This window comes from Streptosporangium sp. NPDC002721, assembly GCF_042888905.1.
Classification (GTDB): Bacteria; Actinomycetota; Actinomycetes; order Streptosporangiales; family Streptosporangiaceae; genus Streptosporangium.
In genome coordinates, this window is the sequence record NZ_JBIAQI010000049.1 from 1 (window position 1) to 42,550 (window position 42,550).

Here is a 42,550-nt window from a genome sequence, read left to right on the forward strand (position 1 = left end):
CCCCCACGGCAGGGCACCGCCCGCCGAGGCCGTACGCCCCCAGGAGTCAGGGGGGAGCGGGCTCTCGTCGTCGGTCCGCACGTCGCGGGGACCGGATCGAAGTTCGGACACGCGCCCTATCGTGACAGACCGGCCAGGCCGATCGGGACGGTCTTTTCTAGAAATCTACACCGTAAAGGCATCCGGTAGTTTCAAAATCAACAAACCCCCCGAAACCTGACCTCAACGGGCGAGGGAGCCGGGGGCGCGGTGGTACCGGCCGGTCTCGTGGAGCGTTGACCGTGGCGGGGAACCCGCGGACCCCTCTCCGGTCACTCCGGCCGCACCTGCCGAGGGGGCAGCACGAGGAACTCGTTGCCGTCGGGGTCGGCCATCGCCACCTGACCGGCTCCGTGCCGGCCGGTGTCGATCCGGGTCGCGCCGAGGGAGACGAGGCGGTCGACCTCCGCCTGCTGGTCGTCGTCCGCGGGCGGGGCGAGGTCGAAGTGCAGCCTGTTCCTCCCGTTCTTCGGTGCCACGGGCGGGCCGCCCCAGGTGATCTTCGGGCCGCCGTGCGGTGAGCGGATCGCGGTCTCCTGGTCCTGGTCCCAGACCAGTGGCCAGCCCAGCGCCTCGCTCCAGAAGTATCCGACCTCCTGCGAGCCGTCGCACGCGAGCGCTCCGATGAATCCGCAGTCGGCGAGGAAGTCGTTGCCGGGTTCGATGACGCAGAACTCGTTGCCCTCGGGGTCGGCGAGCACCACGTGCTCCTCCTCCGGGAGCTGGCCGACGTCGATGTGCCGCGCGCCGAGTTCGAGTGCTCTGGCCACCGTTCGCCGCTGCTCCTCGAGGGATGCGCTCGTCAGGTCGAAGTGCATCGGGTTGGGGCCGGTTTTCCTCTCCTCAGTGGGGAGGCATCGGATCCGGAACCCGGTGTCGTCGTTCGGCAGGAGCGTGATGCCCCCGTGGGGGTCGTCGGCCGTCTCCCAGCCCAGGACTCCGGCCCAGAAGCGTGCGGGGCGGTGGGGGTCGTTCGCGTCGAAGCAGAGGGCGAAGAGCTGAGAGGTCATCCCGCGTCTCCAGTCCGGTAGGGGGACGTTCCTTGTCCGCGCGACATTAACGGGCTCCCGGTGGGGTGGGCGAACGAATTTCGCCGTCGCCGCAGAGGCGGGCCGCCGAGGGTGAAGCGCGGGCAGGTGATGCGGCGGGGGTCTTTGACCTGTGGGTACGCCTCCGCCGGGCCTGTCGCCGGTGTCGCGGCGCTTGACAGGCGTGGTCGGCATCTAAATAATCGGATCCGAGTGATAGGAGGCGAGTAATTGAGTCCTGGTGTTCGTCGTGCGGTGTCGAATTCGTTGGGGCTGGCGGTGCTGGGCCTGTTGATGGAGGCCCCCATGCATCCGCACGCCATGGCCGCGGCCCTGCGGGAGCGTGGCCTGGACCGGGCGTTCAAGGTGACGACCGGCTCCCTTTATGACGTGGTCCGGGCGCTGGATCGGGCCGGGTGGATCGAGTCGCGTGAGACGGTCCGGGTCGGTGCCCGGCCGGAGCGGACCGTTTACCAGCACACCGCGCTGGGGCGCGGGGAGTTCGTGCGCTGGGTGGACGAGCTGATCCGCGTCCCGGCCGAGGAGTATCCGAAGTTCCTGTCGGCGGTCAGCTATCTGGGCGCGCTCGGGCCGGAGGGGGCGGTGGCGGCGTTGCGGGCGCGGGCCGGGCGGGTGCGCGCGTCGCTGGAGGAGATCCGGCGGGGGTATCGCGAGGCGCTGGAGGTCGACGGGGTGCCGCGCCTGTTCGTGGTGGAGGCGGAGTACGCGGTGCGGATGCAGGAGGCCGAGCTGGCCTGGATCGAGGAGATCGTCGGTGACGTCGAGGCGGGCCGGTTGACCTGGCCCGAGCTCGTGACCGGCTGGGTTCGCGCCGGAGAGGAAACGGGAGACGGAGAGGCGGAGGTTCGATGACGATCATGGTGGCCGGTGCGGGGCCGGCCGGTCTGACGCTGGCGGCGGAGCTCGCGCTCGCCGGGGTCGAGGTGACGGTGGTGGACCGGCTGCCGCGACGCTCGCCGTACTGCCGGGGGTTCACCCTCAACGCCCGCAGCCTGGAACTGCTGGAGCGGCGCGGCGTCGCCGGCCGTTTCCTGGCCGAGGGGCCGACGGTGCCGTACGGCATGTTCGCCGATCCGCGCAGGCCGCTGGACCTGTCGGTGATGGACACCGGTCACCCGTACGTGCTCGGTATCGCGCAGACGCGGGTGGAGGAGCTTCTCGAGGGGTGGCTGGCCGAGCTGGGGGTGACGGTGCGCTGGGGGCAGGAGGTCGTCGGCCTCGACCAGGACGGCGACGGGGTCGAGGTGACCGTCCAGGCCGGTGGTGAGCGCCGGCGCCACCGGGTCGACTACCTCGTGGGCTGCGACGGCAGCCGCAGCCTGGTCCGCAAGCTCGCGGGGATCGGTTTCCCCGGCACGCCGGCCACCGCGTTCGGCCTGCTGGCGGATGTGGAGTTGGCCGACCCCTCCGATCTGCCGTTCGGTGTGACCGAGGGGGAGCGCGGGGCGGTGTTCGTGATCCCGCGGCCCGGTTACGTGCGCATCGTGCTCGAGGAGCCGTCGCCGCCCGCCGACCGGGCCGAGCCGGTGTCGCCGGCCTACTTCCAGCGGCTGCTGGACGAGGAGCTCGGCCGTCCGGTGCGGCTTCGCGAGCCGCGCTGGCTCACGCGGTTCTCCGACGCGGCCCGGCAGGCGGATCGCTATGTCGCGGGGCGGGTGGTGCTGGCCGGGGACGCGGCGCACATCCATCCTCCGGCGGGGGCGGTGGGGGTGAACGTGGCGTTGGCGGACGCGGTCAATCTCGGCTGGAAGCTGGCCGCCACCGCGCTGGGGCACGCTCCGGACGGTCTCCTGGACAGCTATCACCGGGAGCGGCACGAGGTGGGGGCGCGCGTGTTGCGGACCACCCGCGCGCAGGCGGCCCTCGGGCGGCGCGATCCCGGTGTTGACGCGGTACGGGACCTGTTCGGCGAGCTCACCGAGCTGCCGGCGGTCGGCAAGTATCTCGCCGAGATGGTGACCGGGGTGAGTACGAGGTACGACCCGAAGGTTCCCGGTGACCATCCGTGGCTGGGTGGTCTCGTGCCGGACCTCAAGCTGGTCGTGGGGGAGCGGCACACTGGCGTCGCCGAGTTGCTGCGGCCCGCCCGCCCGCTCCTGCTCCAGCTGGGCGATCGTGTTCTGCCGCCGGTCTCGGGCGGCGGGGTGGAGACCTGGCGCGCCCGCTGTCCCGAGCGGCCCGGCCTCGAAGGGGTGCTGATCCGTCCCGACGGGCACGCCGTCTGGGTGTCCGACGAGGCCGATCCGCAGCCCGTCGCCACCCTCTCCGCCGCGCTGGCCACCTGGTTCGGGGCACGGGCGCGCAGCGCGGACGCGGTGGGCGGGTAGGCGATCGGCGTCCTGCGCGAGAGCCGCCTCACGGTCGTGGGCGCCGTCTCACAGTCATAGGGGTCGTCTCACAGTCGTAGGGGTCGTCTCACGGTCGTGGGAGTCGTCTCACGGTCGTGGGAGTCGCCTCATGGTTTCGTGCCGCCGGGGAACCCGGTCCAGCGCAGGTCGGCCGGGAGGTGGCTCATGTCGTTGAACATCACGATCGTGGGCGGCAGGGCGTTGCGGTAGTCGATGACCGTCAGGGCGGTGTTGGCGCTGTTCAGCCCGAGCCAGCGGGACGGCGGCGCGTCCAGCGCGTGCCGCAGCAGCCAGGCGATCTGGTAGGCGTGCGTCACCAGGACCTCGTGCGTGTCGGTCCCGGTGTCCTCCGCGGTCGTACCGGGGGGCTGCGCGAACCGGGCGACCAGGGCTTCGGCGAGTTTCCGGCCGGAAGCCGCCTCGGTCTCGTCGTAGCCGTCGAAGAAGCCGGCCCACGAGGGGAACGTCTCGGCCGGGCCGGGCACGTAGGGCACGTGGTCGACGAGCTCGGCGGCCTCGGCGACGGGCACGCCGGGCAGGTGCCGGGAGAGTTCGCGCGCGCTCGCCGCGGCGCGCGGGAGCGGGGAGTGCCACACGGCGTCGACCGGCAGGCCGGCGAGCCGTTCGCCCAGCAGGCCCGCCTGCCGGCGGCCGGTGTCGGTGAGCTCTCCGAACGCGTCGGCCGCGCCGTGGCGTGCCAGGTAGAGGCGTCGCATCGTCATGGGTGGCCGGGGGGCGGTGTCCGTGCGGACCCGCCTCCCGTCTCCTTCCGGTTCGTGGGGGCGGGTGGCGGGTGGTCAGGCGTTCGCCGGCGTGACGGTGCCGGCGGTGCCGTCGACGGTGATGACGGTGCCGTCGTGGAGCGTGTTCGTCGCGTCCGGGACGCCGAGGACGGCGGGGATGGCGTGCTCGCGTGCGACGATCGCGGCGTGGGAGAGCACGCCTCCGATCTCGGTGACGACGCCGGCGGCGATGCGCAGCAGCGGCGTCCAGGCGGGGTCGGTGAAGGGACAGACCAGGATGTCGCCGGGGCGCACGCGCGCGAAGTCGCCGGGACCGCGGACGATTCTCGCGGTGCCGGTCACGGTCCCGCGGCTGCCCGGCGTTCCGGTGAGTGTGCCGGTCACGGTCCCGCGGTTGCCCGGCGTTCCGGTGAGCGTGGCGGCGGTGGGGGTGGTCGCGGTGCCGGAGGACGGCGGGGGTGGGAGCGGGGCGGTGACCGGTCGTGCCTGCAGGATCCAGGCGCGGCCGCCGGCGACCGCCCACTCGACGTCCTGCGGTCCGCCGAGGACGGCGGCGATCCGCCCGCCCAGTTCGGCGAGTCGCGTGACGGTCGCGTCGTCGATCGCGGGCCGGTTCCGGGCGTGGGCGGGCACGTCGCGAACGGCGAGCCGGGTGCCGTGCCGGTCGAGGCGGACGCGTTTGTCGGCGAGGGTGCGTGTGAGCGGCCCGGCCGCGGTGACGCGGTAGGTGTCGGGGGTGACCGTGCCGCCGACGACGCTGGGGCCCAGGCCCCAGGACGCCTCGATCTCGGTCGTGCCGTCGGGGGTGGCGGGGGTGAACATGACCCCGGAGGCCTCGGCGTCGAGGTGGCGCTGGACGATGACGGCCATCGCGAGGTCGCCGTCGTGGCCGGGGGCGTCGTGGTGGCCGGCGGCGCGTGGTGAGAACAGCGAGGCCCAGCAGGCGCGTACGGCGTCGGTGACCTCGCCGATTCCGTGCACGGCCAGGAAGCTGTCGTACCGGCCGGCCGCGGAGGCCCGGGCGGTGTCCTCGTTCGCCGCCGATGATCTCACCGCCACGGGGGGATCGCCGAGCTCGTCGAGAGCGCGTCCCAGCGCGGCGGTCACGGTGGCATCGACCGGGCGGGCCTCGATCGCCCGCCGGGCCGCGCCGGGATCGTCCGCGTCACCGGTGAGCCGCGCGAGGTCCAGGTCGTGGACGGCGTCGAGGTAGGCGGCGAAGGGGACGACGAAGCCGCCGGGGACCGGCAGGCCCGCGCGAAGGAGCGTGCCCAGCGTGCCGGCCTTGCCCCCGCAGGTGTCGGCGGTGGCCTCGGTGAGGGGGACGATCATCCAGCCCTGGCCTTTCAACAAAATGTTGACGATGCTCCGGTGATTGTGAATCATGAGTCGCATGCAACGCAAGCAGGACATCGGTCACGCCATGCACGCCGACCACGCCCAGGCCCGCCGTGAGCGGGACGCGCGTGAGCGTCTTCTGGGCCTGGGCGCGGACGCGCTCGACGCCCGCCCGTGGCGTCCCCCGCCCGTCCCGCCGTCGGCGGTCGACCTCGCGCAGTTCGCCGTCTGGCGCTGCGCCGAGCTGGGGCCGGAGGACATCCTGAGCGCGCTCGCCCTCCTGCCCGCCGCGCGCGCCGAGGTCGAGGGACTGGAGTCCGCCCTGCTGTTCACGGCCCGGAGCGCGGGACTGACCTGGACGCAGATGGCGCAGGTGATGGGATTCAACTCCCCGCAGGCGTGCCAGCAGCACTACACCCGCCTGACGGCGCGGCAGGAGGCCGGCTCGTGACGCGCGACTCCTCGCCCGAGCTCCTGGTCCTGCACGCCGTGCGCGTCACCGGGTTCGCCGACACCCCGGTGATCGCTCGCCGGTACGGGCTCGACGCGGCCGAGACCGAGGAGACGCTGCGCGACGCCCAGGCGTTCGGGTGGGTCGAGCACACCGCCTTCGCCGGCACCGGGGGGTGGTCGCTGACCGAGGCGGGCCGGGCCGAGGACGAGCGCCGGCTGGCGGCCGAGCTCGCGGGCGTCGGCGGCGCCGACGAGGTCCGCGAGGTCTACCGCGAGTTCCTGCCGCTGAACGCCCTGCTGCTGCGGGCCTGCACCGACTGGCAGCTCCGGCCCGTCGCCGGTGATCGGCTCGCCGTCAACGACCACTCCGATCCCGCCTGGGACGCCAGGATTCTCCACGAGCTCGCCGGTGTCGGCGGCGCGCTCTCGCCCCTGGCCGACCGGCTCGGGAGCGTCCTGACGCGGTTTCGCGGGTACGACGCGCGGTTCGCCACGGCTCTGGCACGCGCCCGGGCCGGGGAGGGCGCCTGGGTCGACCGCACCGACGTCGACTCCTGCCATCGTGTCTGGTTCGAGCTGCACGAGGACCTCATCGCCACGCTCGGCGTCGACCGGCACACCGAGCCCTGACCTCGTGTTCCGGGTCCCCGGCGCCCGGAGGGGACCGGACGGCGATCCGATCCCCTCATGGGCCGGTTACGGGCTCGGGAACTCTCCGGCCGGAGGCTCGGCTGTCGCCGGGAGGGCGGCGCCGAACCACCTGGGCAGCCGGTCGAGCAGGTCCCGCTGGTCGTCACCCACCCACGCCACGTGGCCGTCCGGCCGCAGCAGCACCGCGGGCACGTCCGGTTCCCCGCCGGCGTCGACGACGTGGTCGACCCGATCCGCCCAGCCCGCCACCGACAGCCGCCCTGTCCGGTCGAGCAGCAGCCCGCGGCCGCCGCGCGTCAGCTCGTAGAGGCGGCCGTGCCTCAGCGCCACGTCCCGCATCCGGCGGCCGAGCAGGTCGTGCCCCTCGCCGAGGTCGTAGCGGACCCCGATCGCGACGATCTTCTCGATCAGGTGGCGGTTCACCTCCTCGAAGTCCATCAGCTCGGCCAGCAGGCGGCGTACCGCCTGAGGGCCCGGTTCGGTGGACATCAGCTGGGCCTGCGCGCGGGTGTTGTCGAGTACGTCGGCGGCCACCGGGTGCCGTTCGGCGTGGTAGCTGTCCAGCAGTCCCTCCGGGGCCCAGCCGTTCACCTCGGCGGCGAGCTTCCAGCCGAGGTTGAACGCGTCCTGGATGCCGAGGTTGAGCCCTTGGCCGCCCATCGGCGGGTGGACGTGCGCCGCGTCGCCGGCCAGCAGCACCCGGCCGGTCCGGTAGCGCTCGGCCAGGCGGGTGGCGTCGCCGAAGCGCGACAGCCATCGCGGCGAGTGCACGCCGAAGTCGGTGCCGGCGAAGGCCCGCAGCTGCCGCCTGACCTCCTCCAGGGTCGGCGGGACCGAGCGGTCCTCGGCCACTCCCTCGGCGGGCACGACGACGCGGTACACGCCCTCCCCGAAGGGGCCGACGCCGAACCTCAGGTGGGTCCTGCGGACCTCGGCCACCACGGCGGCCACCGTCTCCGGGGGCGCGGTCACCTCCATCTCGCCCAGCAGGGTGTCGTTCCTGGAGGGCTCGCCGGGGAAGCCGACGCCGAGCAGCCCGCGTACCGTGCTGCGGCCGCCGTCGCAGCCGACGAGGTAGCGCGAGCGCAGCCGCGTGCCGCCGGCCAGTTCGACGCTCACCCCGTGCTCGTCCTGGCTCAGTCCCACCAGCTCGTGGCCGCGCCGGATCTCGGCGCCGAGCTCGGTGGCGCGCTCGGCCAGCAGGCGGTCGGTGGTGGGCTGCGGGATGCCGAGGATGTAGGGATGCGTGGTGTCCAGCCCACCGGGCGAGGGCTTGACGATGCCCGCGAAGAAGCCGCCGAGCGGGTGGCGCCTGCCGTGCGCGAGGAACCGTTCCAGCAGGCCGCGCTGGTCCATCACCTCGATGCTGCGCACGTGCAGGCCGAGCGAGCGGACGTGCGCGGGCGGTTCGGCCTCCTTCTCCAGTATGAGCGTGCGCACGCCGTGCAGCCGCAGCTCGGCGGCGAGCATCAGGCCGGTCGGCCCGCCACCGGCGACGATCACGTCGATCATGAAATCCCCCGTTCGACAGGACTGCTTCTCGGCCGGCCGACGATTCTGCAGCACGACCCGGGTCTTGCCGCAAGCCCCCCGGTGCGCTATATGTTGAGAGTGGCAAGGGGTGCGAAATCTCCTTGCTTTTTCTTTTTGTCGTCCGCTGTGAACGGACAGGCCCCCCGTAAAGAACGGACAGGCCCCCCGTAAAAGGCGATGTCGCCGCCCGCCCGCCGAGGCCGGTGTGAGAGCGTTGGGCGCGGCGGACGCTGCCCGGCAGCCGTCGTTCGGTCGTCGTTCGCGGCCCGCCGCCATCACCACCGCCGGCCGGGCGGGTCCAAGCGGCGAGACGCCCGTGCCGGTGATGGCCGGGCCGGTCAGGACGGCCGCCGCGGGGACCGTCCCGCCTGATTCCGCCTGATCCCGCCTCCGCGCTCCGCCGTCCCGTGTCCCGGCCCGGCGGCTATATATGATTAGCTCTTGACAAATTATCGCTAGCCCACATCATTATTAACCGATGGCCGGCCCTGGAAGGCCGGTGAGTGGCTCTCGATAAGGAGCGCGCATGCACGCGGTTGGGACACGACTCGATGCCGGGGCCGACCGGCATCCGGGGACTCTCGGCCGTGGAGGCGGCCGGCGGGGACAGCGGGACGACCGGCTGGTCGGCTGGCTGTTCCTGCTGCCGGTGATCGTCGGTTTCGTCGTCTTCTACGCCTACCCGACGGTTCGCGGCGTGTGGTACTCGTTCACGGACTACAGCCTGCTCAACGACCCGTCGTACGTGGGCGCCGACAACTACCGGCAGCTGGTCGGCGACGAGCAGTTCTGGAACGCGCTGAAGGCCACCGGCTACTACGTGGTCGTGAACATCGTCTCGCAGACGGTGGTCGCGCTGGGGCTGGCGGCGCTGATGCACCGGCTGACCCGGTCGGTCGTGCTGCGCGCGGCGCTGCTGGTCCCCTGGCTGGTGCCGAACGTGACGATCGGCCTGCTGTGGGCGTGGATACTGGATCCCGACCTCGGGTTCGTCAACCACCTCATCGGCCTGATCGGGCTCGACACGACGCTGTCGTTCAACTCACCGACCTGGGCGATGCCCCTGGTGGCGCTGGTCAACAGCTGGGCCTACACCGGCTACACCGCGCTGCTGCTCTACGCCGGGATGCTGCAGATACCCCAGCACCTGTACGAGGGAGCGGCGATCGACGGCGCGGGCGAGGTGCGGATGTTCCGGTCGATCACCCTGCCGCTCCTGCGGCCGATCCTGGCACTGGTGCTGGTGGTGTCGCTGATCGGCTCGTTCCAGATCTTCGACACGGTCGCGGTCGTCTACGGCGGCAAGGCGCCCATCCCGGAGACCCGCGTCATCTACTACTACATCTACCAGCAGGCCTTCACCTACTTCCACATGGGATACGCCGCCGCGGTGGCGATGGTCCTGGTGCTCATCCTCGGCGTGCTGACCGCCGTGCAGATGCGGATGCTGCGCGCCTCGCGCTCGGACCTGGGCTAAGGAGCCATCGGATGTTCTCCGGATTGAAGATCGGCAGAGGCCTCACCTGGTTCGTCCTCGTCGCCGCGCTCGTTCTCACCGTCTTCCCCTTCTACTGGATGGTCCGTACGGCCCTCACCCCCGCGGCCGACCTCTACCGCGACTCGACCGCGCTGTGGCCCGAGAACCCCACAATGATCAATTTTGCCCGGATCCTGGGGCTGGTCGGCCCCGAGGAGGCCAGGGCCGCGGGCGGGTCGGGCGCGCGGATCGACTTCCTGCTGTACACGGTGAACTCGCTGATCTACAGCGGGCTGATCGCCGTCGTGCAGACCTTCTGCTGCGCGATGGCGGGCTACGCCTTCGCCCGGCTGCGCTTCCCGGGCAGGGACCTGGTGTTCGGGATCATCGTCGCCGCGCTGATGGTGCCGCCGATCTTCACGCTGCTGCCGAACTTCGTCCTGGTCAAGCAGCTGGGGATCCTGAACACCATCCCCGGCCTGGTCCTGCCCAGCCTGCTGATGACGCCGTTCGCGGTGTTCTTCCTGCGCCAGTTCTTCCTGTCCATCCCCGGGGACGTGGAGGAGGCCGCGAGGCTGGAGGGCATCGGCCGGTGGGGGATGTTCTGGAAGATCGTGCTTCCGATGAGCCGGGGCCCGCTGATCACCATCGGGCTGACCACCATCGTGTGGAGCTGGAAGGACTACCTGTGGCCGTTGCTGGTGGGCAAGGGGGAGAGCACCAGGGTCCTCACCGTCGGCCTGGGCGTGTTCCTCCAGCAGTCCCCGAACACGGCACCGGACTGGACCGGGCTCATGGCCGGATCGGTCCTGTCCATCGTCCCGGTGCTCCTGTTGCTCATCCTCCTCGGCAGGCGGCTGGTGCAGTCGATGAACTTCTCCGGCATGAAGTGACGGCCCTCTGACGGCACCCGCGACGGGCCGGACGGGCCGGCCGCCGCGTCCGCGGCGGCCGGCTCATCGTCCTCGTACCCGCGGGCCGGGGTCCTGGTGGCGGGCGAAGTAGTCCAGGAGCTCGGGCTCCAGGGGCGGGACGGTGTGGGGGACGCCGCCCTCGCGCAGCGAGAGGGTGGCCAGGTAGCCGGCCGCGACGCTCATCCGGGCCGACACCGGTGAGGTGTCGGTCGGGCCGCCGTGCCGGGCGAAGCGCAGGAACTCCTCGACGATCGCCTCGTCGGCCCCGCCGTGCCCGCCCTCGGCCGGGGGGACGGTGTAGGCGGCGTCGCAGTCCTCCCGGTAGGAGGAGGGGCCCCGGTTCCACACCTTGACGACGGCGCCCTCCTCGTCCCCGAAGTTCTCCAGGCGGCCGTGGGTGCCGATGACCGTGTAGTTGCGCCAGTAGTCGGGGCTGAAGTGGCACTGCTGGTAGGCGGCGATGACGCCGTTGTCCAGGCGCATGTTCATGACGGACACGTCCTCGACGTCGATGTGGTGGTGCAGGCCGGTCGAGGCCGTCGGCGGCCAGGGCCACTCGGTGAGCCAGCCCTCGGCCGGCGGGGTGCCCTCCGCGCGGCGGGGCAGCCCGCCGTAGACCATGAGGTCGCCCAGGGCGTTGACGCGCTCGGTGTAGCCGCCGGCGAGCCAGTGGATCACGTCGATGTCGTGCGCGGCCTTCTGGATGAGCAGGCCGGTGGTACGCCGCCGGTCGGCGTGCCAGTCCTTGAAGTAGTAGTCGCCGCCGCGGCCGACGAAGTGCCGTACCCAGACGGTCTTGGGGGCGCCGATGTCGCCGCGGGCGATGATGTCGCGCATCAGCCGGATCACCCCCATGTGCCGCATGTTGTGCCCGAGGTACAGGCGCGTGCCGGTCCTGGCCGCCACGCGCAGCACCTCGTCGCAGTCGTCGACGGTGATGGCGAGGGGTTTTTCGAGATAGACGGCCTTGCCCGCGGTCAGGGCGTCGACGGCGATCGCGGCGTGGGTGTCGTCGGGCGTGGCGACGAGGACGGCGTCCACGTCGCCGCGGGCCAGCAGGGCGCGGTGGTCGGCGTGGAGGGCGGCGTCCTCCACGCCGAACCGCCGCGCGCTGTGCGCCAGCGTCGCGGGGTCGGTGTCGCACAGCGCGGTGACGCGGGAGCCCCGGCCGGGCCGGTGGGCGGCCGCGGCGAGGATGCCGCGCTGTCCGGCGCCGATCACGCCCAGGCGCAGGTCGTACGGGTCGGTCATGGTCTTCCTTCCTCGGGAACGCGGGAACCCCCGGACCGGTGACCGGTCCGGGGGCGTCTACGGGTTCTCAGCCCGCCGCAATGTTGATCTTGTCGATGTCGGGGGCCCAGCCGCCGGGGTTGGCGATGGTGATCGTGTTGTTCCCGGCGGCGAGGGAGATGGTGAGGGTGCGTACGCCGACGGTGTTCCAGTCGGCGGTGGCCGGGAAGCTGACGGTGGTCGCGGTCCCGTTGTTGACCCTGACCGTCGCGGTGCGGGCCTCCGCCGACAGGTAGGAGATCGTCAGCGTGCGGGACCCGGCGGCGCTCGCGCCGACGTTGTTGAAGGTGAGGGTGGCGCCGTTGCCGACGTAGCCGACCTTGGCGCCGCCCGAGCAGGCCGGGCACGACCCGATCGCCGCGCCGCCGGTCAGGGTGTTGGCCGAACTCTCCGCCTCGACCGTACCGGAGGGCGGGGTGGAGGTGGACGTGACGCCGATCCTGTCGATGTCGGGGGCCCAGCCGCCGGGGTTGGCGATGGTGATCGTGTTGTTCCCGGCGGCGAGGGTGACGGTGAGGGTGCGTACGCCGACGGTGTTCCAGTCGGCGGTGGCCGGGAAGTCGACGGTGGTCGCGGTCCCGTTGTTGACCCTGACCGTCGCGGTGCGGGCCTCCGCAGAGAGGTAGGAGATCGTCAGCGTGTGCGTTCCGGCGGCGCTCGCGACGACGTTGTTGAAGGTGAGGGTGGCGCCGTTGCCGACGTAGCCGACCTTGGCGCCGCCCGAGCAGGCCGGGCACGACCCGATCGCCGCGCCGCCGGTCAGGGTGTTGGCCGAACTCTCCGCCTCCACCGTGCCGGGCGGCGGGGTGGAGGTCGACTTCGTGGTGACGGTGAGGGGTGCGGAGGCGGCCGAGGAGTTGCCCGCGGCGTCGAGGGCCCTGACCGTGTAGGTGTAGGCGGTGGCGGGCGTCAGGCCCGTGTCGGTGTGGGTGGTGGCGGCGGTCGTGGCCACCGGGGAGCCGTTACGCAGCACCTGGTAGGAGGTGACGGCGACGTTGTCGGTCGAGGCGTTCCAGGTGAGGGTGGCCGAGGTGGTGGTGGAGGAGGGCGAGGCCAGCCCGGTCGGCACGCTCGGCGCGACCTGGTCGCCGCCCGATCCGACGGTCATGGCGCCGAGCCCGAGCCAGCCGTCGGCGTTCTGGGTGGCGTTGGCGAAGCGCAGCTTCTTGGCGTTGGCGCTGACGGCCTCCAGCGGGTTCTTCACCCGCATGACGAGCTGGTAGGCGCCGCCGGCGACGCCGGAGAGGTTGACGGTGGTCGCGAAGTACTGGGGGTAGCCGTAGTCGAGGTAGGTGGGGTCCGCGCCCACGTTCCAGTCGGGGAAGGCCCTGATCTTGCGGGGCATCACCGTACGCAGGTCCCAGGGGGTGTCCCAGGTCTTGACGACGCTTCCCGAGCCGTTCTTCAGGCCCAGCGTCACCGTCCAGGGGTAGTAGAACGGGGCCACGCCGTCGTTGCTGATCTGGACGCCGACCTTCGCGGTGCCGGTCGCGGAGCCGGGGTAGTAGGCGTTGGTGACGCCGAGGTTGTAGCCCATGAGCCGTACCGCGGCCGCGACCTTGGGATCGGAGGCGCTGTAGCCGGAGCTCTGCTCGTTCATCTTCCAGGTGGCGTGTTCCAGCTCGATGCAGGCCTTCATGTCGTCGACCTGGCCGGAGCCGCCGGGCCAGAAGGAGAAGGCCTGGGACTGGATCTCTGGCCGGACCTCACCGCCCATCGACTCGGTGATCCACTTGTTCTCCACGCCCTGGTCGATCGCCCGCTGGAGCTGGGAGTAGCTCGCGCCGCCCAGCGACTGGGGCAGGGTCACCCCGGCCAGGGGACTTCCCTCGCGGTAGCAGAAAGAGTCGTCGTGGTAGCCGATGCGCAGGTTCTTGGCCCCGGCCCCGCCGGCGCCCGGGTAGCGGACCTCCAGCTTGGTCGTGTTGAACGCGTTGTCGAAGGCCTGCAGGATCTGCGTGCCGTTGGCGTCGGTCGGCATGTAGTCGGGATAGCTGTCGCCGCCGGTGTCGGTGTCGTAGGGCCAGGTGTGCCACTCGCCCCACAGGCCGACGAGGCCGGTGTGGATGAAGCCGACGCGGGGGTCGCCGTCGTAGCGGGCGCCGAAGGCGGCGATGAAGTTCTTCAGGGCGGTGATCAGGTAGGCGTTGTCGTAGTCGGGGCTGGTGGTGCCCCAGTAGGCGTTGGTCCGGTAGTCGACATGGCCGTCGAAGCAGCGCGGGATGGCGTTGGCCGGGTGGGTGCCGCTGCCGCCGGGATACTCCATGTAGAAGCGCATCGCGACCTGGTTGCCGTAGGAGGCGCTCTCGTTGAGGGCGCTGTCGACCAGCGACCAGTCGTAGGAGCCGCAGTTGGCGGCGTTGGTCATCACCTCCGACAGCCCGAAGTAGGTCCAGGTCAGGGAGTGGGGGTAGCCCAGGTTCTGGTTGCCGCCGGGGCTGTAGAAGCGGGCGAAGCCCTTCAGCGGGTTGTCCACCGGGCCGTCGGCCGGGGCGAGCGGGTGGACGGGCAGGGACGGGTCGGGGGCGGCGGGGGGTGCCGGCCTGGGCGGCGGACCCTGCGGGGCCGCCGCCGCGGGCGCCGCCGGGGACAGGGTGAGCAGCGCCCCGACGGCGAGGGCGAGGGCGGCGCGTAAGGACCGCGCCAGGAGGGGGTGCATGGGGTGGTGACCTCCGGTGAAGGGGGGTGAATGGAGTTCCCCGATGGGTGGCCGGCCCGGGGTCAGGGGATCCGGGTCCGGCCGGGTGTGAGGTGGATGGAGCTCCCTGACGGGTGAGCCGGCCCGGGTCAGGGGATCCGGGTCGGGCCGAGGGTGAACCGGTCCGGGGCAGGGGATCCGGGGCCGGCCGAGGATGAACCGGCCCAAGGCAAGGGATTCAGGTCCGGTCGAGGGTGAACCGGTCCGGGCTAGGAGATCCGGGTCCGGCCGAGGGTTAGCCAGCCGGGGACGGTGGTGTCCTGGCCGGCGTTGGCGAAGCGCAGCGGCAGGCCGCCGCGCAGCGGGTTGGCGGCCCGCAGCACCAGGGTGTAGTCGCCCTTCCGCAGGCCCCCGGCGGGCAGGGCGGCGTCGAGCTCGGCCGGCACGCCGGGCATGAGGGCGGTCAGTTTCCACGACGTCGTCCAGGTCCTCGCGATCCGGCCGTCGCGGCCGACCGCGGCCACCTGCACGGGCCAGTCGTAGGCGAACGGGGCGACGCCGTCGTTCTGGATCCGGACGGAGAGGTCGAGGCCGTGGCGCCGCTGGCCGGTCCGCACCGCGGTGGCCCGCAGCCGGTAGCCCAGCGACTTCGCGCCGGCCAGGGCCTTGTCGTAGGCGGCGCCGGTGTAGCCGGGGCTGAAGGCGTGGTGGTTGAGCAGCCAGGTGGCGTGGGTCTGGGCGACGCTTCCGGCGAAGTCCTTGTCCCCGTCGCCGGCGCAGTCCATCGGCGTGTTGAAGATGCAGCCCTGCAGCTCGGGCCGCAGCTCGCCGGCGACGGTGGAGGTCTTCCACTTGTCGGTGGTCCCAGCCTGCGCCATCAGGTCCATGAAGTGCCAGCCGGGCCCCGGCAGGGTGGAGTAGGCGAAGGAGTCGTCGTGATAGCCCATGTCCAGCGCCCTGTTGTCGGCGCCGGGATAGCGGACCATGAGCCTGGTCTCGTCGAAGGCCGCGTCGAAGGCGTTCAGGACCCTGACCTGCCCGGCCTGGGAGGCGAACCAGTTCTCCGTGCCGGGGTCGCCGTTGTGCGGCCAGGTGTGCCACTCGCCCCAGAAGCCCAGCAGGCCGAGCTGGACGAACCCCACCCGGGGGTCGCCGTCGTAGCGGCGGCCGAGCGCGGCGATGAACCGGTCGAGCGCGGCGGCCAGGTCCGGGTCGTCGTAGTCGGGTGAGACGCTCTGGCCGTTGTTGCCGAAGTCGTCGTAGGGGCGGGTCAGCAGGCCCTGGTCGAGCAGGAACTTCGGGACGCCGCTGGGCTTGCCCGGATAGTCGAGATAGAAGCGGAACGCCGCCTGGTGGCCGCGGGCGGCGATCGCGTCCAGCTGCTCCTCCAGGGCCCGCCAGTCGAACCGGCGGGGACCGGTCATCACCGCGTTCAGCGGCAGGTAGAACCACTCCATCGAGTGCGGGAACGTCGAGTAGTCGCCCGCGTAGGGGATGAAGCCCTGCAGCGGGTTGGCGTCCGGAGCCTCCGCCGCCGCCAGGGGCCGCCAGTCCGGCCGCGTGGCCGCGGCCGAGCCCGGGGCGGGCAGCGCCGCCGCGGTCGCGGCCAGTACGGTGACCAGCGCGATTCGGGCGAACCGGTTGATCGGGGGGTGGACCATCGAAGCCTCCACATGACGTTTGCCGAGGCATTTATGAGCTAGCCTTGACAAATTTTCGATGAGCCACATCATTATTCGAGAGAGCGAACAAGGCAAGAGGGAACTTTTTCCGACCCTCGGCCCCACCCCCCAGGAAGAGGCACCTCGATGATCAACAGGAAGCGGGCCGGCGCGGCCCTGCTGAGCGGGCTGCTGGCGGCCACCGCGCTCACCGCGTGCGGAGGCTCCGGGACCGGCGAGACCGGCGAGGCGGCGAAAGGCCAGGTCACGCTCGACTACTGGCTGTGGGACGACAAGCAGCAGGCCTCCTACCAGGCCTGCGCCGACGCCTTCCACGCCGCTAACCCGAACATCACCGTCAAGATCACTCAGACGGCCTGGGCGCAGTACTGGCAGAACCTGACCACGCAGCTGGCCGCCGGCGAGGCCCCGGACGTGTGGACCAACCAGGTCTCGTACTACCCGCAGTTCGTCTCCAGCCAGCAGATCCTCGACATCCAGCCCTACGTCGACGCCGACAAGGTCGACCTGGGCCAGTACCAGGAGGGGCTGGCCGACCTCTGGACCAAGGACGGCAAGCGGTACGGGCTGCCCAAGGACTGGGACACCGAGGCGATCGTCTACAACGGCGAGATGCTCGACAAGGCCGGGGTCAAGGCCGCCGACCTGGCCGACCTCACCTGGAACCCCGCCGACGGCGGCAGCTTCGAGCAGGTCATCGCCAAGCTCACCGTCGACGACAAGGGCCGCAACGGCCTGGACCCGGCCTTCGACAAGGACAACGTCGCGGTCTACGGATACCAGCCCGAGTGGAACGACGGCTCCCAGGGCCAGAACGGCTGGGGCGAGCTGGCCGCCGCCAACGGCTTCACCTACCTGGACAAGAACCCCTGGGGCACCAAGTTCAGGTACGACGACCCCAAGCTGATCGAGACCATCGGCTGGTACAAGGCGCTGACCGACAAGGGGTACGCCCCCCGCTTCGACAAGCAGTCCACGCTCGGCATCGACGCGGTGATGAACGCGGGCAAGGCCGCGCTGACGATCGCGGGGTCCTGGACCATCAACACCTACCTCGGCGACGACGCCAAGCAGAAGTTCGCGCTCGCCCCCCTGCCCGTCGGCCCGGTCGGCACCCGCAAGAGCGCCATCAACGGCCTGTCGGACGCGATCTGGGCGGGCACCGAGAACAAGGACGCCGCGTGGAAGTGGGTGAAGTACCTCGGGTCGGCCGACTGCCAGGACGTGGTCGGCGGCAACGCCGCGGTGTTCCCCGCGATCAAGACCTCGACCGAGAAGGCCCTCGCCGCCCACAAGGCCAAGGGTCGTGACGTGCAGGTCTACGTCGACTACACCAAGACCCCCGGCGGCACGTTCCTGCTGCCGATCACCGAACACGGCACCGAGGTCAGCCAGATCGTGCAGGACGCCCTGCAGTCGGTCATCCTCGGCCAGTCCGAACCCGCCGAGGCGCTGACGAAGGCCAACCAGCAGGTCAACGCCCTGTTCGGCTGACCGTCCCCCTCTCTGCCCCGTTCGGCGGGATCCACCCTGAGCGTCCCGCCGAACGGCCACCGCACCGCTGCTCGAAGGAGAACCATGCCCCTGCTCGTCGACCTGGCCGGCCGTACCCTCGCGGTCGAACTCACCGGTTCCGAACCCCCCGAGCCCGTCGGCGGCGGTCTGGTCCTGCCGCCAGGCCGGGTCGCGATCCTGCACGGTCTGGGCGACGCCCTGTTCTACCGCCACGGCCAGAACTCCTGGAGCCCGTGCGGGTGGCGGCGCCTCAGCGAGCCGCCGCTGCGGATCGCCAATCCCGTACGCCGCCTGACCGCCGACGACACCGTCTGGGACGACCCGGCCCGCCACCACTCCTCGGCCGTGGCCGCGGTGCAGGGCGCCGACGGCCAGGTGCTGCTGCTGGGCTCCCTCGGGCTGGGCACCCCCCGCCTGACCGCCGACCACGACACCCTCGCCGGCTGGTGCGAGGAGGACGGGGCCCCCTGGTTCCTCGCCTACGGTCCCGAGCGGGAGGTCTTCGCCCGCTACGCCGAGCAGCTGGCCGAGCGGCTGGGCAGCGGCGACCGGCGCGCCGGCAACGTGTGGTGCACGTGGTACGCCTACTACGAGGGCATCACCGAGCAGGTGCTGAACAAGGACATCGCGAGCCTGGCCGGCCTGCGCTTCGACGTCGCCCAGATCGACGACGGCTGGGAGCGGGCCGTCGGGGACTGGGAGCCCAACGAGAAGTTCCCCTCGGGCATGCGGGCCCTGGCCGAGCGGATCACCGCCGCCGGGATGAGCCCCGGCCTGTGGCTCGCGCCCTTCATCGTGCTGCCCACCTCGGACACGGCACGCGAGCACCCCGAGTTCCTGCTGCGCGACGCCGGCGGGGAGCCGGTCGTCGCGGGCCACAACTGGGGCACCGGTTACTGGGCGCTGGACCTCACCCACCCCGGCGTCCGGGAACACCTCACGCGGATGATCCACCGCGTGGTCCACGAGTGGGGCTTCACCTACCTCAAGATCGATTTCATCAACGCCGGCGCCGTTCCCGGCGTCCGCCACTCCGGGGCGCCCCGCGAGCAGGCCTACCGGGACGCGCTCGCCCTGATCAGGCGCGTCGCGGGGCCGGAGGTCTACCTGCTGGGCAGCGGAGGCCTCCTGCTGCCCTCGCTCGGGCTCGTCGACGGGATGCGCAGCGGCCCCGACGTCGCCCCGCTGTGGACCAACTACGCCACCGACGACCCCTCGGACGCGATGGCCTACAACGCCGTCGTCAACACGCTGCACCGGCTGTGGCAGTCGCCCCTCCTGGAGGTCGACCCCGACATCGTCTACTTCCGCAGCCGCCTCAACCTGCTCACCGAGACCCAGATGGGCTGGCTGCGCGACCTGGCCGCGATCTGCGGGTTCAAGGCCGTCTCCGACCCGCCGTCCTGGCTCAGCCCGGACGAGCTCGACCAGATGGCCGCCTATCTCGCCGAACGGCCCGAGATCGTCCAGGAAGGCCGGTACCGTTTCGCCATCGACGGTCGAGTCGTCGACTTCACCGCCGCGCTGAACCCGGGACAGCAGTATCCGATCTCGTGACGGGCCGCTAGAATTTCGCTTTAACAAAGCATAATTAGGGGGTAGTGGTGCCCGAGGCGGCCGGAGCCGACGTCAGCAAGCTCCGCGAACTCAACTCGCTCAGCATCGTCAGGGCGATGCGGGGGCAGCCGCCCGCCACGGTCACCGAGCTCGCCGCCCGCACGGGCCTGTCCCGGCCGGGCACCGACGTCGTGGTCCGCGGGCTCGTCACCGACGGGTGGGTGAAGATCGTCGAGCCCGACGGCAGCAGCGTCGGCCGCCCGGCCCGCCGCTACCACTTCAACGCCGACGCCGGGCACGTGCTCGGCGTCGACGTCGGCGGCCACAAGATACTCGTCCTGCTCGCCGACCTCGAAGGACGGGTGCTGCGCAGCCACCGGCTGCCGGTCGAGCCCGACGCCGACCCGGCCGCCCGCCTGGAGGCCGTCGACACCGCCATCTCCCAGTGCCTGGCGGCCGCCGGGATGCGGCCCGACCAGATCTGGGCGGTGACGGTCGGGGTGACCGGCCCCGTCGACGCGACCGGCCGCACCACGCTGTTCACCCCGCTGCCCGGCTGGGCGAGCGTCTCGCCCTCCGAGCACCTCGCCGCCCGGTTCACCTGCCCGATCCTCGTCGAGAACGACTGCAAGCTCGCCGCCGTCGCCGAACGCTGGCAGGGCGCCGCCCAGGACGCCGACGACATCGTCTACCTGCTGGCGGGCATGCGAATCGGCGCGGGCCTCATCATCGACGGCACCCTGCGGCGTGGCTACGGGGGAGCGGCCGGCGAGATCGGCGCGCTCAAGACGCTCCGCTGGCTGTCGGCTCCCTCCCGCCTCGAGAACTGTCCCGGGGTGCCCGGAGACATCCACCCGAACGACAAGGCCGCCTGGGTCTTCGAACGCGCCCGCGAGGGCGACCGCGACGCCAGGACCGCGCTGCGCCGCTACGTCAAGGACCTGGCCGTCGGGGCCGCGGCCCTCGTGCTCACCCTCGACCCGCAGGTCGTCATCCTGGGCGGCGGCTACTCCCGTTCGGCCGACCTGCTCATCGACCCCCTGGAGCAGGAGCTGGGCCGCCTGTGCCTGCGCGTCCCGGAGATCAGGGCCTCCGACCTCGGCGCCGACAGCGTCGCCCTCGGCGCCCTGCGCGTCGCCCTGGACCAGGTCGACGCGCGCCTGTTCACCGACGGGATGCCCGCCCCCCTCACCCTGCACGCCTGAGAGCCCCGTCGGCGGCCCGCGACGGCTCGCGACGGTCTCCTAGTCGGCCCGCGCCGCGCTCTCCGCTTCCGGCCGGTGCGCGTGCCGGTCCTGCCGTGCGCGAAGCACGGCCCGCAGCAGTGAACGCAGCAGCCGCGCCGCGGTGTCGGCGGACATCTCGCCGGGGGTGTTCACGATCTGGGCGGCGAGCCCGTCGACGAACGTGTGCAGGAGCGCCGCCCAGAACTCGACCTGCTCGTCGGGGTGCGGGAGCCTGGCCCGCTCGGGCTCGCGGGCCGACTCGTATCCGTACAGGGCGGCGACGCACTGGCGGTGCAGCGCCCGCTGGTCGTTCCACGTCACCGAGCCTCCCGCGGGAGGGTGATGGCGTTCCCATTCCACGATCGCCGACCACAGCGCGTACTCCTCGCGCCGCTCGTCGTCGAGCGGGAGCATCTCCTCCACGATCGTGGCGATCCGCTCGATCGGCGACCCCTGGGCGCGGAGCCGCTGGACGCGCGGGACGACCCGCCGGCGGAGGGTGTCGGTGGTGGCCTGGACGACGTAGGCCTGCAGCTCGTACTGGTTGCCGAAATAGTGCCGCAGGGAGCCGGTGGACCAGCCGGCCTCGGCGGCGACCCCGCGGACGGTCACACCGGCGAGACCCTCGCGCAGGATCACCCGGATGGCGGCCTCGCCCAGCTCGGCCCGTCGCTGGTCATGATCAACAAGTCGAGGCACGTTCCCATGCTAACACGGGTGTGTTACTTTAACTGACACGGGCGTATTATTACGGTTCGCCGACTCCTGGAGGGGGACAGGTTTGTCGATCCAGACCATCGGGGCGGTGCTCGGACTGGCCCTGCTCGACACCCTGAGCCCCACCGTGATCGGGGTGACCCTCTACCTGCTGCTGGCCGGGCCGCGCCGCGTGGGCGTGCTGCTGGGGGTGTATCTCGGCTCGGTCGCGATCGCCTACTTCGCCCTGGGAGTCCTGCTCATGCTCGGCCTGGGCGCCGTCGTGCCGGTCGTCGACGACACCGTGTGGGCCTGGGGGCAGGCCGCCCTCGGGGTGGCGCTCTTCGTGGGCAGCTACTTCATCCCCGACAAGGACCCCGAACGCGCGCGCGTCCAGGCCAGGTCCTTCACCGTACGGGCCATGCTGCTGCTGGGGCTGGGGACCTGGCTGTTCGAGTTCGCCACCGCCGTGCCGTACTTCGCCGCGATCGGCGTCATGACCTCGGCCGGCCTGCCCGCCGCCCAGTGGTCGCCGCTGCTCGGCGTGTACGTGACCATCATGGTGCTCCCGGGCCTCGTGCTCCTCGCCGCCTGGGCCGCCCTGGGGGAGCGGACGCGCGACCGGTTCGAACGGTGGCGCGCCACGCTCTCCTCGGGATCCCGCTCGACGCTGCGCTGGATCGTCGCGATAGCGGGGGTCCTGATCCTCCTGGACGCGGCGCCGGACCAGATCGCCATCACGGCGAGCCCGGGCTGCCCGGACGCGCCGACGGTGTGATCACCGGCGCCGGGTGGCGCGTACGACGACGTCGTGCGGGGGGACCGCCCGGCCCTCGCGGCCGGTGAGCGTGCGCAGGTGCTCCTCGGCGGTGACGATCTCCCGTCGCGCGCCGTTCAGGCGCGCGGTGATGGCCTCGGGGGTGACCGATGCCTCGGCGGGGGGATGGTGGCGCCCGCGCCCATGCTCGTGCCCGGGCTCGTGGCCATACCGGTGGCCATGCCCGTGGCCGTGCTCGTGGCCGTCGTACACCACCCGGTCAGCGGCTTCCGCCGGCGTCGGCCTTCGAGGCGATCCGCGGGTACAGCACGCTCGGATCCGCGGACAGGGCCGCCTTGACCCGGACGGTGTCCTCGTCGGCGAGGATCTCGATCGCACCGGCCTCCAGCCCGTCCAGCGCGGTGCGCACGACGTCGGCGGGGTCGTTCTTCTCCACGTCGTAGGCCGCCAGCATGTCGGTGTCGGTGCTGCCCACGTGCAGGCCCGTGACCGTGGTCCCCTGACGCGCGAGTTCCAGGCGGACGCCGTTGGTCAGGCCCCACTCGGCCGCCTTCGCCGCGCTGTAGGCACTCGCCCCCTCGTGGGACATCCACGACAGCAGCGACATGACATTCAAGATCGCCCCGCCGCCGTTGCGGGCCAGCACGGGGGCGAACGCCCGGACCATGTTGAGCGTGCCGAAGTAGTGCGTCTCCATCTCCAGCCGGATCTTCTCCAGCTCCCCGGTGACCAGGCCCTGGAAGGTGGCGACACCGGCGTTGTTGATCAACAGGGTGACGTCGCCCGCGGCGGCCGCGGCGGCGGCGACCGCCGCCGGGTCGGTGATGTCGAGCCGGAGCACCTCCGCGCCGGGGACGTCGACGAGCTCGGGCGTACGCGCGGTCGCGTAGACCTTCGCCGCGCCCCGCCGCAGCAGCTGCCGCGCGAAGTGCAGGCCGAGGCCGCGGTTGGCGCCGGTGACGAGCGCGACGGAATCGGCGATCTGCATGGTTGCCTCCTGATGGGCCTGAGTCGTTCCTGTCCAGGTCGGTCGAGGGCTACGCTAAAACCTCACGTTGACGTCAGAGGCAAGCATTATGACCGAGGCCACAGGGAGGTGCCCATGCGTATCGGCGAACTGGCCGCCAAGACGGGCGTGAGCGTGCGGGCCCTGCGTTACTACGAGGAACACAAGTTGCTGGCCCCGGTGCGCGGCCCCAGCGGGCAGCGGCGGTACGCGCGCGAGGCGGTCGGCCGCGTCCGGCTGATCCAGCAGCTGTACGCCGCGGGGCTGCCGAGCAGGACGATCGTGGAACTGCTGCCGTGCGTCGAGACCGGCGAGGTGACCCCCGCGCTGCTCGACCGGCTCTCTGCCGAGCGGGACCGCGTCGACGAGCGGATCGGCGGCCTGCCGAACACCCGCGAACGGCTTGAGCGCCTCATCACCACGGCGACCCGGACCAGGGACGAGGGCACCCGCCGCCCCGGCTGGGTGTGCCCCGCACCTTCCTGAACCGCACGGTGCCTGCCCGGAGCACCCGGCGACAGTGGCTCACAACCGGCGCGCAAGCCCGCCCGGCTACTCCTGGGGGCGTGCGAAGAAGAGAAGAAGGAACGACCACCGTCCCCGGTGCCCCCGGTGCCCCGGCCGTCGCGGGCGGCGGCGGGCCGTCGTCGGGGACGCTTTCGTGAGCCGCCACACCGGCGGCGGGGAGCCACACGATCCGGCCCTGTCGGGCGTCCCGGTCGACGCCGGGTCGCTGGCCGAGCTGGTGCGCGACCGCTACACCGGTGACCGCGGGCTCCGGCAGATCCGCGACCTGGCCGCCCTGCTGGCCGGGAAGCGGCCGGTCCACCGGTTGCTGCCGCTGCTGGAACGCCTCCCGGACGAGCCCGGCATGTGGGCGGAGCTGGTCGCCTGCCTGACGCAGGAGCTGGTGGTGCGCGGCGTCAACCTGACCCGGGTGCCCGCGGCGGCGCGCTGCGCGGCCGCGCTGCGCGAGCTGGACCACCCCCTCGCGGGACTGCCCCTCAAACGCTCCAGGGGAGAACGCCTCGTGCGCCCCTCCGACTTCCCGTGGCGGGACCGCGGCGAGCTCCACGTTCCGCGACCCCCGCTTTCCCGGAACCGGGAAGGAACCCGGCCGGCGAATGCGTCGGCGGGCGAGCCCAGGATCGTGAGCACGAGGCGGGACGAGCTGCTCATCGCCTCCGCCGTCCGGCACTGGAGCAGCCCCTCGCCGGCGGCGGTCATCGAACTTCCCCGGCCTCTCGACCCCCGGGAGGTGGCGTCGCCACGGGTGAACGCGTTCCTGCCGGACGCCCTCACGACCGTGGGCGCGCTGAACGGACGTCGGGAAAGCCTGGGCGACGTGGTGGGCGAGCTGTTCACCGCGGCCTACTGCGACGCCGTCTTCCAGGCGGGATCGCGCGGTGGGTACGGCAGGGTGAAGGCGTGGCGGTCGATCGCGGGCCTGACAGGGGCCCCCGCCGACGCGCCCCTGCACCGGGTCAACGAGCTCGCCGCCCGATGGACGTGGCTGGCGTTCGGGCTCACCCGGTGGGAACCGTACTGGGTGGACCGGGAGATCGCGATCGGCGCGCTCAGCCCGGAAGGGAACGTGCTCGGGCTGCTGGTCTCCCACGACACCGACTGACCCCTCGCGACCGGCCCGCGGCCGCGTACGGGCACAGGCGGATCCCCCGTGTACGGACGAACGCCGACCCCGGCGGGCGCGCCGCGAACGTCAGCTCCGAGGGCCCAGTCCCGCCACGGCCAGCCGGAACAGCCGGTCCGCCGAGGCTGCGGGGTCGGGGTGGTGCTCGGTGGCGAGGACGATGCCGACGACCAGCGTGATCAGGTCGGTGACGGTGACGCCCGCCGCCACCGCGCCGTCCCGCACGGCACGGCGCAGCAGGGGGTCTCCCGCCTCCTCCATCATCGCCGAGCAGCTGTTCTCGTACACCGAACCGGGCCCGGCCCCCTCGTGGACCAGCGTCTCCGCCAGCCCGCGGGCGGAGACGGAGTAGGCGACGACGTCGCCCAGCCACTCCAGGAGCGCGCTGCGGCTGTCGCCTTCGCCGGCCAGGTCCCGGGCTCGGGCGCACAGGGCCTCGATCCTGCTGTGGGAGACCGCCTCCAGCAGCGCGCGGCGGCCGGGGAAGTGCCGGCGCACGGTCGCCGAGCCGACCCCCGCGGTGCGGGCGATCCGTTCCAGGGAGGCCGCGCCGCCGTGGGCGGCGACCTCCCTCTCGGCCACGGCGAGGATCCGCGCGCGGTTACGCCGGGCGTCCGCGCGCTGAGGTCCGGGCATGGCGTCACCTCCGTGTTTGCTAAGTGGCGGGCCCCGCCGTATCGTACCGCAGAAGAAACGGCGGGCCCCGCCGTTTGCTGGGCCAGTATCCGAGGCCAGTACCCGAGGAGCATCATGTCCGCAGATTCCGCACCCGTTCTGGTCACCGGCGCCACCGGCAGGCAGGGCGGGGCGACCGCCCGCGCCCTGCTCGCGGCGGGCGTCCCCGTCCGGGCGCTGGTGCGCGACCCGGCCACCGACCGGGCCAGGGCCGTCGAGGCGCTCGGCGTCGAGATCGTCACCGGCGATCTCCACGACCGCGACTCGGTGATCCGGGCCGCCGAGGGGGCCCGCGCCGTCTTCTCCGTGCAGATGCCCGCCATCACCCCGGAGGGCTTCGACTACGACGGGGAGGTGACCCAGGGCGTCAACCTCATCGAGGGCGCGAGGGCCGCCGGGGTGCCGCAGTTCGTGCACACGTCCGTCACCGGCGCCGGCGGGCACACCGAGACCCCCGGCTGGGCCGAAGGCCGCTGGACCTCGCTGGAGCGCACCATGGGCGCCAAGAGCGCGATCCAGGACCGGCTCCGCACGGCGGGCTTCCCCCACTGGACGCTTCTGAAGCCGGGCTTCTTCATGGAGAACTTCCTGCCGTCCATGGCGTTCCTGTTCCCGCGCGGCGTCGAGGGCGGCCTGGTGAGCGTCCTGAAGCCCGGCACCCGGCTGTCCCTCGTCGCGACGGAGGACATCGGCGCGGCGGCCGCCGCGGCCGTCCTCGCGCCGGAGCGCTTCGACGGGGTCGAGCTGGAGCTGGCGAGCGACCACCTGTCGATGGCGGAGATCGCCGAGGTCCTCTCCCGGGTGCTGGGCACGCCCCTGTCCGCCCCGGACATGACCGAGCAGGAGGCCGTCGCCGCGGGGATGCCGCCGATGGGCGCCTCGCACGAGTGGATGAACGTGGCCGGCCAGCCGGCCCGCCCGGAGTACGCGAGGGCCCTCGGCCTCCCGCTCACCACCTTCGAGGAGTGGGCGCGAGAGCACATGCGGGCCACCGCCTGACAGGGCCTCGCCCGTGGCCGGTCACGGTGACGGGCCACGGCCTGACAGGGCCTCGCCCGTGGCCGGTCACGGTGACGGACCACGGCCTGACAGGGCTTCGCCCGTGGCCGGTCACGGTGACGGACCACGGCCTGACAGGGCTTCGCCCGTGGCCGGTCACGGTGACGGGCCACGGGCGTCCGCTCAGCCCACCAGCACGATCTTTCCGCGGGCGTGGCGGCTCTCGCTCAGCTCGTGCGCGGCCGCGGCCTCGGCGAGCGGGAACGCCGCCGCGACCGGCACCCGCAGCCGGCCCTCCCCGGCGAGCGTGACCGCGATCGCGAGACCGTGCAGCGCCAGCGGGTCGGCGAAGGCTCCCACGGCCTCGCCCGTGGCGTCGGCCGGCGCCCCGGGCGACATGTGCACGCCGTGGGCCGCCGCGCCGAGGTCGGCGATCGTCACCACGCGCGCCGCGTCGCCGGCGACGGCGACGAGGTCCGCCAGCGCCCCTCCCGCGCAGTCGAACACCGCGTCCACCCCAGCCGGTGCCAGCGCGCGGACCCGTTCGGCGAGCCCCGGCCCGTACGTCGTCGGCAGCGCGCCGAGGGAACGCAGGAAGTCGTGGTTGTGCTCGCTCGCCGTGCCGATGACCGTGGCGCCTCGGGCGGCCGCGAGCTGGACGGCGATGGTGCCCACCCCGCCGGCCGCGCCCTGCACGAGCACGGTGTGCCCGGCGCCGACCGCGAGCCGGTCCAGGACCCGGGTGGCCGTCTCGGCGCCGCCCGCGGCGCCGCCGGCCTCCTCCCAGCTCCACGCGGCCGGTTTGGGCGCCCAGGCGGCGAGGACCGCGAAGTCGGCGTTGGCGCCGCGCGCGGCCGTGGTGGTCATGCCGAACACCTCGTCGCCGACCTCCACGCCCTCGACGCCGTCGCCGACCTCGTCCACCACGCCCGCGGCGTCGAACCCCGTCCGGTACGGGAACGTCAGGGGCACCACGTCACGCATCTCCCCGGAGCGGATGCGTACCTCCCCGGGCGAGACCCCGGAGGCCCGTACGGCGACGCGGATCCTGCCCGGTCCGGCGTGCGGCGCCTCCACCTCGGCGAGGTGCACGACGCCGGGCGGGCCGTACTCGGTGAACTGGACTGCTCTCATGCGCCGACCGTAACGGAGCACCCCGTCCGTTTGGCTAAAGTGAGAGCGGTGACGGCCCAAGTGGTAACGAGGCTCCGCTCGGACGCCCGCGACAACCGCGAGCGCATCCTCGCCGCCGCTCGCACGGCCTTCGCCGCCGAGGGCCTGGAGGTGCCGATCCGGGAGATCGCCCGGCGCGCCGAGGTCGGTGTCGCGACCGTCTACAGGCGCTTCCAGACCAAGGAGGCGCTGCTGGCCGAGGCCTTCGCCGAGCAGATGGCCTCCTGCTCGGCGATCGTGGAGGAGGGGCTGGCGGCGAGCGACCCGTGGAGCGGCTTCCGCCTGGTGATCGAGAGGCTCATGGAGGTGCACGCCCTCGACCGGGGTTTCGCCCGCGCGTTCACCTCGCACCTTCCCCGGGCGGCCGGCTTCGCCGCCGACCGCGACCGCACGCTGCGCATGATGTTCGAGCTGGTGCGGCGCGCGAAGGAGGCGGGCTCCCTGCGCGGGGACTTCGTGCTGGAGGACATCAGCCTGGCGCTGATGGCCAACGAGGGCATCCGCGCCGAGTCACCCGGGATGAGGGTGGCGGCGTCACGCCGTTTCGCGGCCCTGATGATCCAGTCGTTCCAGGCGAACCCCGTCCCGGCACCGCTCCCGCCGGCCGTCCGGCTTCCCCTCTCCAGGGGGTAGGGCTCGCCTGGCAGGACGGCGGGGCCGTCCGCCGCGACCGGCGCCGGCCTCGGTCAGGTGCCGGCGTCGAGCACGTCCCTGAGGGACGCCTCCAGGATGTCCAGGCCGGTGTGCAGCTCGTCCTCCCCGATCGTGAGGGGCGGGGCCACGCGGAAGATGCCGCCCATGCCGGGGAGCTGGACGATGTTCATGTGCAGGCCCCGTTCGAGGCAGGCCGAGGTGATCGCCTTGCCCAGCGCGTCGGCGGGCGTCCTGCTCTTCTTGTCCTTGACGAGTTCGACGCCCTGGAGCAGGCCGCGGCCGCGGACGTCGCCGACGACCTCGTAGGTGTCGCGAAGCGCCAGCAGCCGGTCGGCGAGCTGGCCGCCCAGCCTCGCGGCACGCTCGGTGAGGTTCTCGCGGGCGATGACGTCGAGGACGGTCAGCGCGACGGAGGCGGCCAGGGGGTCGGAGACGTGGGTGGTGTAGAAGAGGAACCCCCGGTCGTGACAGGTCTGTTCGATCTCGGCGGTCGTGACGACGGCCGCCACGGGAAGCCCGGCCCCCAGGGTCTTCGACAGGGTCAGGATGTCGGGGACGACCCCGTCGCGTTCGAACGCGTACATCGCCCCGGTGCGGCCGAGACCGGTCTGGGCCTCGTCCAGGATGAGCAGCATGCCGCGTTCGTCGCACATCTCCCTGAGACGGCGCAGATACCCCGGTGGCAGGTCGATGATCCCGCCCGAGGACAGGATGGGCTCGACGAGGCAGGCGGCGAGGCTTCCGGCGGACTGCTGGTCGACCAGGGCGAAGCCGTAGGCGAGCTCGGCCTCCCAGTCGTGTGAGCCGTCGGAGGACCGGAACGGTGAGCGGTAGGCGTTCGGCGAGGGCAGCGCGAGGTTTCCCGGCGTCTGGGGGCCGTAGCCGCGCCGCCCGGCGGAGAAGGTCGCGGCGGCGGCTCCCTGGGTCATGCCGTGCCAGGAGCGGTCGAAGGAGACGATCTCGAAGCGGCCGGTGGAGAGCTTGGCCATCTTGATCGCGGCCTCGTTCGCCTCGGCCCCGGTGGTGAGCAGCAGCATCTTGCCGAGCGCCGGGGGCAGGGTCGCGGTGAGCCTGCGGGCGAGTTCGAGTACGGGGGTGCTGAGCATGCCGCTGAAGAGGTGGTCCAGGGAGGCGACCGCCGAGGAGACCGTCGCCACGATGTCGGGGTGCGCGTGGCCGAGGATGGAGCTCATCTGCCCCGAGGTGAAGTCGAGGATCGGCGTGCCCTGGCGGTCGTAGACGTAGGCGCCGGAGGCGCGTTCGATGACGCGCGGGGTGAAGCCGGCTCCGTAGCGGACCAGGAGGCGGTCTGCCTCGTCCCAGAATGTCGTGTCCATCGCCAACCTCTCTCACCGTGCCCGGGACGACGTGGGATGTCGTGCCCGATGTCATCTTCGGTCGGCGGAACCTCTCGTAACAAGCAAACAAATGTGCTTCATCGTTCGGTGTTGCCTTACTTTGGGGGTCATGCTTAACCCGCAACGTCTCGCGATCCTGCGCGCGGTCCTGGCAGCCGGCTCGATCAACAAGGCGGCGCGGAACCTCGGTTACTCTCCCGCGACGATCAGCCAGCACATGGCCACCCTGGCCAGGGAGACCGGGCTGGTCCTCTTCGAGAAGCAGGGGCGCGGCATCAGCCCCACCGACGCCGCGCGGCACCTGGCGGACCAGGCCCAGTCGCTGCTCGCCGACTTCGGGCGTCTCGAACGCGTCGTCGCCGACCTCCGGGGCGGTCAGGCGCAGTATCTGGCGATCGCCTGTTTCGCCTCCGCGGCCGAGCGGTGGATCCCGGAGGTCGTGCGGACCGTTCGCCGGCACCAGCCGAACCTCACGGTCGAGGTCAGCCTCAACGAGCCCGTCGACGGGCGCGGTCGCCGGCGGCCGGACCTCGACATCCGGACCGAGCCCGCCAACGGGGCCGAGGTGCACCTCGACGGCTACCAGCGTCACGAGCTGCTCGTCGAGGAGCTCGTCGCGGTGCTTCCCGGTGACCACCCTCTCGCCGGTGCCCGCGAGCTCGCCCTGCGGGAGCTCGAAGGCGAGCCGTGGATCGATCACGACATCTACGACAGCCCGATCGGGCGGATCATCCTGACGGCCTGCGGGGCCGCCGGGTTCGCGCCGCGTTACGCCGCCCGTCTGGACGACCACCGGGCGGCGCTGCGGCTGGTGGAGGCGGGGGTCGGCGTCACCGTCCTGCCGCGCCTGGCCGTCGCGGAGCTGCCCGGCGGGGTCGTCGCCAGGCCGGTGGTCCGCCCCGCCGTGCTGCGGCGCATCGTCGTCCACGCCCGCCGGGACCGGCGCCGCGGCGACCTCGTCGCCCGCGCGGTGGCACGGCTTCGCGACTGCGCCCGCGCCGGTGAGGCGGGACCCGCGTAGCGCTTCCCGGCCTTGCGCGGTGGCGCGGCTTCGCGACCGCGCCGGTGAAGGAGAACCCGCGTAGCGCTCCCTGGCCCCGGGCGGTAGCGCACGGCTTCGCGACCGAGTCCGCGCCGGTGAGGCGGGACCCGTGCAGCGCTTCCCGGCCCCGCGCGGTGGCGGCCGCCTGCTTGGGGTGGACGCTCTCGACGCCGGGCGGGGCTCAGGGGGCCGAGGCGCGGGTGTGGATCAGCGCCTCGACGCCGTCCAGGATCCGGGCCAGGCCGAACGTGTAGTCCAGGTGCCGGTCCTGCGGCGGGGTGTCCCGTGGATAGTCGTAGGCGCCCGCGTCGATCGCCGCGCGCAGGGCCGGGAAGCGCCGCGCGTCCACCAGGTCGCCGAGCAGCGCGTTGTGGGCGGCGACGGGCTCCCGGTGGGCGCTCCGGCCCAGGTCGGCGGCCAGGCGCGCGGTGGCGTGCATGTAGTTGGCGACCAGCAGCACGACACCCGCCTTGTCGGCCTCGGTGAGCCCGGTGCCGCGCAGCGCGGCCAGGGCGCGGTCGGTCCACGCGAGCTGGTTGGGGGTGATCGGCGGCCCGGTGATCGGCAGGCGCACGATCCAGGTGTGGGCTCGCAGCATCTCCCACTGGGCCCGGCACCAGCGCTCCAGGGCGCTCCGCCAGCCGTCGCGGGGCTCGTCGAGCTCGGCCGGCACCGTCGCGACCGCGTCCAGCATCATCAGGAGCAGCTCGTTCTTGCTCGTGATGTGGCGGTACAGCGACATCGGGGTGAAGCCGAGACGCTCGGCGACCTTGGCCATCGACACGGCGTCGAGGCCCTCGGCGTCGGCCGCCTCCACCGCCGCCCGGACGATGCGAGAGGGGCTCAGGCCAGGTCTGGGCCGGGGTTCCGGCTCCGGGCCGTCCGGCCGGTCCCACAGGGCCCGGAGCCCGGGTGGCAGCTCGCCGTTCATCGTCTTCCCCTGGCACTCGATCGGTGACTTGCGGTCCCCATGAGTATATGCCATAGACTCGGTATATGGCATATACAGCGATGGTCGCCGGCGGCGGTATCTCGGGGATGTCGAGCGCGCTCGCCCTGCACCGCGCGGGAATCGAGGCGGTGGTCTACGAGGCCTACGACCGCCCGGCCGACAACGCGGGCGCGTTCCTCACGCTGGCGGTGAACGCCCTGGGCGCCCTGCGCGCGCTCGGTCTCGACGTCAGCGGGCTCGGCTTCGAAACCTCGCACATCACGCTCACCAGCGGTTCCGGCAGGCGGATCGGCGAGCTGCCGCACGGCCCGGTCCTGCCGGACGGCACGGTCGGGCGCACCGTCAAGCGGGCCGAGCTCTACCGCGCGCTCCGTGAACAGGTCGCCCGGCGCGGGGTGCGCATCGAGTACGGCAAGCGGCTGGCCCACGCCCGCGGCACCGGCGGGGGCGTTCTGGCGACGTTCGCCGACGGCGGCACCGCCGAGGGGGACCTGCTGATCGGCGCCGACGGGCTGCGCTCGCGCGTACGCGAGATCATCGACCCGGGCGCGCCCGCCGCGCGCTACGGCGGGCTGGTCAACGTGGGCGGCTACGCGCGGGGCGTCGCGATCGGCGGCCGGCCGGGCACGATGAACGCGATCTTCGGCAGGCGCGCGTTCTTCGCCTGCGCCGCGCACCCGGACGGTGAGGTGTGGTGGGCGGCGAACCTGATGCGGGCCACCGAGCCGACCCCCGCCGAACTGGCGTCGATCGGCGAGCACCGGTGGCGGGCCGAGCTCGTCGAGGCGTTCCGGCGTGACCGCGGCCCGGCCCTGGCCCTCGTCGAGGCGACGGATCGGCTCTCCACCGGCTGGGTCACCTACGACGTCCCCCCGGTGCCGAGATGGCACCGCGACCGCATGATCATCATCGGTGACGCGGCGCACGCCACCGTCCCGTCGGCCGGCCAGGGCGCGGCCATGGCCGTCGAGGACGCCGTGGTGCTGGCCAAATGCCTGCGCGACGGCCCGGACGTCGCCTCCGCCTTCGCCGCGTACGAGCGGCTGCGCCGGGAACGGGTCGAACGCGTCGTGGCGCAGGGCAGGCGCACCGACACCTGGAAGACGCTCGGTCCCGTCGCCCGCATCCCGCGCGACCTCGTCATGACCCTCGCCATGAGGCACCTGGCCCGCACCGGCCGCGACCCCAGCCGATGGATCTACGAGCACCACCTCGACTGGGACGAGCCGGCCGGGTCCTCCCGCTGAGCGCCCGCGTTAGGCCTGGGCGCCCGTGTCGAGCCCGAGTGTCCGTGTCGAGTCTGAGTGTCCGCGTCGGGCCTGGGCGTCCGTGTCGGGCCGGCGTCGCGACGGGGGCCGGGTCATCGGCGGGCGAGGATCTCCTCCACCGCGTCGGCCGCCGCCGGAGTCCCGCCCGCGTCGGCCATCTCCTGCCGCATCCACGCCAGCCGTTCGCGAACGCGCTCGTCGCCCGCCACCTCCTCCACGGCCCGCCACAGCGTCTTGGGAGTGATCTCGCCCGGCGCCAGCACCGCGCCGAGGCCCAGCTCGGCGACGCGGTCGGCGTTGGCCCGCTGCTCGGCCATCTGCGGCACGGCCACCATCGGCACCTGGAAGTGCAGGCTCTCCATCGTGCTGCCCATCCCGGCGTGCGTGACGAAGACCCGCGCGTGCCGCAGCACGGCCAGCTGCGGCGCGTGCCGGTGCACCTCCACGTTGGGCGGCACCGGCCCCAGCGTCTTCCGGTCCAGCTCGCCCACGGCCAGCACGACCTGCCAGGGCCGGTCCGCCGCCGCGCGCAGCACGGTGCGGTAGAAGTCGGGCCGGTCGTTGTAGGCGGTGCCCAGCGAGACCAGTGCCACCGGGAGGTTGCCGGAGGGTTCCCAGCCGCCCTGGTAGGCGCGCTCGGAGAGGCCGGGGCCGACGAAGGCGTACCGGTCGGTGAAGGTCTCGCCGGCGTACTGGAAGGCGCGTGGCAGCGTCACCAGCCTGAGCGTGGCCCCGTCGCCCCGCATGAACGCCTGCATGTCGCGAGTCCCCTCCGCCCGCAGGAAGCGGCCCAGCCGGACGGCCATGAGCAGGAAGCGCGGGTTCAGCGGGTTGAACGTCGTGTACTTGGTGGCCATCGACCAGTGGGCGTTGCTGACCAGGTTGGGCCAGGTCTCCACCGAGGGCACCCGCCACCGCCCGGCCAGGACCCGGCCCCACCAGCACATCGGCCCGTCGTGGACCACCAGGTCGGGCGGTGGGCCCTCGCCCAGCTGCGAGAGCATCGCCCTGGTCTCGTCGAGCAGCAGGCCCATGGCGCGGGCGAACTCCCCGCCGTGCATCTGTGGCACCTTGACGTCGTCGCGTCCCTCCCAGGTGGAGGTGACCGGGACGATCTCGGCGCCGGTCTCGGCGACGCGCTCGGCGTACGCCGTCGTGGTGGCGTAGGTGACCCGGTGGCCGCGTCGCACGAGTTCGGCGGCGAGGGCGAGCGTGGGGTTGACGTGTCCGGAGGCGGCGGGGGCGAAGAACGCAACGGTTGCCATACCGCTGTATTATAATACGCGGGTATGGAAAAGGGGAGAGCATGCCGAAGAAGGTCGATCACGACGAGCGGCGCCGGCACATCGCCGAGGCCGTGCTGCGCATCGCGGGCCGCCACGGGCTGGACCGCGCCACGCTGCGCGACATCGCCGTCGAGGCGGGCATCTCGCTCGGAGCCGTGCAGCACTACTTCCGCAGCAAGGAGGAGCTGCTCCGGCACGTGATCGGCTACACCGGCGAGCAGGTCACCGCGCGGATCGTGGCCGGGCTCGGCGACCTCGGCGCCGCCGTCTCCGAGCGGTCCTTCCTGCAGGTGATGATCGCCGAGATGCTGCCGCTGGACGCCCGCCGCCGGGCCGAGCGCCGCGTCCTCCAGGCGTTCGCCGCCCGCGCCGTGGACGCCCCCCACCTGACCGAACCCCTGAAGGAGGGATATCTCTGGCTGCACGACCAGGTCGCCGAGCTGATCGGCCGCTCCCAGCGGGCCGGGGAGCTGCGGCCCGAGCTGGACGCCGAACGGGAGTCGATCACACTGCTCGCCATGGTCGAGGGCCTGGCCTTCGACATCCTGCTCGGCGTGCGCGACCCCGACCAGGCCATGGCGAGCGTGCGTTACCACCTGGACCGGCTGGCGGTCCGATAGGCCTCCGGGGCCGGTGAGAGTGCGTTACCGCCTGGACCGGCCGCCCGACAGCTTCCCGGCCCGGCGGCCGGCGCGCCGCGGGACTCGCGGGCCTGGGTCTCACCGCCCCTCCTCCGTCGTACCGGGGCCTGGGAGTCTTCCTGGCCGTGCTCGGCCCGGGCATCGGCGTCTCCATGACCCTGTCCACCGACGCCGTGGTCACCGCGGTTCCCCGGGCCCGCGCGGGAAGGCCCTCCGGGGCGGTCACAGGCCCGCTCTGCCCATGGGGTTGTCCTTCCAGCGGTCGACGGCGCGGACGTAGCCGTGCACGGTGGGGGAGGTGGGCTTCCAGCGGCCCTGCTCGGCGATCTTGCCGGTGGGCACGTTCGCGTCGGCGAGGGTGGTGGCGCCTCCGGCGCGCAGGCCGTGCGCGCTGTAGCGTCCGGCGTCGGCCAGGCCGGCGCGCAGGGCGGCGTCCTTGACGATGGTGTTCAGCGTGACGCCCGACAGGCGCAGGCCACCGCGACCGGCCCAGCCGGGGGTGCCGCCGATGCGGCCGAAGCGGTCGACGGGCCGCAGCAGCGCCCCGGTGGTGATGCCGTGCTCGCGCAGCACGGTCAGCCAGGCCTGCACCGAGCGGACCGGACAGGTGTCCAGGTGCGAGCCGTAGGGGACCGCGACGGTCTGCCCGGCGGCGTCCTGGTCGGTCTTGCTGACGGGGATGAACACCTCCAGGCCCTGGCGCGGGAAGGTGAGGTGCTCGCAGTCGAGGGCGGCGAGCTCGCTGCGCCGGCCCATCAGCGCGAAGCCGAGCACCAGCGCGGCCCGGTCCCGGATGCCGGTGGGGGTGTCGTCGGGGGTGTGCTCGACGAGGACGCGCAGGATCTCGACCGTGATCGGCGGGGCCTTGCGTACCGCGTTACCAGGTCTGGTGCTCCAGTCGCGGCGGTAGGCGCGCAACGCGTCGCGGGCGGCGCCGGTGTGCGGCCTGGCCAGGCCCGCCTTGCCGTGCGCGGACGACACGCAGGCCAGCGCCTGGTCGATGCTGGCCGGGGCCAGGCCGCGACCGGCCAGCTCGGCGACGAAGCTGGCCAGGGTCGCGGCGGTGGCCGGCAGCGGGGTGCGGCCGGTGGCGGTGCACCAGGACAGGTATCCGGCCCAGACGCGGGCGTAGGCGCGGGTGGTGTTGGCCGCCGGAGCCGCCGCGATCAGCCGCGCCGCCTCCTCGGTCACGTACTCGTCGGCCGAGCTCCGACCGCCGGCGAACGTCACCCCGTCCAGGACGACCGCGTCGCCCACGGGCGCCGCGCCCCCGGCCGGAGCGCGCCGGGCGAGCGCGGTCCCGGGTTCACCGGTCGGGCCGGGCTCACCGGGGGAGCCGGATTTACCGGACGAGCCGGATTCACCGGGGGAGCCGGGTTCACGGAACGAGCCGGGTTCACCGGGCGAGCCCGCCCCGGCGGTGACACCGGCGGTGACACCGGCGGCGGCGAGGCTCGGCGTCGTGCCGTCGGCGTCGTCCGTATGAGCCCGCGGCGAGATGTCAGCACTGTCCATCTGCGCATTCTGCATGATCGGCCGGGTGCCGTCATCGGCGTGGTTCCCGGAGGACACGGCGTCGATCCCGGCGGGCGGCGCGGCCTCGCCATGACCCCGTCATGACATTTCTTGGGTGAACGTATGACACGGCGTCACTGGCGGCACCACGAAAACGCTGAGAATAATAGACATACTGTGCTATTCGCTCCCGGAAAGTCACCCATGGACACCGAAGCCCCGCGCGTCCCGCCGACGGTCACCGCGACCGCCTTTCCCCGCCGCCTCGTGCCGGTGTCCTGCCCGGCGGCCTGGAGTCGCGGTCGGGGAACAAGCGGTGACCGACGGTGACGGCCCTCGTCGTGGCGGGCGCTCCGACGGCTCCACGGCCGGGGGAGGAACGGCCGGGCGAGGACCGGTGAGGCCGGCCCGGAGGGGGTTGCACACGACCTACGGGTACACCGAAACGACGCGGGGACGGCTGCGCAGGCTCAACATCGTCATGTTCCTCCCGATGATCGCCGCCGTGGGGGTGCTGCTGGTGGCGATGGAGGCCAGGACCTGGTGGCACGCCGTCGTCCTGGGGCTGGGCGTGGCCGTCAGCCTGGTGGCCTTCGTGAGATGGGCGGCGCGTGACATCTCCCGCGTCGCGCTTCCCTGCCTGGTCGTCGCCGCGGCCGTATGGGCCGTCGGAGCGCTGGTGATAGGCAGCGACACGGCGTTCTACGGCATCTCGATCGTGTGCTCCCTGACCGTCCCCCAGCTGCCGCGCCACCGGGGCAAGGTGGCCCTGGGGGTGATCTCCTACGTCGCCGCGGTGGGCGCGGCGAGGCTGCTGGTGACCCAGGACCCTCTCTCCGCCGTCCTGATCGCGTACGTCATCGTCCCCGCGGGCATCACCGCGGTGCTGACCGGCCTGATGTTCCCCAACCAGAAGTTCTACGGCCTGGTGAAGGAGCTGGAGGAGGCACGGGAGCGCGAGGCGGAGCTGGCCGTCATGCGGGAGCGCATGCGTTTCGCCAGCGATCTGCACGACATCCAGGGCCACACCCTGCACGTGGTGAAGCTGAAGATCGCGCTGGCCCAGAAGCTGGTGCACAGCGACGCCGGACGGGTGGAGCAGGAACTGCGCGAGGTGCACGCCCTGGTCAGCGACACCATCGCCCAGACCAAGGCGCTCGCCTACGCGCAGCGGCGGCTCAACCTGTCCGCGGAGCTGGAGAACGCGAAGAACCTCTTCGAGGCCGCGGGCATCCGCGTGCGCGTCGACCGGGAGGCCGAGGTCGACGCGCACGCGGGCGAGCTGCTCGGCCAGGTCCTGCGGGAGACGACGACCAACATCCTGCGGCACGCGCAGGCCCGGCAGGTGCGCATCACCCTGTCGGAGTCGGGTATCGCCATCGTCAACGACGGCGCCCGGGAGGATCCGCCTCCCGAGCTGCGAGGGCTCGCCACGCTCAAGGAACGCGTGGAGGGCAGCGGGGGCGAGCTGACGGTGGAGCAGAAGGACGGGCGTTTCCTGACGGCCGCGGCGTTCCCGCACGGCCGCTCGGACACCGCCCGCTGAAAGCACTGCCCTCCGGAAACCGGGAAGGACGATTGATGACCACCGTGGTGCTCGCCGACGACGAGGCCCTCCTCCGCAAGGCGCTGGCGGCGCTGCTCCCCCTCGAAGGGGAGATCACCGTGCTCGCCGAGGCGGAGGAGGGCGAGGCGGCCGTCCGGGCCACGCTGCGACACCGGCCCGACGTGCTCGTCATCGACCTGGAGATGCCCGGCATGGACGGGCTCGGCGCCGTCGCGGAGATCCGCCGTGAACGGCCGGAGCAGGTGATCCTCATGCTGACCCGCCATGCCAGGCCGGGGGTGCTGCGCAGGGCGCTGAGGCTCGGGGTCCAGGGCTTCGTCAGCAAGTCCGCCGAACCGGCTCACATCGTCTCGGTCATCACGGCCCTGCACGAGGGCAGGCGATGGATCGACCCCGACGTCTCCGCCCTCGCCGTCGTCGACGACTGCCCGCTCACCGAGCGTGAGATCGATGTGCTGCGGGCGACCGGCGGGGGTTACTCGGTCGCCGACATCGCCGTCCAGCTCCACCTGGCGGAAGGCACCGTGCGCAACTACCTGTCGAACGCGATGCAGAAGACCCAGACCCGGACCCGGCACGAGGCGGCACGGTACGCGCGCGAACACGACTGGCTGTGAGCGAGGGCGGCGAGGGCGCGGCGCCTCAGGACCGGCCGCAGGTCGCGGGGCAGAACCCGACCTCGGGGTGGCGCGACGACGGCCCGTCCAGGAGGGGTTGTCGTCGTGATCTCAGGTGCCGGTCGAGGAAGGCCGCCACGTACGTGCGGGTGAGCTCGGCGGAGCGTGCCGCGGGCAGGGCGCCGGCGGGGGGAGCGATACCGAGGGTGCCCATCATCAGCGGCAGGTCGGTGAAGGACTGGTGGTCCGCGCCCGTCAGCACGATCCAGCGCTTCCATCCGGTCAGCAGCTTCCAGTCGCGGTCCCAGGAGTTGTCCCGGCCGCCCGGGACGTGCTGCGGCGAGCCCAGGAACATGAACGGCCGGGAGAGGCCGGTCTTGGGGATGCGGGCGTAGGTGGTGCCGTCCATGTCGATTCCGGCGCGGATCCGGGGGTCCTTCACCATGGCCGCCACGGTGGCGGCCCCGCCGATCGACTGGCCTGCCATCGCGATCCTTTCGCGGTCGATCAGGCCGGAGCCCTTCCACGTCGTGGTCAGCCGGTCGAGCACGAACGAGACGTCGGCGGCCCGGCCCTGGACCAGCCCGGCGCCGAAACCCGGGTCGGTGTCGCTGTCGCAGGCGACGCATTCGGCGACCCGGCCGTCGGACAGGGTGGTGGCGTAGCTCTCGTGGGTGTGGTCGATCCCGGCCACGACGTAGCCGCGGCTGGCCAGGTCCTCGGCCAGGGAGGTGAGGGTGCTCATCGGTTTGGTGAAGCCCGGGGAGAGCACCACCAGCGGAAGTCGCCGCCCCGCCGGTTCGGCGTCCTCGATCGCGTTGGTCCGGGTCCTGCTCAGCGTGCCGTACGGCGCGGTCGCGATCCTGGAGCCCTTCAGCAGGAGCTCCGACTCCCTGGTCGTCATGTACGGCGCCCGCCGCCCGTCCCGTCGCCCGGTCGGGTACCACAGGGTGACCTTGAGCTCCCTGGCGTCGGCGTCGGGGTCCCAGGGGTCGGGGCGGGAGGTGTCGGTCAGGTGCAGGGCGGTGGTGCCGACCGGATGGGGCCCGGTGGGGGCGGGCAGGGTGGCGGGACCGGTCGGCGTGAGCGGCGGGCCGGCGTCGGCCCGGGGCGGTGTGGGGGCGGAGCAGGCGGACGCGGCCAGGACGATCAGTCCCGCGGCCACGGCCAGGAGCTGTCTCATGGAGAGGGGTCCCTTCACTTGTGCAGCAGGGCCAGGGCCTTGGCCAGGGCGGGGTCGCGTCCGGCGGCGGCGTCCTCGGGGGTCAGGGGGACGTGGTGGTCGGGCGGCACGCCGATCTTGTCGATGACCTCGCGGTTCGGTCCGAAGTGATGCTTGTCGGGGAAGCTCAGCAGGGTGTTGTTGCTCAGCAGGTAGGACCCGGCCGGGCCGGAGACGAGCCCGGCGGTCCTGGTGCCGGCCAGCTGCCCGAGGCGCAGGTCCTTGACCGCGGAGCTGAAGTGCTCGCACGCCGAGGCGCAGCCGCGGTCGACCAGCACCACCAGCGGCAGGCGAAGCAACTCGACGGTGTCGTCGGTCCGCATGGTCTCGCATGTGCCGTCCACGGCGCACTGGTAGGCGGTGACCCTGCGGTGGCCGAACGCGCTCAGCAGCCGGGTCGCCTCCACGGGGCTGCCGCCGCCGTTGCCGCGCAGGTCCAGCACGACGCCGGACAGCGTCCGGCCGGCGCGCAGCCTGGTGACGGCCTTGAACACCCGGTTCGCGGAGTCGGCCGCGAATCCGGTCATCCGCACATAGGCGACGTCGTCGTCCAACAGCTTCGACCTCACCACCTGCAGGGCGGTCAGGTCCCGTTGGAAGAGGCCCGGTTTGAGGGTCACGCTCCAGCGGCGGCCGGTGCTCTGGCGCGACAACCGCAACTCGACCGGCCGCGCCTCCGGGTATCGCGGGTAGAGGGCGGCGATCGCGGGGGTGGCCTTTCCGTCGATGAAGGGTGCCGAGCCGTTGACCGCTTCGATGACGTCGCCCGCGCGCAGCCCGGCGGCCTGGGCGGCGCCGCCCTGTACGGTGGTGACGAACAGCGGGGGAAGGGCGGTGCCGGGGTTGGCGTCGGCCTGCGCGCCGGTGACGTTGGCCGTCAGGCCCAAACCGTAGCCGTCGCCGTCGTAGTGGTCGGGTGGCCGCTTGACGCTGTGTGCCCAGCGGGCGTGGTTGTCGTCGAGGGAGGCCACGATGGCCTCCAAAGTGACGACGGCCAGCTGTTCGCGCAGGTCGGGGACCTGGTCGGTGACTTTCCGAAAGGCGGTCTCGAAGGCGGTCCAGTCGGCTTTGCGGTCGCCGGTCAGGGCGGGCATGGTCGCCTCGGGCACCTCGCGCCCGTCGCGGCCGAGCTCCTGGGTCAGGGCGGCGAATCCGGCCAGCAGCAGTGAGCGGGCGTCCAGGGTGGCGCCGCTGTAGTAGGTGCCCAGGATGCAGAAGTAGGCCTGTTCGATGACGTCGATCGTGGTGGCCGTCTCCGCCGCGGGAGGTCCCTGGGGGCGCGCGCACACCGTCGCGCCCGCCGTGTTCGCCTGGATGCGCGGCGGCGTCGGCGCGGTGCAGGCCGCCGCCAGCAGGAGCGCGAGCCCGGTGGCTGTGACCCTGGTGACCCTGGTGACCCTGACGCCGGTCACGACAGGCGCCTTCGGACCCACCAGAAGCAGAACCAGGTGAGGGCGGCGGTGAGCAGGGCGTAGATGCCGGTCTCGATCCACTGGAAGGGCCAGAAGCGCTCCAGGGGCTGGTAGGTCGCCTGCTGCCGGTAGCCGAGCCGGTTGATCTCGACCAGGCACCCGTCCATGCCCGCTCCCGCTCCCGCTCCCGGTCCCGGCGGTGCGCAGGGTCCCGACGTGGTGGAGGTCCTGACGGCGGCGCCCTCCTCGCCGCTGCCGGAGATCACGCGCCCGGACGGATCGACGAAGTCGCTGGACAGTACCCAGGCACCGGCCCCGGCTTGACCGGGAATGGCAGAGTCCAGCCTGATGTGCACGAACTGGTTTTCGTCCCGTCTTATGCCGATGCCATCCACGTTCGCACGGCTGAGTTCGAAGGCCGACGTGACGGGGGGCATCAGGTGGGGACGGACGAGCAGCGGCATGGCGAGCTGGGTCGCGACGAAGACGGCCAGGGTGAGGGCCATGGCGGGCAGCGTGCGGCGCACCAGCATGCCCACGGTCACCCCGAGGACGAAGGCGAAGGCCGCGTACCCCATCGGGGCGATGCCGCGCGCGCCGAACACCAGGGGGGCCATCAGGGCCAGCTCCGAGGTGGCCGACTTGTCCAGGGGGGCGGACCACCAGGTCACCGCGAGGCCGCACGCACCGGCGGCGGCCATGGCCGCCAGGCCGGTGAGCCCGAGCTTGACCGCCAGCCAGCGGGTGCGGGTGACGCTCTGGTTCCACACCATCAGGTGCGTTCCCGCCTCCAGCTCCCGGGTGATCAGCGGTGCTCCCCAGAAGAGCCCGACGAGGGCGGGCAGGAGCAGCACGAGGAGGCTGACGGCCATGAAGGGCGTCTGGTAGTCGTCGAAGAAGCTGTCGAAGAAGCGGTCGCAGGTGTCGTCCCGCACACAGGCGGTGATCCCGGTGGAGTAGCGGGAGGCCAGTTCCGGGCCGGTCAGGGCCAGGGTGGCGACGAGTGCGACGAGCACGGCGGCCGTCATCGCGGCCGAGCCGCGGAACTGGCGCCAGGTCAGCCAGATCATCGCTGCACCTCCAGGGCGGCTCGCCGGTTGTCGGCGGTGCGCTTGTCCATGTAGGCCAGGACGAGGTCCTCCAGGCCGAGCTGGGTGACCGTCCAGGCGGGGTCGTGGATCGGGGCGTCGGTACGGACCACGTACGTACTCTGTCGTTCGGTGTGGCGCGCGGAGACCACGTGCTGGTCGGCGGGGAGGCGGTCGGGGTCGCGGCGCGGGCCGGTGAGCCGGTGGTGGGTGGCCAGCAGCTTCTCGCTCTCCCCGGCGATCTGGACGCGGGAGTCGACGAGCACGATGAGGTAGTCGCAGATCCGTTCCAGGTCGGAGACCAGGTGGGAGGAGAGCACCACGCTCAGCGTGTGCTCGACCGTGGCCTCCATCAGCCCCTGCATGAACTCGCGGCGGGCCAGCGGGTCGAGCGAGGCCACGGGCTCGTCCAGGACCAGCAGTTCGGGCCGCTTGGCCAGGCCCAGGGTGAGCGCGAGCTGGGCGCGCTGGCCACCCGACAGCCTGCCCGCCCGCTG

General features: G+C 72.5%; 38 protein-coding genes and 1 pseudogene. 19 read left to right on the forward strand and 20 right to left on the reverse strand.

Annotated elements, in window-relative coordinates; all coding sequences use genetic code 11:
- Positions 1 to 311: 311 nt before the first annotated feature.
- Positions 312 to 1,049, reverse strand: coding sequence for a VOC family protein (locus ACFYWM_RS41950; RefSeq protein WP_389926579.1), 738 nt, complete (start codon positions 1,047 to 1,049; stop codon positions 312 to 314).
- 273 nt (positions 1,050 to 1,322) lie between these two features.
- On the opposite strand from ACFYWM_RS41950, the gene ACFYWM_RS41955 reads away from it, so the two are divergent.
- Both ACFYWM_RS41955 and ACFYWM_RS41960 read left to right on the forward strand, forming a co-directional pair.
- Complete coding sequence (locus tag ACFYWM_RS41955) at positions 1,323 to 1,940, forward strand: PadR family transcriptional regulator (RefSeq protein WP_389926582.1); 618 nt, start codon at positions 1,323 to 1,325, stop codon at positions 1,938 to 1,940.
- Entirely contained in the window at positions 1,937 to 3,415 is a 1,479-nt protein-coding gene (locus ACFYWM_RS41960) for an FAD-dependent monooxygenase (protein WP_389926585.1), read from the forward strand. The genes ACFYWM_RS41955 and ACFYWM_RS41960 overlap by 4 nt, the downstream gene beginning before the upstream one ends.
- Before the next feature lie 128 nt (positions 3,416 to 3,543).
- Here ACFYWM_RS41960 and ACFYWM_RS41965 read toward each other — a convergent pair whose 3' ends face one another.
- Both ACFYWM_RS41965 and ACFYWM_RS41970 read right to left on the reverse strand, forming a co-directional pair.
- Positions 3,544 to 4,158: a histidine phosphatase family protein gene (locus ACFYWM_RS41965; protein WP_389926588.1), complete on the reverse strand. Its 615-nt coding sequence runs from the start codon at positions 4,156 to 4,158 to the stop codon at positions 3,544 to 3,546.
- A gap of 75 nt (positions 4,159 to 4,233) precedes the next feature.
- On the reverse strand, positions 4,234 to 5,565 hold the full coding sequence (locus ACFYWM_RS41970; RefSeq protein WP_389926592.1) for a PEP/pyruvate-binding domain-containing protein: 1,332 nt from the start codon (positions 5,563 to 5,565) through the stop codon (positions 4,234 to 4,236).
- A gap of 7 nt (positions 5,566 to 5,572) precedes the next feature.
- Between ACFYWM_RS41970 and ACFYWM_RS41975 the strand changes: the two genes are divergently transcribed.
- Together ACFYWM_RS41975 and ACFYWM_RS41980 are read left to right on the forward strand one after the other, a co-directional pair.
- The gene (locus tag ACFYWM_RS41975; protein WP_389926595.1) at positions 5,573 to 5,968 is read left to right on the forward strand and encodes a DNA-binding protein; all 396 of its coding nucleotides are present in this window, start codon (positions 5,573 to 5,575) and stop codon (positions 5,966 to 5,968) included.
- A complete protein-coding gene (locus ACFYWM_RS41980) occupies positions 5,965 to 6,600 on the forward strand; it encodes a transcriptional regulator (protein ID WP_389926598.1) in 636 nt (211 codons plus the stop codon). The genes ACFYWM_RS41975 and ACFYWM_RS41980 overlap by 4 nt, the downstream gene beginning before the upstream one ends.
- Before the next feature lie 66 nt (positions 6,601 to 6,666).
- Here the strand turns inward: ACFYWM_RS41980 and rox are convergent, their stop codons facing one another.
- A complete protein-coding gene (gene rox / locus ACFYWM_RS41985) occupies positions 6,667 to 8,133 on the reverse strand; it encodes a rifampin monooxygenase (protein ID WP_389926600.1) in 1,467 nt (488 codons plus the stop codon).
- Positions 8,134 to 8,680: 547 nt separating this feature from the next.
- Here rox and ACFYWM_RS41990 point away from each other — a divergent pair.
- Together ACFYWM_RS41990 and ACFYWM_RS41995 are read left to right on the forward strand one after the other, a co-directional pair.
- A complete protein-coding gene (locus ACFYWM_RS41990) occupies positions 8,681 to 9,631 on the forward strand; it encodes a carbohydrate ABC transporter permease (RefSeq protein ID WP_389926603.1) in 951 nt (316 codons plus the stop codon).
- Between the two features lie 11 nt (positions 9,632 to 9,642).
- The gene (locus tag ACFYWM_RS41995) at positions 9,643 to 10,524 is read left to right on the forward strand and encodes a carbohydrate ABC transporter permease (protein WP_389926606.1); all 882 of its coding nucleotides are present in this window, start codon (positions 9,643 to 9,645) and stop codon (positions 10,522 to 10,524) included.
- Between the two features lie 63 nt (positions 10,525 to 10,587).
- Here ACFYWM_RS41995 and ACFYWM_RS42000 read toward each other — a convergent pair whose 3' ends face one another.
- The 3 genes from ACFYWM_RS42000 to ACFYWM_RS42010 form a co-directional block, all read right to left on the reverse strand.
- Positions 10,588 to 11,796 carry a Gfo/Idh/MocA family protein gene (locus ACFYWM_RS42000; protein WP_389926609.1) on the reverse strand — a complete coding sequence of 403 codons (1,209 nt, stop codon included), beginning with the start codon at positions 11,794 to 11,796 and terminating at the stop codon, positions 10,588 to 10,590.
- A gap of 67 nt (positions 11,797 to 11,863) precedes the next feature.
- Positions 11,864 to 14,494: a carbohydrate-binding protein gene (locus ACFYWM_RS42005; RefSeq protein WP_389926612.1), complete on the reverse strand. Its 2,631-nt coding sequence runs from the start codon at positions 14,492 to 14,494 to the stop codon at positions 11,864 to 11,866.
- A gap of 248 nt (positions 14,495 to 14,742) precedes the next feature.
- On the reverse strand, positions 14,743 to 16,134 hold the full coding sequence (locus tag ACFYWM_RS42010; protein ID WP_389926615.1) for a DUF4832 domain-containing protein: 1,392 nt from the start codon (positions 16,132 to 16,134) through the stop codon (positions 14,743 to 14,745).
- 147 nt (positions 16,135 to 16,281) lie between these two features.
- Here ACFYWM_RS42010 and ACFYWM_RS42015 point away from each other — a divergent pair, with 147 nt between their 5' ends.
- The 3 genes from ACFYWM_RS42015 to ACFYWM_RS42025 all read left to right on the forward strand — a co-directional run bounded on the left by ACFYWM_RS42015 (position 16,282) and on the right by ACFYWM_RS42025 (position 20,432).
- Positions 16,282 to 17,649, forward strand: a complete 1,368-nt coding sequence (locus ACFYWM_RS42015; RefSeq protein WP_389926618.1) for an ABC transporter substrate-binding protein — start codon at positions 16,282 to 16,284, stop codon at positions 17,647 to 17,649.
- Between the two features lie 84 nt (positions 17,650 to 17,733).
- Positions 17,734 to 19,227 (forward strand): glycoside hydrolase family 36 protein, encoded by a 1,494-nt coding sequence (locus tag ACFYWM_RS42020; RefSeq protein ID WP_389926621.1) that lies wholly within the window; start codon positions 17,734 to 17,736, stop codon positions 19,225 to 19,227.
- Between the two features lie 47 nt (positions 19,228 to 19,274).
- Positions 19,275 to 20,432: an ROK family protein gene (locus ACFYWM_RS42025; protein WP_389926624.1), complete on the forward strand. Its 1,158-nt coding sequence runs from the start codon at positions 19,275 to 19,277 to the stop codon at positions 20,430 to 20,432.
- A gap of 39 nt (positions 20,433 to 20,471) precedes the next feature.
- Here ACFYWM_RS42025 and ACFYWM_RS42030 read toward each other — a convergent pair whose 3' ends face one another.
- Positions 20,472 to 21,152 (reverse strand): TetR/AcrR family transcriptional regulator, encoded by a 681-nt coding sequence (locus tag ACFYWM_RS42030; RefSeq protein WP_389926627.1) that lies wholly within the window; start codon positions 21,150 to 21,152, stop codon positions 20,472 to 20,474.
- 82 nt (positions 21,153 to 21,234) lie between these two features.
- On the opposite strand from ACFYWM_RS42030, the gene ACFYWM_RS42035 reads away from it, so the two are divergent.
- Positions 21,235 to 21,927: a GAP family protein gene (locus ACFYWM_RS42035; RefSeq protein WP_389926630.1), complete on the forward strand. Its 693-nt coding sequence runs from the start codon at positions 21,235 to 21,237 to the stop codon at positions 21,925 to 21,927.
- Here the strand turns inward: ACFYWM_RS42035 and ACFYWM_RS42040 are convergent, their stop codons facing one another.
- Positions 21,928 to 22,182: a hypothetical protein gene (locus ACFYWM_RS42040; protein WP_389926632.1), complete on the reverse strand. Its 255-nt coding sequence runs from the start codon at positions 22,180 to 22,182 to the stop codon at positions 21,928 to 21,930. It abuts the gene before it with no gap.
- A 4-nt stretch (positions 22,183 to 22,186) separates the two neighbouring features.
- The gene (locus ACFYWM_RS42045) at positions 22,187 to 22,915 is read right to left on the reverse strand and encodes an SDR family oxidoreductase (protein WP_389926635.1); all 729 of its coding nucleotides are present in this window, start codon (positions 22,913 to 22,915) and stop codon (positions 22,187 to 22,189) included.
- 114 nt (positions 22,916 to 23,029) lie between these two features.
- Here ACFYWM_RS42045 and ACFYWM_RS42050 point away from each other — a divergent pair, with 114 nt between their 5' ends.
- Both ACFYWM_RS42050 and ACFYWM_RS42055 read left to right on the forward strand, forming a co-directional pair.
- Positions 23,030 to 23,419 (forward strand): MerR family transcriptional regulator, encoded by a 390-nt coding sequence (locus tag ACFYWM_RS42050; RefSeq protein ID WP_389926638.1) that lies wholly within the window; start codon positions 23,030 to 23,032, stop codon positions 23,417 to 23,419.
- A 175-nt stretch (positions 23,420 to 23,594) separates the two neighbouring features.
- Positions 23,595 to 24,563: a DUF6183 family protein gene (locus ACFYWM_RS42055; protein ID WP_389926640.1), complete on the forward strand. Its 969-nt coding sequence runs from the start codon at positions 23,595 to 23,597 to the stop codon at positions 24,561 to 24,563.
- A gap of 90 nt (positions 24,564 to 24,653) precedes the next feature.
- Here ACFYWM_RS42055 and ACFYWM_RS42060 read toward each other — a convergent pair whose 3' ends face one another.
- Positions 24,654 to 25,220 (reverse strand): TetR/AcrR family transcriptional regulator, encoded by a 567-nt coding sequence (locus ACFYWM_RS42060; protein WP_389926643.1) that lies wholly within the window; start codon positions 25,218 to 25,220, stop codon positions 24,654 to 24,656.
- A gap of 114 nt (positions 25,221 to 25,334) precedes the next feature.
- Between ACFYWM_RS42060 and ACFYWM_RS42065 the strand changes: the two genes are divergently transcribed.
- A complete protein-coding gene (locus tag ACFYWM_RS42065) occupies positions 25,335 to 26,258 on the forward strand; it encodes an NmrA family NAD(P)-binding protein (RefSeq protein ID WP_389926646.1) in 924 nt (307 codons plus the stop codon).
- Between the two features lie 183 nt (positions 26,259 to 26,441).
- On the opposite strand, the gene ACFYWM_RS42070 is transcribed toward ACFYWM_RS42065, so the two are convergent.
- Complete coding sequence (locus ACFYWM_RS42070) at positions 26,442 to 27,392, reverse strand: NADP-dependent oxidoreductase (RefSeq protein ID WP_389926648.1); 951 nt, start codon at positions 27,390 to 27,392, stop codon at positions 26,442 to 26,444.
- A 48-nt stretch (positions 27,393 to 27,440) separates the two neighbouring features.
- Here ACFYWM_RS42070 and ACFYWM_RS42075 point away from each other — a divergent pair, with 48 nt between their 5' ends.
- Positions 27,441 to 28,064 carry a TetR/AcrR family transcriptional regulator gene (locus ACFYWM_RS42075; protein WP_389926650.1) on the forward strand — a complete coding sequence of 208 codons (624 nt, stop codon included), beginning with the start codon at positions 27,441 to 27,443 and terminating at the stop codon, positions 28,062 to 28,064.
- A gap of 53 nt (positions 28,065 to 28,117) precedes the next feature.
- Here the strand turns inward: ACFYWM_RS42075 and ACFYWM_RS42080 are convergent, their stop codons facing one another.
- Positions 28,118 to 29,422 (reverse strand): aspartate aminotransferase family protein, encoded by a 1,305-nt coding sequence (locus ACFYWM_RS42080; RefSeq protein ID WP_389926653.1) that lies wholly within the window; start codon positions 29,420 to 29,422, stop codon positions 28,118 to 28,120.
- A 130-nt stretch (positions 29,423 to 29,552) separates the two neighbouring features.
- On the opposite strand from ACFYWM_RS42080, the gene ACFYWM_RS42085 reads away from it, so the two are divergent.
- Positions 29,553 to 30,464, forward strand: coding sequence for a LysR family transcriptional regulator (locus ACFYWM_RS42085; protein WP_389926655.1), 912 nt, complete (start codon positions 29,553 to 29,555; stop codon positions 30,462 to 30,464).
- 202 nt (positions 30,465 to 30,666) lie between these two features.
- Here ACFYWM_RS42085 and ACFYWM_RS42090 read toward each other — a convergent pair whose 3' ends face one another.
- The gene (locus ACFYWM_RS42090) at positions 30,667 to 31,470 is read right to left on the reverse strand and encodes a TetR/AcrR family transcriptional regulator (protein ID WP_389926658.1); all 804 of its coding nucleotides are present in this window, start codon (positions 31,468 to 31,470) and stop codon (positions 30,667 to 30,669) included.
- 11 nt (positions 31,471 to 31,481) lie between these two features.
- Between ACFYWM_RS42090 and ACFYWM_RS42095 the strand changes: the two genes are divergently transcribed.
- Entirely contained in the window at positions 31,482 to 32,684 is a 1,203-nt protein-coding gene (locus tag ACFYWM_RS42095; protein ID WP_389926661.1) for an FAD-dependent monooxygenase, read from the forward strand.
- A gap of 113 nt (positions 32,685 to 32,797) precedes the next feature.
- Here the strand turns inward: ACFYWM_RS42095 and ACFYWM_RS42100 are convergent, their stop codons facing one another.
- On the reverse strand, positions 32,798 to 33,970 hold the full coding sequence (locus tag ACFYWM_RS42100) for a macrolide family glycosyltransferase (protein ID WP_389926664.1): 1,173 nt from the start codon (positions 33,968 to 33,970) through the stop codon (positions 32,798 to 32,800).
- Between the two features lie 41 nt (positions 33,971 to 34,011).
- Here ACFYWM_RS42100 and ACFYWM_RS42105 point away from each other — a divergent pair, with 41 nt between their 5' ends.
- On the forward strand, positions 34,012 to 34,611 hold the full coding sequence (locus ACFYWM_RS42105; protein WP_389926667.1) for a TetR/AcrR family transcriptional regulator: 600 nt from the start codon (positions 34,012 to 34,014) through the stop codon (positions 34,609 to 34,611).
- 243 nt (positions 34,612 to 34,854) lie between these two features.
- Here the strand turns inward: ACFYWM_RS42105 and ACFYWM_RS42110 are convergent, their stop codons facing one another.
- The gene (locus ACFYWM_RS42110; protein ID WP_389926671.1) at positions 34,855 to 36,147 is read right to left on the reverse strand and encodes a site-specific integrase; all 1,293 of its coding nucleotides are present in this window, start codon (positions 36,145 to 36,147) and stop codon (positions 34,855 to 34,857) included.
- A 481-nt stretch (positions 36,148 to 36,628) separates the two neighbouring features.
- On the opposite strand from ACFYWM_RS42110, the gene ACFYWM_RS42115 reads away from it, so the two are divergent.
- Both ACFYWM_RS42115 and ACFYWM_RS42120 read left to right on the forward strand, forming a co-directional pair.
- On the forward strand, positions 36,629 to 37,693 hold the full coding sequence (locus ACFYWM_RS42115) for a sensor histidine kinase (protein WP_389926682.1): 1,065 nt from the start codon (positions 36,629 to 36,631) through the stop codon (positions 37,691 to 37,693).
- Positions 37,694 to 37,728: 35 nt separating this feature from the next.
- Complete coding sequence (locus ACFYWM_RS42120) at positions 37,729 to 38,331, forward strand: DNA-binding response regulator (protein WP_389926673.1); 603 nt, start codon at positions 37,729 to 37,731, stop codon at positions 38,329 to 38,331.
- A 25-nt stretch (positions 38,332 to 38,356) separates the two neighbouring features.
- On the opposite strand, the gene ACFYWM_RS42125 is transcribed toward ACFYWM_RS42120, so the two are convergent.
- The 4 genes and pseudogenes from ACFYWM_RS42125 to ACFYWM_RS42140 all read right to left on the reverse strand — a co-directional run.
- Positions 38,357 to 39,514, reverse strand: coding sequence for an alpha/beta hydrolase family protein (locus ACFYWM_RS42125; RefSeq protein WP_389926675.1), 1,158 nt, complete (start codon positions 39,512 to 39,514; stop codon positions 38,357 to 38,359).
- Positions 39,515 to 39,528: 14 nt separating this feature from the next.
- Entirely contained in the window at positions 39,529 to 40,965 is a 1,437-nt protein-coding gene (locus tag ACFYWM_RS42130) for a S41 family peptidase (RefSeq protein WP_389926678.1), read from the reverse strand.
- On the reverse strand, positions 40,962 to 42,035 hold the full coding sequence (locus ACFYWM_RS42135) for an ABC transporter permease (protein WP_389926680.1): 1,074 nt from the start codon (positions 42,033 to 42,035) through the stop codon (positions 40,962 to 40,964). Before ACFYWM_RS42135 ends, ACFYWM_RS42130 begins: the two co-directional genes overlap by 4 nt.
- Positions 42,032 to 42,550, reverse strand: a pseudogene (locus ACFYWM_RS42140) (ABC transporter ATP-binding protein); the annotation flags it as partial. The pseudogene ACFYWM_RS42140 and the gene ACFYWM_RS42135, both read right to left, overlap by 4 nt.

Excerpts from the sequence above, each read along its gene's own strand:
- ACFYWM_RS42070 (WP_389926648.1), bottom strand. The coding sequence starts at position 27,392 with ATGAGAGCAGTCCAGTTCACCGAGTACGGCCCGCCCGGCGTCGTGCAC.
- ACFYWM_RS42060 (WP_389926643.1), bottom strand. The coding sequence starts at position 25,220 with ATGCCCGGACCTCAGCGCGCGGACGCCCGGCGTAACCGCGCGCGGATC.
- ACFYWM_RS41965 (WP_389926588.1), bottom strand. The coding sequence starts at position 4,158 with ATGACGATGCGACGCCTCTACCTGGCACGCCACGGCGCGGCCGACGCG.
- ACFYWM_RS42120 (WP_389926673.1), top strand. The coding sequence starts at position 37,729 with ATGACCACCGTGGTGCTCGCCGACGACGAGGCCCTCCTCCGCAAGGCG.
- ACFYWM_RS42010 (WP_389926615.1), bottom strand. The coding sequence starts at position 16,134 with ATGGTCCACCCCCCGATCAACCGGTTCGCCCGAATCGCGCTGGTCACC.
- ACFYWM_RS42115 (WP_389926682.1), top strand. The coding sequence starts at position 36,629 with ATGTTCCTCCCGATGATCGCCGCCGTGGGGGTGCTGCTGGTGGCGATG.
- ACFYWM_RS42080 (WP_389926653.1), bottom strand. The coding sequence starts at position 29,422 with ATGGACACGACATTCTGGGACGAGGCAGACCGCCTCCTGGTCCGCTAC.
- ACFYWM_RS42085 (WP_389926655.1), top strand. The coding sequence starts at position 29,553 with ATGCTTAACCCGCAACGTCTCGCGATCCTGCGCGCGGTCCTGGCAGCC.
- ACFYWM_RS42065 (WP_389926646.1), top strand. The coding sequence starts at position 25,335 with ATGTCCGCAGATTCCGCACCCGTTCTGGTCACCGGCGCCACCGGCAGG.
- ACFYWM_RS41960 (WP_389926585.1), top strand. The coding sequence starts at position 1,937 with ATGACGATCATGGTGGCCGGTGCGGGGCCGGCCGGTCTGACGCTGGCG.
- ACFYWM_RS42135 (WP_389926680.1), bottom strand. The coding sequence starts at position 42,035 with ATGATCTGGCTGACCTGGCGCCAGTTCCGCGGCTCGGCCGCGATGACG.
- ACFYWM_RS42005 (WP_389926612.1), bottom strand. The coding sequence starts at position 14,494 with ATGCACCCCCTCCTGGCGCGGTCCTTACGCGCCGCCCTCGCCCTCGCC.
- ACFYWM_RS42105 (WP_389926667.1), top strand. The coding sequence starts at position 34,012 with ATGCCGAAGAAGGTCGATCACGACGAGCGGCGCCGGCACATCGCCGAG.
- ACFYWM_RS42015 (WP_389926618.1), top strand. The coding sequence starts at position 16,282 with ATGATCAACAGGAAGCGGGCCGGCGCGGCCCTGCTGAGCGGGCTGCTG.
- ACFYWM_RS42090 (WP_389926658.1), bottom strand. The coding sequence starts at position 31,470 with ATGGCATATACTCATGGGGACCGCAAGTCACCGATCGAGTGCCAGGGG.
- ACFYWM_RS42100 (WP_389926664.1), bottom strand. The coding sequence starts at position 33,970 with ATGGCAACCGTTGCGTTCTTCGCCCCCGCCGCCTCCGGACACGTCAAC.
- ACFYWM_RS42000 (WP_389926609.1), bottom strand. The coding sequence starts at position 11,796 with ATGACCGACCCGTACGACCTGCGCCTGGGCGTGATCGGCGCCGGACAG.
- ACFYWM_RS42020 (WP_389926621.1), top strand. The coding sequence starts at position 17,734 with ATGCCCCTGCTCGTCGACCTGGCCGGCCGTACCCTCGCGGTCGAACTC.
- ACFYWM_RS41970 (WP_389926592.1), bottom strand. The coding sequence starts at position 5,565 with ATGATTCACAATCACCGGAGCATCGTCAACATTTTGTTGAAAGGCCAG.
- ACFYWM_RS42125 (WP_389926675.1), bottom strand. The coding sequence starts at position 39,514 with ATGAGACAGCTCCTGGCCGTGGCCGCGGGACTGATCGTCCTGGCCGCG.
- rox (WP_389926600.1), bottom strand. The coding sequence starts at position 8,133 with ATGATCGACGTGATCGTCGCCGGTGGCGGGCCGACCGGCCTGATGCTC.
- ACFYWM_RS42050 (WP_389926638.1), top strand. The coding sequence starts at position 23,030 with ATGCGTATCGGCGAACTGGCCGCCAAGACGGGCGTGAGCGTGCGGGCC.
- ACFYWM_RS42110 (WP_389926671.1), bottom strand. The coding sequence starts at position 36,147 with ATGGACAGTGCTGACATCTCGCCGCGGGCTCATACGGACGACGCCGAC.
- ACFYWM_RS41950 (WP_389926579.1), bottom strand. The coding sequence starts at position 1,049 with ATGACCTCTCAGCTCTTCGCCCTCTGCTTCGACGCGAACGACCCCCAC.
- ACFYWM_RS41995 (WP_389926606.1), top strand. The coding sequence starts at position 9,643 with ATGTTCTCCGGATTGAAGATCGGCAGAGGCCTCACCTGGTTCGTCCTC.
- ACFYWM_RS42095 (WP_389926661.1), top strand. The coding sequence starts at position 31,482 with ATGGCATATACAGCGATGGTCGCCGGCGGCGGTATCTCGGGGATGTCG.
- ACFYWM_RS41975 (WP_389926595.1), top strand. The coding sequence starts at position 5,573 with ATGCAACGCAAGCAGGACATCGGTCACGCCATGCACGCCGACCACGCC.
- ACFYWM_RS41990 (WP_389926603.1), top strand. The coding sequence starts at position 8,681 with ATGCACGCGGTTGGGACACGACTCGATGCCGGGGCCGACCGGCATCCG.
- ACFYWM_RS42045 (WP_389926635.1), bottom strand. The coding sequence starts at position 22,915 with ATGCAGATCGCCGATTCCGTCGCGCTCGTCACCGGCGCCAACCGCGGC.